The organism is Haladaptatus pallidirubidus, from assembly GCF_020700235.1.
Taxonomy (GTDB): Archaea; Halobacteriota; Halobacteria; order Halobacteriales; family Haladaptataceae; genus Haladaptatus; species Haladaptatus pallidirubidus.
The window spans coordinates 515,795-572,650 of record NZ_CP085307.1 but is presented as its reverse complement, the minus strand read 5'-3'; the positions used below and the strand labels follow the sequence as shown (position 1 = coordinate 572,650).

57 protein-coding genes and 2 pseudogenes (1 of these 59 running past the window's edge) are annotated in these 56,856 nt (G+C 52.0%); 30 read left to right on the top strand and 29 right to left on the bottom strand.

The window, feature by feature from the left end; all coding sequences use genetic code 11:
- Positions 1-72 precede the first annotated feature (72 nt).
- The 3 genes from LIX15_RS32445 to LIX15_RS32435 all read left to right on the top strand — a co-directional run bounded on the left by LIX15_RS32445 (position 73) and on the right by LIX15_RS32435 (position 2,426).
- A complete protein-coding gene (locus tag LIX15_RS32445; RefSeq protein WP_227778996.1) occupies positions 73-1,212 on the top strand; it encodes an aromatic ring-hydroxylating oxygenase subunit alpha in 1,140 nt (379 codons plus the stop codon).
- Between the two features lie 9 nt (positions 1,213-1,221).
- Positions 1,222-1,584 (top strand): hypothetical protein, encoded by a 363-nt coding sequence (locus LIX15_RS32440; RefSeq protein ID WP_438267244.1) that lies wholly within the window; start codon positions 1,222-1,224, stop codon positions 1,582-1,584.
- Between the two features lie 188 nt (positions 1,585-1,772).
- Complete coding sequence (locus LIX15_RS32435) at positions 1,773-2,426, top strand: helix-turn-helix domain-containing protein (RefSeq protein ID WP_227778994.1); 654 nt, start codon at positions 1,773-1,775, stop codon at positions 2,424-2,426.
- A 385-nt stretch (positions 2,427-2,811) separates the two neighbouring features.
- On the opposite strand, the gene LIX15_RS32430 is transcribed toward LIX15_RS32435, so the two are convergent.
- Both LIX15_RS32430 and LIX15_RS32425 read right to left on the bottom strand, forming a co-directional pair.
- Positions 2,812-5,562: a heavy metal translocating P-type ATPase gene (locus LIX15_RS32430; RefSeq protein WP_227778993.1), complete on the bottom strand. Its 2,751-nt coding sequence runs from the start codon at positions 5,560-5,562 to the stop codon at positions 2,812-2,814.
- A 76-nt stretch (positions 5,563-5,638) separates the two neighbouring features.
- Complete coding sequence (locus tag LIX15_RS32425) at positions 5,639-6,391, bottom strand: helix-turn-helix domain-containing protein (protein ID WP_227778992.1); 753 nt, start codon at positions 6,389-6,391, stop codon at positions 5,639-5,641.
- A 493-nt stretch (positions 6,392-6,884) separates the two neighbouring features.
- Between LIX15_RS32425 and pfkB the strand changes: the two genes are divergently transcribed.
- From pfkB to LIX15_RS32395, 6 genes are all read left to right on the top strand, one after another.
- Positions 6,885-7,793 carry a 1-phosphofructokinase gene (pfkB, locus tag LIX15_RS32420; RefSeq protein ID WP_227778991.1) on the top strand — a complete coding sequence of 303 codons (909 nt, stop codon included), beginning with the start codon at positions 6,885-6,887 and terminating at the stop codon, positions 7,791-7,793.
- Between the two features lie 151 nt (positions 7,794-7,944).
- Positions 7,945-9,102, top strand: a complete 1,158-nt coding sequence (locus LIX15_RS32415) for a PTS fructose transporter subunit IIC (protein ID WP_227778990.1) — start codon at positions 7,945-7,947, stop codon at positions 9,100-9,102.
- 30 nt (positions 9,103-9,132) lie between these two features.
- On the top strand, positions 9,133-9,609 hold the full coding sequence (locus tag LIX15_RS32410; protein ID WP_227778989.1) for a PTS sugar transporter subunit IIA: 477 nt from the start codon (positions 9,133-9,135) through the stop codon (positions 9,607-9,609).
- Positions 9,606-9,887, top strand: coding sequence for a phosphocarrier protein HPr (gene ptsH1, locus LIX15_RS32405; protein WP_227778988.1), 282 nt, complete (start codon positions 9,606-9,608; stop codon positions 9,885-9,887). The genes LIX15_RS32410 and ptsH1 overlap by 4 nt, the downstream gene beginning before the upstream one ends.
- Entirely contained in the window at positions 9,884-11,587 is a 1,704-nt protein-coding gene (gene ptsP / locus LIX15_RS32400) for a phosphoenolpyruvate--protein phosphotransferase (protein WP_227778987.1), read from the top strand. Before ptsH1 ends, ptsP begins: the two co-directional genes overlap by 4 nt.
- Positions 11,584-12,030, top strand: a complete 447-nt coding sequence (locus LIX15_RS32395) for a PTS fructose transporter subunit IIB (protein WP_227778986.1) — start codon at positions 11,584-11,586, stop codon at positions 12,028-12,030. The genes ptsP and LIX15_RS32395 overlap by 4 nt, the downstream gene beginning before the upstream one ends.
- Positions 12,031-12,144: 114 nt before the next feature.
- Here LIX15_RS32395 and glpR read toward each other — a convergent pair whose 3' ends face one another.
- Positions 12,145-12,912, bottom strand: a complete 768-nt coding sequence (gene glpR / locus LIX15_RS32390) for an HTH-type transcriptional regulator GlpR (protein WP_227779307.1) — start codon at positions 12,910-12,912, stop codon at positions 12,145-12,147.
- Between the two features lie 839 nt (positions 12,913-13,751).
- On the opposite strand from glpR, the gene radA reads away from it, so the two are divergent.
- Positions 13,752-14,780 (top strand): DNA repair and recombination protein RadA, encoded by a 1,029-nt coding sequence (gene radA, locus LIX15_RS32385; protein ID WP_227778985.1) that lies wholly within the window; start codon positions 13,752-13,754, stop codon positions 14,778-14,780.
- Positions 14,781-14,903: 123 nt separating this feature from the next.
- On the opposite strand, the gene LIX15_RS32380 is transcribed toward radA, so the two are convergent.
- Together LIX15_RS32380 and LIX15_RS32375 are read right to left on the bottom strand one after the other, a co-directional pair.
- Positions 14,904-15,047 (bottom strand): ethanolamine ammonia-lyase reactivating factor EutA, encoded by a 144-nt coding sequence (locus tag LIX15_RS32380; RefSeq protein WP_227779306.1) that lies wholly within the window; start codon positions 15,045-15,047, stop codon positions 14,904-14,906.
- 397 nt (positions 15,048-15,444) lie between these two features.
- Complete coding sequence (locus LIX15_RS32375; RefSeq protein ID WP_227778984.1) at positions 15,445-16,224, bottom strand: DUF7344 domain-containing protein; 780 nt, start codon at positions 16,222-16,224, stop codon at positions 15,445-15,447.
- Positions 16,225-16,530: 306 nt separating this feature from the next.
- Between LIX15_RS32375 and ddfA the strand changes: the two genes are divergently transcribed.
- A complete protein-coding gene (ddfA, locus tag LIX15_RS32370; RefSeq protein ID WP_227778983.1) occupies positions 16,531-16,815 on the top strand; it encodes a DdfA family disk-determining factor in 285 nt (94 codons plus the stop codon).
- Between the two features lie 212 nt (positions 16,816-17,027).
- Here the strand turns inward: ddfA and LIX15_RS34165 are convergent, their stop codons facing one another.
- The 4 genes from LIX15_RS34165 to LIX15_RS32350 form a co-directional block, all read right to left on the bottom strand.
- Complete coding sequence (locus LIX15_RS34165) at positions 17,028-17,300, bottom strand: DUF8008 family protein (RefSeq protein ID WP_486327141.1); 273 nt, start codon at positions 17,298-17,300, stop codon at positions 17,028-17,030.
- 424 nt (positions 17,301-17,724) lie between these two features.
- Complete coding sequence (locus LIX15_RS32360; RefSeq protein ID WP_227778981.1) at positions 17,725-17,976, bottom strand: acetyl-CoA carboxylase; 252 nt, start codon at positions 17,974-17,976, stop codon at positions 17,725-17,727.
- A 100-nt stretch (positions 17,977-18,076) separates the two neighbouring features.
- Positions 18,077-19,039, bottom strand: coding sequence for a 5-oxoprolinase subunit C family protein (locus LIX15_RS32355; RefSeq protein WP_227778980.1), 963 nt, complete (start codon positions 19,037-19,039; stop codon positions 18,077-18,079).
- A gap of 2 nt (positions 19,040-19,041) precedes the next feature.
- Positions 19,042-19,941, bottom strand: coding sequence for a 5-oxoprolinase subunit B family protein (locus LIX15_RS32350; RefSeq protein ID WP_227778979.1), 900 nt, complete (start codon positions 19,939-19,941; stop codon positions 19,042-19,044).
- A gap of 145 nt (positions 19,942-20,086) precedes the next feature.
- On the opposite strand from LIX15_RS32350, the gene LIX15_RS32345 reads away from it, so the two are divergent.
- Positions 20,087-21,445: an acetyl-CoA carboxylase biotin carboxylase subunit gene (locus tag LIX15_RS32345; RefSeq protein ID WP_227779305.1), complete on the top strand. Its 1,359-nt coding sequence runs from the start codon at positions 20,087-20,089 to the stop codon at positions 21,443-21,445.
- Between the two features lie 73 nt (positions 21,446-21,518).
- Here LIX15_RS32345 and LIX15_RS32340 read toward each other — a convergent pair whose 3' ends face one another.
- Positions 21,519-22,280, bottom strand: coding sequence for a LamB/YcsF family protein (locus LIX15_RS32340; RefSeq protein ID WP_227778978.1), 762 nt, complete (start codon positions 22,278-22,280; stop codon positions 21,519-21,521).
- Positions 22,281-22,437: 157 nt separating this feature from the next.
- On the opposite strand from LIX15_RS32340, the pseudogene LIX15_RS32335 reads away from it, so the two are divergent.
- Positions 22,438-22,775, top strand: a pseudogene (locus LIX15_RS32335) (aminotransferase class III-fold pyridoxal phosphate-dependent enzyme); the annotation flags it as partial.
- A gap of 59 nt (positions 22,776-22,834) precedes the next feature.
- On the opposite strand, the gene LIX15_RS32330 reads toward LIX15_RS32335, so the two are convergent.
- Positions 22,835-24,226, bottom strand: a complete 1,392-nt coding sequence (locus LIX15_RS32330; RefSeq protein WP_227778977.1) for a cytosine permease — start codon at positions 24,224-24,226, stop codon at positions 22,835-22,837.
- A gap of 165 nt (positions 24,227-24,391) precedes the next feature.
- On the opposite strand from LIX15_RS32330, the gene LIX15_RS32325 reads away from it, so the two are divergent.
- Positions 24,392-25,627, top strand: coding sequence for a Zn-dependent hydrolase (locus LIX15_RS32325; RefSeq protein WP_227778976.1), 1,236 nt, complete (start codon positions 24,392-24,394; stop codon positions 25,625-25,627).
- A 2-nt stretch (positions 25,628-25,629) separates the two neighbouring features.
- Positions 25,630-26,667: an LLM class flavin-dependent oxidoreductase gene (locus LIX15_RS32320; protein WP_227778975.1), complete on the top strand. Its 1,038-nt coding sequence runs from the start codon at positions 25,630-25,632 to the stop codon at positions 26,665-26,667.
- 23 nt (positions 26,668-26,690) lie between these two features.
- Here LIX15_RS32320 and LIX15_RS32315 read toward each other — a convergent pair whose 3' ends face one another.
- Positions 26,691-28,073, bottom strand: coding sequence for a dihydroorotase (locus LIX15_RS32315; RefSeq protein ID WP_227778974.1), 1,383 nt, complete (start codon positions 28,071-28,073; stop codon positions 26,691-26,693).
- Between the two features lie 171 nt (positions 28,074-28,244).
- Positions 28,245-29,597, bottom strand: coding sequence for an aminotransferase family protein (locus LIX15_RS32310; protein ID WP_227778973.1), 1,353 nt, complete (start codon positions 29,595-29,597; stop codon positions 28,245-28,247).
- A gap of 172 nt (positions 29,598-29,769) precedes the next feature.
- Here LIX15_RS32310 and LIX15_RS32305 point away from each other — a divergent pair, with 172 nt between their 5' ends.
- Positions 29,770-31,242, top strand: a complete 1,473-nt coding sequence (locus LIX15_RS32305) for a CoA-acylating methylmalonate-semialdehyde dehydrogenase (RefSeq protein WP_227778972.1) — start codon at positions 29,770-29,772, stop codon at positions 31,240-31,242.
- A 62-nt stretch (positions 31,243-31,304) separates the two neighbouring features.
- Here the strand turns inward: LIX15_RS32305 and LIX15_RS32300 are convergent, their stop codons facing one another.
- The 4 genes from LIX15_RS32300 to LIX15_RS32285 all read right to left on the bottom strand — a co-directional run bounded on the left by LIX15_RS32300 (position 31,305) and on the right by LIX15_RS32285 (position 37,395).
- Complete coding sequence (locus tag LIX15_RS32300) at positions 31,305-32,621, bottom strand: aminotransferase family protein (RefSeq protein WP_227778971.1); 1,317 nt, start codon at positions 32,619-32,621, stop codon at positions 31,305-31,307.
- Between the two features lie 158 nt (positions 32,622-32,779).
- Complete coding sequence (locus LIX15_RS32295) at positions 32,780-34,228, bottom strand: sodium:solute symporter family protein (protein ID WP_227778970.1); 1,449 nt, start codon at positions 34,226-34,228, stop codon at positions 32,780-32,782.
- 356 nt (positions 34,229-34,584) lie between these two features.
- Positions 34,585-35,763: a M20 family metallopeptidase gene (locus LIX15_RS32290; protein ID WP_227778969.1), complete on the bottom strand. Its 1,179-nt coding sequence runs from the start codon at positions 35,761-35,763 to the stop codon at positions 34,585-34,587.
- Between the two features lie 153 nt (positions 35,764-35,916).
- A complete protein-coding gene (locus tag LIX15_RS32285; protein WP_227778968.1) occupies positions 35,917-37,395 on the bottom strand; it encodes an aldehyde dehydrogenase family protein in 1,479 nt (492 codons plus the stop codon).
- A 162-nt stretch (positions 37,396-37,557) separates the two neighbouring features.
- Here LIX15_RS32285 and LIX15_RS32280 point away from each other — a divergent pair, with 162 nt between their 5' ends.
- The 3 genes from LIX15_RS32280 (at position 37,558) to LIX15_RS32270 (ending at position 40,320) form a co-directional block, all read left to right on the top strand.
- The gene (locus tag LIX15_RS32280; protein ID WP_227778967.1) at positions 37,558-38,301 is read left to right on the top strand and encodes an SDR family oxidoreductase; all 744 of its coding nucleotides are present in this window, start codon (positions 37,558-37,560) and stop codon (positions 38,299-38,301) included.
- A complete protein-coding gene (locus tag LIX15_RS32275) occupies positions 38,301-39,557 on the top strand; it encodes an ArgE/DapE family deacylase (RefSeq protein WP_227778966.1) in 1,257 nt (418 codons plus the stop codon). The genes LIX15_RS32280 and LIX15_RS32275 overlap by 1 nt, the downstream gene beginning before the upstream one ends.
- 271 nt (positions 39,558-39,828) lie before the next feature.
- The gene (locus tag LIX15_RS32270) at positions 39,829-40,320 is read left to right on the top strand and encodes an Lrp/AsnC family transcriptional regulator (RefSeq protein WP_227778965.1); all 492 of its coding nucleotides are present in this window, start codon (positions 39,829-39,831) and stop codon (positions 40,318-40,320) included.
- Positions 40,321-41,500: 1,180 nt separating this feature from the next.
- On the opposite strand, the gene LIX15_RS32265 is transcribed toward LIX15_RS32270, so the two are convergent.
- A complete protein-coding gene (locus LIX15_RS32265; RefSeq protein WP_227778964.1) occupies positions 41,501-42,901 on the bottom strand; it encodes an APC family permease in 1,401 nt (466 codons plus the stop codon).
- Positions 42,902-43,333: 432 nt separating this feature from the next.
- Positions 43,334-44,443, bottom strand: a complete 1,110-nt coding sequence (locus LIX15_RS32260) for an enolase-like domain-containing protein (protein WP_227778963.1) — start codon at positions 44,441-44,443, stop codon at positions 43,334-43,336.
- Positions 44,444-44,763: 320 nt separating this feature from the next.
- Here LIX15_RS32260 and LIX15_RS33950 point away from each other — a divergent pair, with 320 nt between their 5' ends.
- Complete coding sequence (locus LIX15_RS33950; protein ID WP_425556836.1) at positions 44,764-44,901, top strand: hypothetical protein; 138 nt, start codon at positions 44,764-44,766, stop codon at positions 44,899-44,901.
- Between the two features lie 259 nt (positions 44,902-45,160).
- On the opposite strand, the gene LIX15_RS32255 is transcribed toward LIX15_RS33950, so the two are convergent.
- A complete protein-coding gene (locus LIX15_RS32255; RefSeq protein ID WP_227778962.1) occupies positions 45,161-45,547 on the bottom strand; it encodes an Lrp/AsnC family transcriptional regulator in 387 nt (128 codons plus the stop codon).
- 157 nt (positions 45,548-45,704) lie between these two features.
- Here LIX15_RS32255 and LIX15_RS33945 point away from each other — a divergent pair, with 157 nt between their 5' ends.
- The gene (locus LIX15_RS33945; protein ID WP_425556834.1) at positions 45,705-46,016 is read left to right on the top strand and encodes a DUF7344 domain-containing protein; all 312 of its coding nucleotides are present in this window, start codon (positions 45,705-45,707) and stop codon (positions 46,014-46,016) included.
- A 477-nt stretch (positions 46,017-46,493) separates the two neighbouring features.
- Positions 46,494-47,330: a TrmB family transcriptional regulator gene (locus LIX15_RS32245; protein ID WP_227778960.1), complete on the top strand. Its 837-nt coding sequence runs from the start codon at positions 46,494-46,496 to the stop codon at positions 47,328-47,330.
- A 27-nt stretch (positions 47,331-47,357) separates the two neighbouring features.
- Here LIX15_RS32245 and LIX15_RS33580 read toward each other — a convergent pair whose 3' ends face one another.
- Complete coding sequence (locus tag LIX15_RS33580; RefSeq protein ID WP_368410767.1) at positions 47,358-47,435, bottom strand: HalOD1 output domain-containing protein; 78 nt, start codon at positions 47,433-47,435, stop codon at positions 47,358-47,360.
- A 40-nt stretch (positions 47,436-47,475) separates the two neighbouring features.
- Between LIX15_RS33580 and LIX15_RS32235 the strand changes: the two are divergent.
- Positions 47,476-47,859 (top strand): annotated as a pseudogene (locus LIX15_RS32235) (epoxide hydrolase); the annotation flags it as partial.
- A gap of 35 nt (positions 47,860-47,894) precedes the next feature.
- Here LIX15_RS32235 and LIX15_RS32230 read toward each other — a convergent pair.
- The 3 genes from LIX15_RS32230 to LIX15_RS34160 form a co-directional block, all read right to left on the bottom strand.
- Positions 47,895-48,137 (bottom strand): hypothetical protein, encoded by a 243-nt coding sequence (locus LIX15_RS32230; protein WP_227778959.1) that lies wholly within the window; start codon positions 48,135-48,137, stop codon positions 47,895-47,897.
- Positions 48,138-48,140: 3 nt separating this feature from the next.
- A complete protein-coding gene (locus LIX15_RS32225) occupies positions 48,141-48,341 on the bottom strand; it encodes a hypothetical protein (RefSeq protein ID WP_227778958.1) in 201 nt (66 codons plus the stop codon).
- A 190-nt stretch (positions 48,342-48,531) separates the two neighbouring features.
- Entirely contained in the window at positions 48,532-48,660 is a 129-nt protein-coding gene (locus tag LIX15_RS34160; RefSeq protein WP_486327143.1) for a hypothetical protein, read from the bottom strand.
- A gap of 89 nt (positions 48,661-48,749) precedes the next feature.
- Here LIX15_RS34160 and LIX15_RS32220 point away from each other — a divergent pair, with 89 nt between their 5' ends.
- Positions 48,750-49,481, top strand: a complete 732-nt coding sequence (locus LIX15_RS32220) for a 3-keto-5-aminohexanoate cleavage protein (RefSeq protein WP_227778957.1) — start codon at positions 48,750-48,752, stop codon at positions 49,479-49,481.
- Between the two features lie 92 nt (positions 49,482-49,573).
- Here LIX15_RS32220 and LIX15_RS32215 read toward each other — a convergent pair whose 3' ends face one another.
- Together LIX15_RS32215 and LIX15_RS32210 are read right to left on the bottom strand one after the other, a co-directional pair.
- Positions 49,574-49,756, bottom strand: coding sequence for a hypothetical protein (locus LIX15_RS32215; protein WP_227778956.1), 183 nt, complete (start codon positions 49,754-49,756; stop codon positions 49,574-49,576).
- A gap of 203 nt (positions 49,757-49,959) precedes the next feature.
- Entirely contained in the window at positions 49,960-50,607 is a 648-nt protein-coding gene (locus LIX15_RS32210) for a helix-turn-helix domain-containing protein (protein ID WP_227778955.1), read from the bottom strand.
- Positions 50,608-50,651: 44 nt separating this feature from the next.
- On the opposite strand from LIX15_RS32210, the gene LIX15_RS32205 reads away from it, so the two are divergent.
- The gene (locus tag LIX15_RS32205; protein WP_227778954.1) at positions 50,652-51,140 is read left to right on the top strand and encodes a hypothetical protein; all 489 of its coding nucleotides are present in this window, start codon (positions 50,652-50,654) and stop codon (positions 51,138-51,140) included.
- Positions 51,141-51,433: 293 nt separating this feature from the next.
- Here LIX15_RS32205 and LIX15_RS32200 read toward each other — a convergent pair whose 3' ends face one another.
- The gene (locus tag LIX15_RS32200) at positions 51,434-51,832 is read right to left on the bottom strand and encodes a helix-turn-helix domain-containing protein (protein WP_227778953.1); all 399 of its coding nucleotides are present in this window, start codon (positions 51,830-51,832) and stop codon (positions 51,434-51,436) included.
- A gap of 220 nt (positions 51,833-52,052) precedes the next feature.
- Between LIX15_RS32200 and LIX15_RS32195 the strand changes: the two genes are divergently transcribed.
- The 4 genes from LIX15_RS32195 (at position 52,053) to LIX15_RS32180 (ending at position 54,815) form a co-directional block, all read left to right on the top strand.
- Entirely contained in the window at positions 52,053-52,997 is a 945-nt protein-coding gene (locus tag LIX15_RS32195; protein WP_227778952.1) for an NAD(P)/FAD-dependent oxidoreductase, read from the top strand.
- A 2-nt stretch (positions 52,998-52,999) separates the two neighbouring features.
- Complete coding sequence (locus LIX15_RS32190; RefSeq protein WP_227778951.1) at positions 53,000-53,623, top strand: class I SAM-dependent methyltransferase; 624 nt, start codon at positions 53,000-53,002, stop codon at positions 53,621-53,623.
- 551 nt (positions 53,624-54,174) lie between these two features.
- Positions 54,175-54,420: an antitoxin VapB family protein gene (locus LIX15_RS32185; protein WP_227778950.1), complete on the top strand. Its 246-nt coding sequence runs from the start codon at positions 54,175-54,177 to the stop codon at positions 54,418-54,420.
- A complete protein-coding gene (locus LIX15_RS32180) occupies positions 54,417-54,815 on the top strand; it encodes a PIN domain-containing protein (RefSeq protein ID WP_227778949.1) in 399 nt (132 codons plus the stop codon). The genes LIX15_RS32185 and LIX15_RS32180 overlap by 4 nt, the downstream gene beginning before the upstream one ends.
- Before the next feature lie 269 nt (positions 54,816-55,084).
- Here LIX15_RS32180 and LIX15_RS32175 read toward each other — a convergent pair whose 3' ends face one another.
- Positions 55,085-55,615, bottom strand: coding sequence for a CAP domain-containing protein (locus LIX15_RS32175; protein ID WP_227778948.1), 531 nt, complete (start codon positions 55,613-55,615; stop codon positions 55,085-55,087).
- 241 nt (positions 55,616-55,856) lie between these two features.
- Between LIX15_RS32175 and LIX15_RS32170 the strand changes: the two genes are divergently transcribed.
- Complete coding sequence (locus LIX15_RS32170; protein WP_227778947.1) at positions 55,857-56,657, top strand: aldo/keto reductase; 801 nt, start codon at positions 55,857-55,859, stop codon at positions 56,655-56,657.
- Between the two features lie 110 nt (positions 56,658-56,767).
- Here the strand turns inward: LIX15_RS32170 and LIX15_RS32165 are convergent, their stop codons facing one another.
- On the bottom strand, positions 56,768-56,856 hold the end of the coding sequence (locus tag LIX15_RS32165; RefSeq protein WP_265338476.1) for a serpin family protein. 136 nt of this gene lie beyond the right edge of the window; only the last 89 of its 225 coding nucleotides appear in the window; its start codon lies beyond the right edge, outside the window; it ends in the stop codon at positions 56,768-56,770.

Here is a 56,856-nt window from a genome sequence, read left to right as displayed (position 1 = left end):
CCTCCGATTCACTTAAACGGGGGAGCTATCTGTGGTTCATATTTATACTCACGGGACGAGATGAGTTGTCATATGACACGATGGAATGATGGGACTGATCAAGTGGAAGCGGTCAGCCCGGACATTACGGACGAAACGAACGCCCTTCCGGCGGAATACTTCACCAGTCCAAACGTCTTCGAGATGGAGAAGGAGAAGGTGTTCTCGCGTTACTGGGTGTATGCGGGCCACGCCAACTGCATTCCCGAAGCGGGAGACTTTTTCACTCGGACGGTCGGTGACAAGCAGACTATTGTCGTTCGGGACGAGAAGGACGACGTTCGCGCGTTTTACAACGTCTGTGCCCATAGAGGGTCGAAAATAGTGGACGACACGCCGATGAGCGACCCCGGCAACATGAGTCGGATCCAGTGCCCGTACCATCTTTGGACGTACGACCTCGACGGCAACCTCTCGACGACCCCGCAAAGTTTCGAGGAGGCCAGCCTCAACCCGGATCTGGACGACGATGAGGTGCGGAAACTGGATGCCGAGAAAAACGGCCTCATGGAGGTTTCGACCGATCGAATCGGGCCGCTGGTATTCCTCAACTTTGAGATCGACCCGATGCCGCTTTCGGAACAAGCTGGGAAGATGGCGACAGAACTCAAAGCGCTCCCGCTCGACGAGTACGAACACGCCGCCCGATTTGTCTCAGAAGTAGAATGCAACTGGAAAACGTTCGGTGGGAACTACTCCGAATGCGACCACTGTCAAGCCAACCACCAGGATTGGATCAAAGGAATCCAACTCGACGATTCCGAGCTTGAAGTGAACGACTATCATTGGGTACTCCACTACACGCACGACGAAGAAGTAGATGATGACCTCCGCATTCACGACGAGCACGAGGCGAAATTCTACTACCTGTGGCCGAACTTTACGGTGAACATGTATGGAACCGCGGATGGCTACGGTACGTACATCATTGATCCTATCGATGAAGGACGCTTCCAACTCATCGCTGACTACTTCTTCAGGAACTCGTCGATGAGCGATGAGGAGATGGAGTTCGTGCGAACGAGTCGTCAGCTCCAAGAGGAGGACTTCGAACTGGTCGAACGACAGTACGAGGGGTTGAAATCGGGCGCGCTCGGCCAAGCACAACTCGGACCGAACGAGCACACGCTGCACAAGTTCCACCGACTGGCCCAAGAGGCCTACAACGCCTAAACAAATCAAATGATGAACGAACAGGAACGAATGTCGCTTGTCGCACACTGTTCTGAGTGTATGGAACGAAAGAAAACAGAGGCACCCAACGAGGTGATCGCGTTCTACCGACGCCACCGGACGCTCACGGGCCATGACATCGAATGGGAATGTACCGACCACGAGTCGATCGAGGAAACGGCGGAAAACGACCTCAAAGCCGTCATTCTCGAACTCGGCGAGGAGTACGAAGACGGGGTGCCGCTTGGTCTCGTGACCGCGGCGATGGGAAAGCAAGGCCGAACCGTCGGTGAGACGCTTGCCGAACTCAGAGCGCTACGGATGACGGGTCACGTGTGGGAGCCGAAAGACGACCACATCAGCGCGTTTTGAATGAACGGAAGAAAAGATGCCAATCCGTACTCGAAACGGGTTTATAACGGATTCGCGGTACACTCGAATCGAGGACATGGAAACCACTTCGAGAAAGCTGACTTGGAAACCATCGCGGCACCGAATGTTTAACACGAATGCCGATGGAGGTGGAATACGGAGCGACTTATCGTACACACAACCCTACTATGACGTTTATTTCACACGTCACGGTTTGCCATCCGAACCTCGCGCTCGCACCCACGATAGAGGCGGTGTCGAATATCTCTCTCAAGGTGGTTCCAACGACGGGAACGGACCCCGAAACGGGGATGTTTTTCTTCCTCGTTGAGACCGACGACGGGAACTTCGAACCGTTCGAGGCAGCGCTGGCAGACGATACGACAGTCGACCAGGCGGAGATGGTTGCTGACCACGGAGAGACCCGCATCTACCGACTCTGTTATACGCCCGGAACGAAACTGATTACACCGAAAACGACCAAGGTCGGCGGCTTGATGCTCGAAGCGAGGTCGGCGAGACAGGGGTGGCTTCTCCGTGTTCAACTCCCCGACCGAAAATCGCTGTCGGAGTTATGGGACTACTGCCGAGCGGAGGATATCTTGTTTGAGTTGGACCGACTGTATCAACAAGAAAGCCTCACCGCAGACGGGAAATCACTGACAGATGCGCAACGAAAGGCCCTCCTAACGGCGTTCGAGGAGGGCTATTTCGAGGAACCTCGACAGACCTCACACGAAGCGCTCGCCGAACAGTTAGGCATCTCGTCGACGGCGGTCGGAGGACGGATTAGACGTGGAACCTCACGACTCATCGAGACGACACTCGTCTCGGATGAGTAGCGGCGCGAACACATTCTTGGGTCACGCCACTCTGAAGTGACGACTTCAGCCAGTTTCGAGACGATTCGATCTTTACACGTAGTCAATACGGAGCGTGGCGACGTTAGAGCGGGTGACTGATCTGCGGGCTAACGCGTGCGCCTGGGCAGAGCGTAATTGTATATAGGGTTGCTGATGCAAAGCGCTCGCTCTCGCGAGTGGCGCTGGGAAGCGAGGAGCTAACTGAGTATGATACTAGATTTTATCGGGAGTTATCGGTTCGTGTGGCAGCGAGTGTGTTATCACCGCTTGGGTGGCGTGAACCAGATATTGAGGAGGAATGAGGATATACACTAAATCGAGTTTGGCGTCGTTCTGGTGGGATTTACGGCCCGACCTGATACCCTCAGAAGAACCGGCTGGGTTTGAGCCGTGAGAGTCGCATTGCATTCGCCGTCACACCGATGCTCATCCCCATGTCGCCAACAACCACAGCCATGATAACGTTCACGAGTCCAAACGGTACTCCAATCGCCAGCAACGTTTTGATACCGAGGCTTGCCCAGATGTTCTGGCGAATCACTGACGTTGCCGTTCGGGATAACCCCGTGAGATACGGCAACGTAGTGAGATCGTCACTCAACAAAGCAACGTCCGCTGTCTCAAGAGCGGTGTCAGTCCCCGCTGCACCCATTGCAATCCCGACTGTCGCCGTTGCGAGTGCCGGTGCATCATTGACCCCATCTCCGACCATCGCAACGCCAGCTGACTGTTCGATGAGCTCTTCGACAACCTGCACCTTCTCGTCTGGCAGGAGTTCGGCTCGGTACTCATCAACACCGACCTGCTCGGCAATTGCTCGGGCTGTTCTTTCGTTATCGCCGGTCAGCATGACGACATGTTCGATGCCTTGTTCGTGTAGTTGTTCGACTGTTTGGCGTGCACCCGGTCGAACCTCATCAGCAACAGCAAGGAGACCGAGCAATCGGTCTTCCGTTCCGATGAAGACGACCGTTTTTCCGTCGTTTTGGAGTTTTGGAACCGTCTCAGCCATCAAATCGAGATACTGCCCGTGGTCACACTCCATTGTCGTCATCGCAACCCCACCGTCCGTTGCGATATGAACGTGATCGAGATTGAACCCGAGATCTTCGAACAACTCGGGCTTGCCAACGTAGTACTGTTCATCGTCAATGGTTCCGGTCACACCTTTGCCGGTGAGACTCTCGAAGTTCGTGATTGAGCGTTTGGAGATACCCGCAGTGGCAGCTGCATCGCTAATCGCAGATGCAATTGGGTGTTTACTCCGTGCTTCGAGACTCTGTGCGGTACGTAACACCTCTTTGCGGGATGGTCCTTCGAGCGGGATGATGTCCGTCACAGTCAATTCGCCTTTCGTGAGCGTCCCCGTTTTGTCGAACGCGATCACGTCGACGCCCCCCATCGCTTCCAAGTCTGGCCCACTCTTGATGAGGACGCCGTTTTTCGCCGCACTCGTGATCCCTGAGACGACGCTTACAGGCGTACTGATGACCATTGCACACGGACATGCGAGGACGAGTAGCGTGAGGCCGTGAACAAAGCCAGTTCGCCACGTGGCATCGAACACGAGCGGTTGAACGAATACGAGTGCCACTGCGAAACACACGACGACCGGTGTGTAGTAGCTGGCAAAGCGGTCGACGAACTGCTCGTGGTCCGTTTTTTCGCGCTGGGCGTCCTCGACCATCTCGATGATCCGTGCGATCGTATTCTCGGCGGCTGTCGAGGTGACACGAACTTCGAGATAACCCTCCTCGTTGATCGTCCCGGCGTAGACTTCTTGTCCTTCGGTCTTATCGACGGGCACGCTTTCGCCTGTGATCGGAGCCTGATTGACCGCACTCTCACCGTCGATGACCTCTCCATCCATCGGAATCTTGTCCCCAGGACGGACGATAACCACGTCGCCGACTCGGACAGCATCGATATGGAGTGTTTGTTCGTCGCCATTGCGACGAACAGTTGCCGTCTCGGGGGCCAACTCCATGAGCTCGTCCAGTGAGCTTCGCGCTCGCCCCATCGAGTACCGCTCCATCAGTTGGGCGAAGCTGAACAGCACCGCGAGTGTGCCGCCCTCGAAGTAGAGGGCTTCACCGAAGATGAGACTCGCAGTGACCGCCCCAAGAATGCCAAGGCTCATCAGCAAGTCAATATCAAGACTCAGGTTCCGGGCGGAGTAATACCCGTTTCGAATGATACTCTCGCCGCCTGCAATGATGCCAACGATGTAGAACACCTCCGTGAGTGTGATCGTTTGGCCGAATCCATTCGCAAGCACGATATTCAGCGAGGGAACGAGATATTCGACGGCGAGTCCGAGTGCGAGAAACGTCGCACCTGCGTAGACTTTGAGTGCACGTGTGCTGCGCCAGACAGCGCTGGGGTTTTCGCGTGGGCGTGTCTCTTGACTCTTTGATCCCTCGGTTCGGCTGCCTTCGACTGCATAACCTGCCCCCTCGATCGCAGTGATAAAGTCGCTCTGAGTGGCGGTGTCTGGATCGTACGTTACGATAACCGTCCCAGTCGTTGGTTGGGTGTCACACGAGAAAATCCCCTCACACGTGTCGAGTGCATTCTCGATTTTGCCGGCACAAGAGGGACAATCCATGTCCGGCACATCGAACGTGTCTGTCCGTTCTGGATGCTCTGTCTCAATTGCGTAGCCCGCTGCTTCGATTCGCTCACTGATTTTCTCGGTATCAGTCTGTGAAGACTCGTACTCTACATGGATTGTTCCCGTCGTCACTTCTGGGGCGATTGCCTCGATGCCGGGAAGCTGCTCGACGCTGGTGGTAATCTTACTTGCACAGGAGGGGCAATCCATCTCTGGGACGCTAAACGTCGCCGATTCAGGTTTCGGGATCGATTGGACGGAATATCCTGCTGCCTCGATTCGGTCGATAATGGCGGTCTGGTCGGTCTGCTCGGGGTGATACGTTACCGTCACCGTTCCCGTCATCACCTGTGGATCGATCGCCTCGGTACCTGCGAGTGACTCGACACTTTTGGTGATTTTTGTTGCACAAGACAGACAATCCATCTCAGGAACTGCTACTACAGCAGTCTCCACCTCGTTAGTCTCAGATGGGGTCCGTCGATCCGACTTTCTACTCATCGCTCCCTAGTAGTTCTGGTTCTGGCTTACAGGTTTGTTTGGTACACACCAAATGGAAGAGCGAAAGCTACCGTTATTAATCCGATTCGGGAAGTTGGGCAAACGGCATATTCTTCACGTACGACCCTGCAAGGTGCGCTTCTGCTCGCCGGAGACGATACGAGAGAGTGGAACCAGGAATCCCGAGCAGTTCAGCCAGTTCGTACGTTTCGATCGCTCGTGGAGTTTCATAGTAACCATGCTCGACGGCGGCTCGTAACGCACTTTCTTGTTCTGACGAGAGGTATTGTTCCCTCTCGTTGTCTCCTATGTCGAAATCTGACGTCGTTGTATCCTTTACGCGGATAATATCGACACCAGCGGTCTCGGCGATTTCGGCTTCGAGTGTGTCGTAGAAAGGAGTAAGTTTTGCATCACCAGGAAGAATCAAGCGCCATTGATATCGGCGACCGCGCCATGTCGTCTCGAAGATGAGGCCGTCACCGAAGTGTTCGAGTGCGAGATGTGGAATCGATGTACACGCGACGGTGCGATTCCAGTACGAGTAGAGAATGAGTGTATCAACTGTTCGATCGAGGACACGGGTTTCCCACTTGCCCTGGCAGTCACGCCGGATGAGACAGTCAGCAAAATAGTCTGCCGTGGAAACCGTATTGGCAACGGCGTTGAGGGCTTCTTTAGCGCCGCTAATGTGATCGACTCGCCACAGCGTGTCGGTAGTAACGTGGCACGAGAGGGATCGGAGTTGAGTCTCCGGAAACTCGGCGAGGATATCCGCGACCGGATTGCTCCCCGACTCGTACTCGAGAGCGAAGACGAATTCACGCATGAGGTTGAGTAGGCGCTAGACGGTGATGAATGTGTACATCGTTTTGTACCTTCATTAGACTAAACTCTTTCTGGTTGTGATCTCCGCGGTGGCTTCTTACTGTCTCGGAGAGTCATTTAAAGCATGGGAATTAATTAGGTCGGTAACAGACTATCTAATATTGTAAGTTATTCGAGAATTATTTCATTGCAGGATTAATTTCATACAATATCTTCAAAAATAAATATATTCGGTATTGTTTAGGCACTATTTTGCAAAGAATCGATCAGGTAGTATCGACGAACACTGGTAAGCCACGAGTGATAGCACAAAATGATCCTACAACATCATCACTGGTACGAATACAACTTGTCACAATATATACGTAGCTGTAAAATACCTACTCGGAGGAAACGGCCTCTACAAAGGTTGCAATCGAGACCACGGCAAGAATTAGCATTGAATGCAGGTATTCAAACTACAAGAAAATATACATAAATAAAATTTTAACACGATGATACTGACGGTTACCCCCAACCCCGCTGTTGACCATACTCTTCAACTCGAAAGTGACCTCGTCTCGGACACGGTTGCGAGAACAGATACTACGCGACTTGACCCTGGCGGAAAAGGAATCAACGTTTCGGAGTTCCTCGTCGAACTTGATGTCGAAACAGTCGCCACTGGCTTTGTTGGTGGCTTTTTGGGACAATTTTTACGAGAGGAATTAACAATGCGTGAGATCACGAACGACTTCATCGAAATATCGGGACATACTCGGTTGAACACCACGATTCTAGCTCCTCAGTCTGAATACAAAATCAACCAGAACGGTCCGACCATCGCCGATAGCAGTACAAACCGTCTCATTGAAACTATAAAACGCCATGATCCGGAGATAGTTGTCATCGCAGGTAGCCTTCCCTCGGGTATCAATCCAAGAACAATCGATCAAATCGCAGAGGCGGGAACGTGGGAGACAGTCGTTGATGTTGCAGGTGACGTCCTTCGAGATCTCCAGGCGGAATATGCTCTTTGTAAGCCCAACCGCGTCGAATTAGGGGCTGCAACTGGAGGAACTGTCGATTCCCTCGATGATGCAATCTCGGCAGCCCGAAAACTCAGAAAGCACGGATTCAAGCATGTCGTTGCATCACTCGGCAAAAATGGAGCAATTATGGCGACCCCTGATGCCGTCCTCCACATACCAGCACTCGATGTCGATGTCATCGACACAGTCGGTGCAGGAGACGCGCTTCTTTCGGGCGTACTCACCGAACGACAGCAGGGTGGATCGAGCGAGGCCGCACTCCGTACTGGTGTTGCTGTTGCATCACGTGTGATTAGTGTTTCTGGAACAAGCGTTCCACCACTAGACGACCTCACAACAACCGCCGAAGAAATGCCGATAACAGCATATTAGAGAAAACGATGAGAACTAGTGACGCTGATCGTCCCGGTCTTTCCGATGAGCGTGATCAAACTTATGAATAATACGAACACTATGAGAAGAAATAATCAATTTCGAAGCCATTATTGAATAGTATTATGAACGATGGTGATGGAACACGACTATGACAAAAAGCGACGTGATTGAGGGGAAACTACGGTCACATCTCATCTCAGTGAAGGAACATCTCATGACCGGGGTATCGTTTATGATTCCCTTCGTAACAATCGGCGGGATCTTCCTTGCCCTAGGATATGCGCTCTCTACCTTCCTTGGCGGGACAGAAGCAACCAAAACAATCTTTGATGCTACCGGTCGGCCTGATTGGTTCCTCGCACAGATCGGCACTGCGGGACTAACGTTTATGGTGCCTATATTAGGGGCGTATATCGCGTACGCGATCGCTGACCGCCCAGGGTTAGCGCCCGGATTTTTACTATCGTATATCATCCAGCAGGGGACCATCCTGAAGGCTGCCGGTGATGTTATCGGTCTTCAGGGCGGTTCGGCTGGCGCCGGCTATCTTGGTGCACTCGTTGCCGGTCTTGCTGCTGGGTATGTCGCTCGGTGGATCAAACGCCGAAACGTTCCGGATATGATCCAGCCAATGATGCCTGTTCTTATTATCCCGGTGGCAACAATGGCGATTTTGTCGCCTATCGTCATTTTTGTGCTCGGGGTTCCCGTTGCGATCGCAAACGCAAGCCTCACATCATTTCTCCGAGGAATGCAAGGAAGCGAGGCGCTGCTCGTCGGTGCCATCTTAGGGGCGATGATGGCGGTTGATATGGGTGGTCCAATCAACAAAGTCGCCTACGTCTTTGCAGTTGGACTACTCACCGAACAGATCTACCAGCCGATGGCTGCCGTGATGATCGCCGGGATGATTCCACCGTTGGGAATGGCATTATCGAACTTCATCTCTCCTCAAAAATACACCGTTGAAATGTACGAGAACGCAAAGAGCGCCATTCCACTCGGATTAGCCTTCATCACTGAAGGGGCAATTCCGTACGGTGCTACTGATCCGCTTCGAGTTATTCCCAGTATCATTGCTGGAAGTGCTGTCGGCGGGGCCGCTTCGATGGCACTTGGTATCACGATGCCTGCACCGCACGGTGGCATCTTCGTCTTTTTACTATCAAACCGTCCTGGCTTGTTCCTTGCCTGTGTCGCGATTGGTACGATTATCACCGCTACTATTGCCACGCTCCTCAAGAGCGACTTCGAAGAAACGGTCGCTTCGGTCGATACAGCAACTAAATCACAAACACACGACTAACCGGTAAAACAGATCGCCATAATTGATAACATGAATTCAAATATCAAACGAGACGACATCGACGACCTAATCTCAGAACCGCACATCTCGCTCGACGAACCACCAAACGAGAAAGACGCCTGCATCGAGCACCTATTAGAGCTTATTACGAGCTCTGACCGGGTAACGGATCGCGATAAGGCGCTCCAAGCATTGTTCGAACGCGAGAAAGAAACAACTACTGGAGTTGGGATGGGCATTGGAATCCCGCACGCGAAGACAGACGCTGTTACCCAACCGTCGGTTGCATTTACCCGCTCTACCGACGGCGTTGACTTCGGAGCAATGGACGACGAACCCGCCAAATTACTGTTTATGATTCTCGTTCCCGAAACAGGTGCGGAAGACCATCTCACGATCCTCAGTTCGCTTTCACGTGCACTCATGCACGAGGAAGTCCGCGACAGCTTGTACGCTGCGGAAACACCTGATGATGTTCAGGCTGCACTACGGGAGGCGGTTGCATGAGTGAGCGAATCATCGAAATCGTTCCGGAAGCAGGATTACATGCACGACCCGCCTCGAGGTTCGTTCAGACGGTTAACGAATTCGACGCCACGGTTAAGATCGGTCATGCCGATTCCGATGATCTCGTTCCCGCCGAGAGTATGATCGCAATCACAAGTCTCGGGGCGAAGTGTGGTGAGAAAGTTCGTCTCGTAGCTGAGGGAGAGGATGCCGACAATGCACTCGATGCGTTAGAGCAGGTGCTGACCACACCGGAGGGCGAGCTGGCCGACACATGAGCGAACGGGTGCTCTCGGGGACTGGTGTCACACCTCGAAAAGAAACCGGGACTGTAGTTTGGTATCGACCAGATACCGCTCTTACTGATGGTATCGAGAACGAAACGATACCATCCACCGAGCGATCAGCTGAACGCGACCGGTTTACAACCGCACGTCGCCAGGCGCGTAACGAACTTGAAGCGGAACGTGACCGAACGGTCGAGCAGGTCGGTGAAGAGGAAGCTGCCGTCTTCGATGCTCATATTCAATTCCTTGATGATCCGCAAATCGAAAGCAGTGTTTGTGCAGACATTTTCGAAGGAGCCCCGGCCGAATATGCCGTACAAGAGGCATTCGAAGCTCCGATCACCCAGTTTGAAGGCATGGAAGGCCAGATGGCCGAGCGAGCGGACGATCTTCGGGATGTCCGGGATCGACTGATTCGATTGCTTGCGGGGAGCGAACGGGTCGATTTAGCGGAACTGCCGGCAGGGTCAGTCATTCTGGCGAACCGGCTGACGCCGAGTGAAACAGCTCAGTTGGATCCGAGTCGGATAGCTGGGTTCGCTACCATCACCGGTGGACGGACGTCGCATGCTGCGATTTTTGCTCGATCGCTTGCCCTCCCCGCAGTCGTCGGTGTTGGCTCAAAACTAGAGACTGTCAAAGACGGTGTACCTGTTCTGGTAGATGGTGAACTGGACGAAGTTGTTGTTCATCCCAATGACGAAAAGCTCGATACAATTGATATCGGAGCAGATGCTGAGGTAACACATAACCGTGTCGAGACGACCGATGGCACGGAAATCGAGGTTGCTGCAAACGTTGGTCGGCCAACGGAGCTGGCGGCCGCCGTCGAACAAGGCGCCGACGGAGTTGGCCTCTATCGCACGGAGTTTTTGTTTCTTGACCGAGAGACACCACCGAGCGAACAGGAGCAGTATGAGGCGTATATCGAGGCGCTAGAAGCATTCCCGAATGGCCGAGTTGTAGTTCGAACACTCGATATCGGAGGTGACAAACAGGTCCCATACCTCGATTTGCCGGCAGAGGAAAACCCGTTCCTTGGGGAGCGCGGAATTCGCCGATCGCTTGGTACCGACAAGGGTCTCTTTAAAACGCAGCTACGAGCACTCCTCCGAGCAGCAGCGGACGCTTCAGGTGGGACGCTAAGCGTTATGTTCCCCCTCGTCACCACCGTGGATGAACTCGATGCTGCACTCGATTGCATCGACACTGTTGCTGAGTCGCTACAGATGGAGGGAAGCAATTATACCATCCCCGAGCTTGGTGTGATGGTCGAAACCCCTGGTGCGGTATTCATGGTCACCGAGTTTGCCAAACGGGTTGACTTCTTGAGCCTTGGTACGAACGATCTCGCACAATACGTAATGGCTGCCGCCCGGGAGAACGAACAAGTAGCGGATCTACATGATCCGCTGCATCCACCAGTTCTTCGGGCAATCCATCAGAGCATTCAAGTCGCACACGATAATGACATTTGGATCGGTATGTGTGGGGAAATGGCCGGTAACCCCGATCTCACGAATGTCCTCGTTGGGTTGGGAATTGACGAACTGAGTATGAGTGCTGTAACGATTCCCGACGTAAAGGCGAATGTTATCGAAATTGACCAATCGCGCGCTCGAGACGTTGCAGCACGCACGCTAACCGTAGAAACAAGCAGTGACGTCACAAACACCATCGATAATCAATGAAATTAGTTGCAATCACATCCTGTCCGACCGGAATCGCCCACAGCCAGATGGCTGCGGAGAATCTGCAAACAACTGCCGAGGAGATGGGCCACGAGATCTCCGTTGAAGTCCAGGGGGCAATGGGGGCGCAAGACGAACTTACCGCCGAAGAAATCGACGCAGCCGAGGTCGTCATTATCACCGCTGATACGGCCGTGAGTCGTGATCGGTTTAAAGAGAAACCGGTTTTCAAAGGAACGGTCAAAGATGCAGTCAATGACGCCGAGAACGTAATCCGTGAGGCGGTTGAACTCGCCGAGCCGGGTGCCACTGACGAGACTATGTCGCAAGCAGATGACACCGAAGAATCAAAGACGGATCGTACTTCCGACTCAAAGCAAAAACAGCTCGGTGGCGATCCATCTAAGGGGTTATTTGCTCGATTGAAGCGACTTTTTAGCTGATATTGGTAGAGAAACATCGTCCACTACACTGGGCTTCTCCGTCCGAGGTGACTTTGGTACGAATTGTAGAAACCGAATACCAATTACGTACGGATGCGTTGGTTTACGACGGATTCAGTCCGCTACTCCATCAACGACACGAACAGCAGCGTTTTCAAACCATTGGCGATGTTCCTCAGATAATTCTTTGTCGGTGACGAAGACGTTGACATCAGCAAGCGTCCCAAATCTCTTGAAACTTTTCTGTTCTAGCTTCTCGATGGTGGACACCAACACGACTCGCTGTGAGTTTTTTATCATCAATTCTTTTATTCGTGCTTCTTCGGCATTTGGAGTCGTGAGAACGCCGTCTTTATCGACTCCATTCGTTCCGATAAATGCGATGTCGAAATTTGATGATTTCATGAACTGCTCGGCTGTTGCGCCGATAAGAGAGAGGGTTCGTTGTCGAAGTGATCCGCCAGTCAGTTGTACTTCTCCGTCTTGATCTTGGAGTTCGAGCGCAATCAATGGGGAGTTCGTAACGCTGACAAACGAATTGTCTACCGGTGCCTTTTTTGCGACTTCCATTGTCGTTGTTCCGGAATCAAAGAAGACCACATTGCCTTCATGGATTTCTTCGACAGCGCGTTCTGCGATTGCAGTCTTGTTTTTGAGATTCCGTATTTTCTTCTCACGAACGTTCTTTTCGCCTCCGATACTCGCGACCGGGAGGGCTCCTCCATGAGAGCGTTTGATCAATTCTCGTTCTTCGAGATCAGTCAAATCCCGTCGGATCGTTGCCTCTGAACACTCCATTTCTTGTGCGAGTCTTTCCACAGAGCAACCGTCGTGTTCCGAAATGTATTCTACGATTTTTCGTTTCCGTTGTTCTGGTAGCATCCTCGTTTCGCTCTCGTATCTATGACTGGTTTCTTTCTCACTATATTTGTTTGTGTGTGTCTGTGACTTTTTCTGTTCAAAAATCCCGAGTGGCAATGACGGGAGTCTGTGGTTCAAACGATGGTTCGTGAACCGACTCGGGGCTTGACCACAAGGCGATCGGCCAGATCTGCCTGTAGAATTTAGAGCAGGTTGCCGACCTACTGGCTTTGGAGTGGTATCACAATCTACTCTGTTTTCGTCGTCGAGATCACTCGAACATGAGTATGCAGGGAGATGAGAATATCGCGCTATACGACGAGACACCGTCGTTTCTTCCATATGAAATTTGTGATTGTAACGCTCTCAACGCCTTCCCGTGCTGGGAATGTGTGAAATTGGGCCGGAAAGACCTGGCCGCATAATCCCGCCACACGTTATTCTCTCTCATTTCACACGAAAAACATTTCCAAGTTTCCATATAATATGATAGAGGTAACTGCTTCCCGCAGAATTGGTCGTTCGGGCTCGTTGATTTGGTCGATATCTAGATCGGAATAGTCGTTGATCTCCATGGCGTCCGCTACTAGAATCGTCGCTGCGACCGCTGCACCGACTGCTCCACTACTACCTTCCAACCCATCGCATGTGTTGAGCCGACGATTTCCAAGTAGGAATTTCCCATTGAAAGTCATCCATTGGGTTTCATATGCCACTGCAGGGTAGGGTTGACTACTGTTCTAATTTGGAAGTGAGTGCTACTGTATCGGGAGAGGGATCGTCAATCCTTTCCGCTCGGTAGTACACTTCCACTGTGCTATTAACGTAGGTTTATGAGAATGCGTGTTCATTGATCACGTATGGCAGTCGAGCTCGACCGGTTACCGGGAGTCGGTTCGGCAACGGCCGACAAACTCTTCGAAGCTGGTTTCACCTCCTACCAAGCGCTCGCCGTAGCGACTCCTGGCGAGCTCACCAACACCGCTGACATCAGCGAAAGCACCGCTACTGCCATTATTCAGGCGGCACGCGAGGCCGCTAACATTGGCGACTTCGAAACCGGAATCGAAGTGCAACGACAGCGAGATCAAATTGGAAAGCTTCGCTTGTTGATCGACGAGGCTGATGACCTGCTTGGTGGCGGTATCGAAACGCAATCGATCACGGAATTCTACGGTACTTTCGCTTCCGGAAAGTCCCAGATTACGCATCAACTGTGCGTCAACGTACAACTTCCTGAGAACAAAGGTGGCTTCCGCAGCCGTGCAATCTTCATCGACACCGAAGATACGTTCCGGCCTGACCGTATCGACGACATCGTCCGGGGGTTGCCAGACGACGTCATCGTAGCCACGATGATCGACCGCGGTATTGAGGGAGACGCCGCCGACGAAGCGGCGCTTGACGAGTTGGTCGAACACGTCCTTGATCGAATTCACGTTGCTAAAGGTTTCAATTCAGCGCACCAGATTCTCCTCGCCGAAAAGGCGCGAGAAATCGCCAGCGAATACGCTGACACCGAGTGGCCCGTCCGATTGGTATGCGTGGACTCGCTGACCGCGCACTTCCGGGCCGAGTACATCGGTCGCGGAAAACTCGCTGAACGGCAACAGATGCTCAATAAGCACCTCCATGACCTGATGCGGTTTGCGAATCTACACAATGCGGCAATCGTCGTAACAAACCAGGTCGTGACTAATCCTGACTCGTTCTTCGGCGATCCAACGCAACCCATTGGCGGGCATATTCTTGGACACAACAGCACGGTTCGTATCTACCTCCGCAAATCGAAAGGAGACAAACGGATCGTCCGACTTGTCGATGCGCCGAACCTCCCGGATGGCGAGACTGTGATTCGTATCGTAGAAGCGGGGTTGAAGCCAGCATAACTCATTTAGAATCTGCGCCCAATCCGAGGATGTAACGATGTCTCGATAAGGCTACACTGACCGTACGTTGGAACGGGTATTTTGCCCACGTAACGATACATTATTAACTAGATTTATTGTCGTTTATTGTTCAAAGACAAGCGATTTGATAACGACTGGAACGGATCGCCCCTGCATTACTGGAAGTCCAATATCGTTGCAGTCTCCATTTTCGACGCTAAGTTCGTCTATGATTACTAAGTCGATATCTGATAGGTAATATGATATCTGTTGTGCGAGTGCCTATTTGCCATCGTATTGCTATTCATCAATCTGGTAGAGATCTCTCTCAATCGGCTCGTAATCGCCTGCAGACGACGAACCGGAGTTGTGCCGTGTAATTGCATAGAAGACCAATCCAAGGCCGACTGCTAACAAGATGCTTACTCCGGATTGGAGAAGCAGCCGTTGGGAGACATTCAGGTGATAGTCACTACGAATCAGTAGTCGATATACGGGACCGACGATCCCGCCTAGAACGATGAATCCAAAACCGATCGTAGAATATCGATATGATGCTGATCTCGGATTCTGATAGTAGGCGAGAGAACTGAGTACCAGTAAGATACTCCCACTAATGAACAATAGCACATTGGACAGAATGAATGCCCACAACTCAGGAGATCTAGCCATGGGAGGAGTCACTCCAGGACAGTGGCCAGCCAAACGGATCATCCGCACTTTTTCCTATGCTTGTATAGGTCGAGAGCAATCCTCCCAAGAAATTATCGAATCTGCTAACAACTCGGGTCTGTGGTCGCTGAAAGTGAGTGATTACCTCTTCGAGTCCCAGATGGTTGGTGTATGCAACGCGTCCTGTTACGTCGTTGTAGTCGATGATTTCGGTATCGCTCAACTGCGGTAGGTGAACGTGAGATAGCGCTACAACGAGCGGTTCAATCATTGTTTGAGTGGGTTCTGTTTCATCGTTCTCTTGCTGATAGATCCTTCGAGCGAGTCCTGTCTTCGACATTGATGCCCGGGTCTCTCGAAGAATTGCGAGGATAAGCCGGCGGCGCTTATTTGCCAGTCCAGCCATTGCATCGTCTACCTTTTTGCCCTCCGTTTCGAGGAGTTGCTGGAACTGTGGGTCTTTGAATGCGCTGTGATCTGTCGTGGTTACGGTTTCATCCTCTCGATTCCATTCGATGAGGCCACTGTCTTCTAATAGTGGTAGCTGAGTGTGGTGAAGGTTTGTACGGATGGTTTGTATTTTTTCGCGAGAACCATCTGTGCTTGGAACCTCTGTATTGTTTCCTGCCAGCGCGAGCGCGAGTTCTTGTTCAGATATCGCTGAGTGCTCGTCACTCAGGGTCGCGAGGACTGACCGCCGTTGACTGGTTCCCACCGCGGAGAACATCGGACTGTGCTTTTTCCGTTCAGGTGTGCGATGTTGGGTCTCCATTCGTCTGCTTCCGTTCGTTTGGGTAAGTATAGGTGCCGAGGCTAAACACAGAGCCTTAGCGTGGTATATATTATCGCTTGTTGAATGTTAACGTCCGAAACACTGTTTGGATATTCATGGGTTATCCCTCGCCGAATGGCGTCAACAATTACAGATTATTCCTCTCTGATAGACAACTGTGAGTACTATCGTACAGATGCGGTCCGCTAATTACTTGTCGATCGCTCCAGTCTGCTGAGTCATCAAGAACAATCATTAAAATACTTCCCTGCCATATCAGGGTTATTGTTCTTGAGAGAGGACACAATGGAAACGAATGCCGTCGACAACAACCACAAATTATCAAGTGAAGATTCGCCTCGTTCACTCACCAATCACGTTCTTACTGCAATCATCGAAGCAGAAGATCTGTCGCTAGATAGCCTCGATCCACTATACGATGTAATCGATCCAGATGCGCTCGATACACTCTTCGCGCCGCGAGCGGATGGATCACCGCGTCCATTCGGCAGGATCTCGTTTCACTATGCGGGGTACCAGGTAACAGTGTCGAGTGAGGGTAGCGTTGCTCTTGAACCTGAAAAGAGATAATACGTCACCTCACCCGATCACAAACTCGGCGGCCGGAACTAGGTCTCCCCGTTGATCTCCAGCCGATAAACGCCGATACAACTGCCGTACTCACGAGTAACCGTACGGCGTCAATCCCGAACTGTGTCCGTTTGGAGTATACACAACCGCGCTTGTATTTGGGTATATATGATATTTATATCATTACCGGACGTGATTTGGTTCCGACCATGCTATTCTTCTGCAACCGCGTCTGTGGCCGGATTATCCTCCGTGCTTTTGCTGGTAACTTCGCCAGGAAGATCGACGTTCGCTTTCAGGACGAACCGAGTCTCTTGGTAGCTCAAGCTATCTTCGTCTCGCTTCTCGACAACCTCGGATACTTCGAACGGATCATCACGGTTACGACCGGTGAGTACGACGATCAGTAGACGGACGCCAAGCCACAGGTTCCCGTGGGAAAGGCGTCCGCACCTCTTCCACCGTCGATCAACTAACTTCGTCATCGGCCCCCCGGATGGTCGACGTTATCAACGGGAGATACGACAAGCCCGCAGACCACCAGTACGTCATCTCCATCGATGGCGGGGCTCGAAGCGCTGATGGCTAGTATCTGTCCGTATCATTTTACCGCAACGACTTCTGCAAACACATGGCTGCCGTTAAAACCGCAACCGATGCCGGGACGCTCGAGGCGTTCCCCTCAGAGGAGGATGAAGACGATGCCGAACTAGAAGAAGGAGAATGTGATGGCCTCGACAGCGTCCCGTGTTGGCCATGCATGCAACCGGGGAGGAGGAACTGCCGGCATAACCATCGCTCTTTCGTTTACGACTCGTCATCTGTCATTAGTGAAGGTAGCCCAACAGTATGTACTCGGGGAATGGCGACGGAACCGTTGACCAGCGAAATATCAGATGATGGTATCTCTCACTCGCTTATCTCTATCTCGACTAAATCCTCTCCTGCATCGACTTCTGCTTCGTTGTCCACGAAAAACTGGGCGATCGTCCCCGGCTGTTCAGCCGTGATGTCATGGAAGTTCTTCATTACTCCAACGAGACCGATAACGTCTCCTTCTTCGACGGAATCTCCCTCCGTGGCGAACAGCTCTTCGTCTGGATCCGGCCGGCGATAAAACACGCCGGGCATAGGGGATTGTACTGTGATTTTTTCAGTCATGATCCTCGCTCCATTGTATCATCAGTATCGATACTCCGGATGTGTTTGTATATGCTTCGTCCGGTAGAGCGTCGTAAACGGGTTTCATTCGATAGTTGTATCATTTGGCGAGTGTGGATTGGATTGCGTCGAGTCGTTCGGTGTGCTCGGTTCGTGCAGCAAGTGCCTCGTCGATGGTCACGGCTTCGAAGGAAAACGACTGATGAGTTCGATGTTGCGCAAGGCGGTTTCGATCGGGGCTGATAACGGTCCCAATTGTCGCATAGCCACCACCGGTCACGGCATCTCGCATTAGAACGATTGGCTGTTCTGGGACTTGTATCGACCCAACTGGATAGCCTAGATCGACGACGTTTGAAGGGTCGGTTCCCGCGCCGAATGGCTGTTCTCGCTCGATAAACTCGAGATCGATTCCCTCCACGCGATACCCGACACGATCCGCCTCGGGGGTCACAGTCCATTCGGCTTCCAAGAAATCCGCTTTGCTCTCGTCGGTGAGACGATAGTCACACAAGCCCATGACGACGCGAATTGGGTCCATATCACTGTATCCTGGCTGGAGTTCATCGGGCACACGTCTCTGGACCGAATCGCCATCTACGCTTCCGATTGGGAGTGTATCACCATTTTCGAGCGATCTTCCTTCGTGGCCACCAATTCCGATTAGCGTGTACGTCGATCGACTCTCCATCATGAGCGGCACGTCGATTCCACCCCTGACGGCGAGGTAACTCCGGGCACCTTCGGTTGAAAAGTTGAACGAAAGAACGTCTCCAGCATCGATCTGGTGTGATTCCCAGGTGTCGACGGGTTCGTCGTTTACTGTTGCGTCCATATCGGCACCGGATATCGCGATGACGGTGTCCACTTCGAATTTGAGATCTGGTCCCTGGTACGTGATTTCCAGCGTCGCTTCGTCTTCATCGTTACCGACGAGGTAATTTGCGACCTTGTGAGAGAACAGATCCATTGCTCCGGATGGGGGCATCCCGATATGATAGTGTCCGAACCGGCCGAGATCCTGGACCGTAGTCGAGATTCCGGGTTCCAACACTTCGATCATTTTTACAGCACCTCCACAAGTTCCTCGTTGTACGTTTCTGGATCCTCGAAAAACTCCTCGGGTGAAAACCTGACTGATTCATACCGATATTCGAATGTCCCATCGCCGATCTTCGTCCGAATGCGGTCGTACTCATCACGGTCGATTTCTCTGAATTTCATTATATCTCCCGGTTGTGGGAACACCATCGACTCCGTGAAGTCGGGAAGCTTCTGCTCGACGTCCAATACTTCGACAGGGGTTCGACCGAACAACTGATAGCCGCCAGCACCCTGAACTGGATAAATCGCCGTGAACGCCCCTCCATAGCCGATCGCTCGGCTTGGGGTGTCGGTTCTTGGTTGAACGTATTTCGGAACTTCGATCTGCTCATCACGGGGAACCATTTGGAACGTCCACGGGAGCCCCGGCACGAATCCGATCATAGTCACCATATGCGGTGCCCCAGCGTGCGCATCGATGAATGCCTCTGGAGTCTCGAACCCGTTGATACGTGCTGAATACTCCAAGTCAGTCACATTTGGATCTTGATGGTTGTCACGGAAACGCATCAGTGTTTCATGTGTCCATGGGTCGTCATAGAGTACGGGAAAGTCGATGATACGTGTCTCCCACTCGTATTCTGAGAGGTGTATCTCACGGTCGAGGACCCTCAATTTTTCAATGAGTGTGTCCGGTTCGATTAGGTCCGGATCGAAGTGAAGCAGATAGGATGCGTTCGCTGGACACACTTCGATAAGTCCGGACAGATCCATTTCTCGAATCTGTTGAGTAATTGCCATCGCCTTGAAATTGGCGTCGAAACTCATCTCCTGGTCTAACTCGACGAAAATGTGGTCGTCACCGCCGTATTCGTACCGTGGGGACGGTAATTCCGTTCGTTGGATTTGCGATCCAGCCATGTTATAAACAAACACACCTCATGCGGTACCGTATAGTTATCGACGGGTAGCAACTCTGTGGAATCTGTTTCGCGGAAAATATGGTCAGAGAGACACGCACGGGCTGCTTCAGTATTATATGCCACGAGAACAATATGCAGACACGATGTTTGATCGTGTAATGGTCGCGAATCGTGGGGAGATTGCCGTCCGCGTCATCCAAGCTTGCAATGAACTCGATATCGAGTCGGTAGCCGTCTATAGCGATGCGGACGAAGACGCACGCCACGTTCGCCTCGCGGATGAGGCGTACCACATCGGCCCCTCGGTCGCCCGCGAGAGTTATCTCAACCGAGACTCACTCCTCGAGGTTGCTCGCAAAGCAAAAGTAGATGCCATCCACCCAGGATATGGATTCCTTGCCGAGAGCAAGTCGTTCGCTTCAGCAGTCGAAGATAGCGATTTCGTCTGGATTGGTCCGCCAAGTGAGGTTATGGAACAGTTCGGTGAAAAAACGAAGGCTCGGAAAATAATGCGACGGGCTGATGTCCCAATCGTCCCTGGCACTACAGAACCAGTCACAGACGTCCAAACGATACGTCAATTCGCCCACGAACACGGGTATCCAATCGCAATCAAAGCCGACGGCGGGGGTGGCGGGAGAGGGCTCAAAGTCGTCCACGCTGAAGACGAAATCGAAGAACAATTTACGAACGCCAAACGAGAGGGAGAGGCTTACTTCGACAACTCGAACGTGTACGTCGAGCGCTACCTTGAAAATCCACGACATATCGAAGTTCAAATTCTGTGTGACGAACACGGTAATGTCCGTGACCTTGGTGAACGCGACTGCAGTATTCAACGTCGACAGCAGAAACTCATCGAAGAGACGCCGAGCCCAGCATTGACCGAAACGGAGCGAGAGAACATACGGAGTGCAGCGCGCAAAGGGGCCGCTGAAGCAGGCTATGTAAACGCCGGAACAGTGGAGTTTCTGTACGAGGACGGTGATTTCTATTTCCTCGAAGTGAATGCGAGAATTCAGGTTGAGCATCCGATCTCGGAGATGGTCACAGGACTTGACCTCGTCCAGTGGCAACTCAGAGTGGCCGCGGGGGACCCGCTCACGTTCGATCAGGCAGATATCCAACCCCGCGGTCATGCGATGGAGTTCCGCATCAACGCAGAAAACCCGTCTAAGGAATTCGCACCGATGCCAGGAACTGTTAGCCGATATCGGCAGCCGCGTGGAATCGGAACCCGTGTCGACGACGGAATCGACGAAGGCGACAAAATTAGTCCCTACTACGACTCCCTTATTGCCAAATTCATCGTCTCCGCAGAAGATCGACTACACCTCCTCCAACGAGCGAGACGAGTGCTTCAGGAGGCTGAAATCGAAGGCGTCCCGTCCACCATTCCGTTCCACAGAGCAATGCTTGATAACGATGCCTTCCGCAACGGCGAATATTCTACGAAGTATATCGACGAGGAGTTCAGCATGTCATCCGAGGAAGCGGAGTGAGAAGACGAGTATTCTTTGAGCAGGAGATAGAGATCCGCTGAACTAGTTCGATGACCAAGTGGATGGACACTTCTCACACGATTTCGTCAAGTGACGCGAGTTCGATATCGTGTTCGTCCACTTGTTGGTGAATGGTTTCGAGGAGTTCAACGGCGTTCGGTCCATCGCCATGAATACAGATACTCTTTGCAGGAACGTCGATTTCCGTCCCGTCTTCAGCGGTCACTTTCCCATCGAGTGCGATATCGAGAAATCGCTCTGCGATCAGATTCGATTCTTTCGGTTCCATCTGCTGTTCGACGATGAGACTTCGATTCGGACGATATGTGAGATCGACGTACCCCTCGAATACGGAGCGAAGTTCGTCGTACTCCTGTGCGACCTCGTAGATGTTCATGTCGGTTGCAAGGTAGATGAGGTCTTCGTTCACGTCGAGAATTCCTTCCATTACCGCCTGAGCGTGCTCATCACTCTCCGAAAGCATCGAATACATCGCGCCGTGAGGTTTGACGTGTTGGACGGTCGTTCCGTGCCGCTCGGCAAACGCTTGCAACGCACCCAACTGATAGGTGACGTAGTCGCGGACTTCATCGGGACTCGCAGCCATCGTTCGACGCCCGAACCCCATCTTGTCGGGGAGGCCGGGGTGTACTCCGATTCCAACGTCGTGTTCCGCGGCGAGAGCAACAATTTCGTTCATCACGTGCGGGTCGCCTGCATGATATCCCCCTGCAATATTGGCGGAGGTAATATACGGCATCACTTTTTCGTCTTGCCCCATCGTCCAGTTCCCGAAGCTCTCCCCCATGTCGCAGTTGATGTCGATCGTTACCATACCGAATATGTGGCCAGAGAAGGAGAAATAACTTCGGCCACTGTCGGAGGGCACTCGGCATGCCAATCGTCAAACGCTCGTAGTACTATGTATCTCTATACCAAACACGATGGTTCAGTGCTGGTACGTATTTTGCTACCTTTTTCATAGTTTGAGTATAGCTAGCAGTTTACCAATCGACGAACTTCATTTTAGTGAGGCGCCCGACGTTGATCGTATTCCAGGTCCGCGATCTTAGGAACGCCTCGACAAACAGCGGAAGATCGACAGCGCTGCTGTGGGGTATCCAAAACGCGTCCCGATAGCTATCGACTCAGCGAAAGGAGCGACGATTCGTGACGTAGACGGGAACACGTACCTCGATTTCTTCGCCGGTATCGGTGTTCTCAACGTTGGCCACTCGAATCTATACGCGCTCGAAGCAGTCCAGAACCGGCCAGAGAAACTCGTTCACTCGATCGATTTTCCAATCGAACCCGGCTCGAACTCGTCGAAAACTCATCGGGGCCACTAAGCTCCTACCTTGCAATGACCATACGAGCAGCTCTTCCGAGTTAATCGTTACTGCTCTTTGTGGAACTCCGGTCAGCGCCTGCGACGGTATCGGTTAGGAGCTGGTCAAATTCGAATCGTTTCAAACCGCAATAACAGACGAATCCAATCGGCATTCCCACCATCCACGAGATATCGAGGAATGGAACACTCACGACTGCTCCGAATAGGAGGCTTAAGAGTGCGGATATCGAGAAGCCGCGAATGAACCAAAACTTGGAGCTCGTATCGACCGTGTAGAGAGATGTGATATCGGTATCGCGTTTTCTGATGATCCAGTAATCTGCAATCAGGATTCCAAGAGCGGGACCGAGGAAGACGGAATATGCGTTGATGAACGTGTAAAATATATTGCTCGAAAAGAGATACCAGGGGAAGGAAACAACCGAAAGCGCACTCGTGAGAACGACTCCTTGCCGCCACGAAATTCCAAGCGAATCCTGGAATACATGAGTAGGTGGGAGAATGTTGAGTGTGAGATTCGTGGATATCTGTGCACCCAACACGAACAGCAACATCGCACTACCAACAAGAGGATTGGGGGCGACGATCATTATTGCCTCAATCGGATTCGCATTTCCGGTCGAGACACCGAAGACCAGTCCCACCAATAACATAAACATCATCGGTGGTGCGATACCGAAGGCGTGGCCCAATACGTGGTTACGAGCACCTCCCTTTTCCTTGAGATGGCGGCTGAGGTCCGAAGCGTTGAGGGCGCCAGTAATAATGAACCCGACTGCTGCCGAAATCGTCGCGTAGAACTGACTTCCCCACGACCCAGGATGATTGATGACGTCGCTCGGTATCTGTTGTGTCGTAAGAACGAGATACACTGTATAAGCCAGTAACAGCCCTAGTATCCCGGCGGCGACCGAATCAAACCACTTGATCGACGTGATCCCGTTGAGTGCGAGGCCAACGTTCAAAAGAACGAATAGCACGAAGTACACCCAGACGTTTCCAAAACCCCATAGCGTCGTGGTGATCGTTTGAATCGCGAGCGCACCGATCCAGTTACCGATACCAAGCCATCCGATGGCTGGGATAATTCTGAGATAGTTAGGGATAACTGCCCCTCGAATGCCAAATGCAGACCGTGTCTGTACTGCAAATGGGATTCCCTCTTCGTAGCCAGGAAATCCGTTTAAGATGAAAAATATCGTCGCAATGACCGTTCCGATTCCGATTGCGATACCTGCTTGAACAAGATTCAAATTTCCGTGGGGATAGACGGCGAAAAACGCGACAGCAAAGGCCTGGACGATAATCAACGATGACCACCAAACAGGAATATAATGAGAGAGGCCCATCGTCCGTTCTTCCCCTGGAATTGGACTCAATCCCTCTAGCTCCGTTGTATCACTGATATTGTCTTGGGAATCTCCGGTCATGGATTAATCACTTGCTTTTTAGATACCATATACCATGACATTGCATACACTTATTTAAATCCTCGGCGTGAAATAGGACATTGTAAAGTATGACGAGTTAATATTAGTATAATAAGCTCATTTACTGGGAAAAGACTTAATAGTGTTTGTACCGCCACCGTTGGTATGCTCATCGAGATAGACCGGAAACGGTTTGTAGATGCGATGAAAAACCAAGCCGAAATCGGTGCTACTGAAAACGGTGGACTTCACCGTTTGGCCCTTTCTGACGACGACCGAAAAATCCGAGACTGGTTTTACGAGCAGATGGACGACGAGGGACTCGACATTCGTATCGACGAGTTCGGGAACATGTTTGGCCGAAGGGAAGGACGTAACCCCGAAAAGGGGACGATTCTGCTCGGTTCACACCTTGACTCACAGCCATACGGGGGAATATACGATGGTGCTCTTGGAGTCATTGCTGCACTCGAATTCATCCGTACCCTCAATGACGAGGGAATCGAAACCGAACATCCAGTCGAGATCGTCAACTGGACAAACGAAGAAGGGTCACGGTATCAACCTGCAATGCAAGGAAGTGGCGTGTGGGCCAGTAACCACGATCTCAAGGAAGAATACAATAAGACGGACGAGGACGGGAATCGGTTCGAGGATGAACTAGAGCGAATCGGATACAAAGGAGATGTACCTGCAACCCCGACTGAGAACTACGACGGCTACTTTGAACTCCACATCGAACAGGGACCGTATTTAGAAGAAAGCGACATGGGCGTGGGAATCGTTACGGGCATCGTCGGATTCACCTGGGGTGCGATTACCTATTATGGTGAAGCCGACCACACTGGTCCCACGCCCATGCATTATCGCAGCGATGCACTCATCGGGGCGGCGGACGTAATCACACAAATTCGGCGAATCGCGAACTCCCTCGGGGAGCGAACCGTCGGTTCGACCGGTTTTATGGACGTAAAGCCGAACTCGATCAACATCATTCCGGGAGAAGTAACGTTCACCTGGGGATTTCGAGACCCGACCGATGAGATCGTCGAAGACGCCTTCGACCGCGTTCTTGCTGAGGCCGAGATGGCAGCGGAACGTGAGGGGCTCGATTGGGATTGGGAAGAACGGATGCGTGCACCGTCTGTTGACTTTGCCGAAAGGAATATCAAAGCGGTCGAAGGTGCCACGGAGAACCTAGGATACGACGCGATGCGGATTTTCAGCGGGGCTGGTCACGATGCCACGCACGTCGCCGATGTCATGGATACCTCGATGGTGTTTGCCGTCAGTGAGAATGGAAAAAGCCACTCCGAGGAGGAGTACACGAGCTGGGACGACTGTTACATGGCGGCAAACACGTTCGCGAACGCCGCACTTGAACTCGCAATGGAGGACTGATCATGGTAGATCCACAATTCGATCGCGTCGGAATATGGAACTGGGAGCGCGAAGATATCGCCGATGAAGTACGATATGCACAGTATGCAGAATCCAAAGGATTGGACTCTGTTTGGCAGGGCGAGTCGCGTCTCGTTCGAGATGCGATGACTGTTATGGGGGCGTATACACAGGTCACCGACGAGATAGATATCGCACCCGGTGTGACGAATTGCTATACGCGAAACGTGGCGTTGATGGCTCAGACGTTTTCTACGCTCGACGAACTCTCCGGAGGGCGGATGAAGCTCGGTATCGGTGCGTGGTGGGACCCCCTTGCGACGAAGGTTGGAATCGATCGGCAGAGGCCGCTTCGAAGGATGTGGGAATACTGTACAGTGGTCCGGAAATTGTTCGATCTTGAGAACGTGACCTATGAGGGTAAAACACTCAACGTTGAAGACATCGAACTAGACCTCGTCCGTTCGGACGCTTCACCACGAGATGTCCCGATATACATCGGTGCGACGGGCCCGACAATGCACAAACTCACTGGCGAGTTAGTGGGTAACGGCGTCGCAGGAGGCGTGTTCATGAATTATCTCATTCCGCCCGAACACAATGAACTCGGCATGCAGAAGCTCAAGGAGGGAGTCGAAAAACAGGGCGGCTCAATCGAGGATGTCGATCGACCACAGTTGATCGCAGTTTCGATGGACGAGGATCGCCAACGAGCGATCGATCAAGCCCGTGGGCTAGTAACGCAGTACATTGGACAGCAGCCACACATCAAGAAGGGATCGGGAATCGACCCCGACCTCGGTGAACAGGTCGAGGCGGAATTGGGAAGTTGGCCCGCGACGGCCGAGGATATCGAACGTGCAAGCGCTCTCGTGGATGACGAGATAGTGATGAACGTCGTCGCTGCGGGAACCCCAGAGGATGTCGTCAGTCGTGTACAGGATTATTGCGATGCGGGGTGTACGGAGCCTGTTCTCTACTCGTTGGGTGATAACGTAGAGGAAGTTATCGACGTCTTCGCCGAGTTCAATTCGGAATAGCGAACGCAGCGAGTTTCGGATGCTTAGTGTGTATTCCAGTCGGGAATCTCACGCTCGATGAACTTCCCATATCCTGGTTTTCCGACGACTTCCCCGTCTTCTGCGACGACTTCACCTCTGACGAGGGTTTTCTTCACACGACCGGTGACTGTCCGTCCTTCGTAAATCGAGAATTCGGCTTTGCTTACGTTATCGTCGGCTGTGATAACATACGTTTCATCCGGATCCATGAGAACGATATCCGCGTCCGTCCCCGTTTCCAACGTTCCCTTTTGGGATAGTCCAAACGTGTCGGCGGGGTTCGTGGACATCACTTGTACCACGAATGACGGTGTGTATCCTCTGCGATTCACCGCTTCATCGTAGAACACCGGTAAACTGACTTGGAGGGCGTTCGCTCCGAATGCACTATCCCACCAGTTTTCGACCTGCTTTTGATCGAGTCGATATGCACAGTGGTCGGTGGAAACGACGCTCAGACAGCCGTTGTGAAGGTGTTCGAACATTGCTTCGACGTCATCCGGCTTTCGAATCGGCGGTGCAATCATCGGCAGATTACCCATCTCTTCGAAGATTGAATCGTCGAGTGTACAGTAATGGGTGCAGGTTTCGGCACGAATCATACTGCCATCGTCTTGGAAATACTCGAGAATATCGGCCGCTTTTCGACACGTCGTGTGTATCCCATAGTACTTCATTCCCGCTTCGAGAGCCATCCGAGCGGCATCCTCTGCCGCCATGGCTTCCGCATAATCCGGGCGTGATTTCGGATACCACTCGGGGTCTCCTTTCCCTTCCTCTTTGAATTGCTCGGTCAGTGAATCACAAATTGACGGATCTTCCGTGTGAAACACACCGACGGCATCCTCTTCGGCGATGCGCTGTATGGCCCTGTTCATGAATCCGTTCGAAAGGCCGAACTCGTATGCGGTGAACATCTTGAACGACGTCACACCAGCGTTGATTACGTCAGGGATTTCATCGAAAACGTCAGGATCCTCTCGTGCGATTGCGCCGTGAAGGCTGTAATCGACCAACGCATTTTCCCCCTTCTCCTGTTTTCGCCGGACGCCTTCCAGTAGCGTCCCATCTTCGTCCCAAATACCCATCTCACCGTCCCATGCCTGCCATGCAAAGTCGATGTAGGACGTCGTCCCACCGACAGCAGCAGCACCGGTCGCGGATTCGTAGCTATCGATGGAGAACATATCGTCGATGTGAACGTGAGGGTCGATCGCACCGGGCATCACGAGTAAGCCGGATGCATCGATCGTTTCGGTTGCGTCGGGTAACGTTTCATCCGTTCCTATCCCAACGATTTTTCCATCGTTGATCGCGATACTAGCGTCGGTTTCTCCTGTAGCGGTCACTACGGTTCCACCGCTAATAATGGTCTCAACTACCATGATAGGAAATGACTCTCAGTGGTAAAAAGTATTATGTTCAAAATTACATAAATAAATTATATTTTTACACATTGTAAACTAATGTGGTGAAAAATCGACTGGGTGTCGGAGCCACCATTGCTCCTTAAACATGAAGATTCTTACAGATTCTATCGGCCGATGAGGAGGGACTCACTCCATGAGTCCCTCCTCCATCGCAATGTCCGATACCTCGAGGGCGTTGTCGAGTGCAGCGACCGCATCATCGATCTCGGTGTCCGTAATCGTGAGCGGCGGTGCAATAATGAGGGTGTTGATCATGTTCGCGACGTATACGCCGTTGGCGTAGGCTTTGCTCGCCACCTCATCTACGACCGTACTTCCCTTGCTGACTTTGTCCTCCCGAGTTCCGAACGGGACGCGTTTTTCTGAGTTCTTCGTCAATTCGATTCCACGGAAGAGCCCGACACCCCGTGTGTCGCCCACACTGGGATGATCTTTTGCGAGATCATCAAGACGAGTTCCGAGATACTCTCCCGTCTTTCGAGCCTGATCGATGAGATTTTCCGATTGATAGGTTTCGACGGCCGCAAGCCCTGCAGCTACTGCCGCTGGATGACCGGAATAGGTGTGCCCATGGCAAAACATGTTGTCTTCGAAGTACTCGGCGATTTCGCTGTTGACGACGGTGGCACCAAGTGGTTGATACGCCCCGGTCAACCCCTTTGCCATCGTCATAATATCTGGTTCGACGTCGAAAAGGTCACAGCCAAACCACTCGCCGGTTCGCCCAAATCCGGACATCACTTCATCACAGATCAAGAGAGCGCCATGCTCGTGTGCGATTTCCTTGAGCCGGGGGAGATACTCATCGGGTGGTACGAGAATACCATTCGAACCAACGATTGGTTCGACGAGTACTGCTGCAACTGTATCACCCTCCAATTTCAGCATCTCTTCGATATATTCGAGACTCTGCATCGGATCCAACGTTGACCCATACGCGTACGGATCGGGGGCTTTGATCGTCCCCGGTATCCCGGGCTCTGCTGCAAGCCGACGAGGATCTCCTGTAACGCTAATGGACCCATAGGTCGCTCCGTGATAGGACCGGTATCGGGAGATGATTTTTTGTTTTCCAGTATAAAACCGTGCAATCTTTATCGCAGCCTCGACCGCTTCCGTACCGCTCGTCGAGAAAAACGTCTTCGAGAGGTCACCGGGTGTAATCTCTGCTAATTTCTTTCCGAGTTTTGCACGCGCTTCCGTGGTGAAGCCTGGGGCGACATAAGCTGTTTCGTTAATTTGCTCGGAAACGGCCTCCGTAATTCGCTCGGCTGAATGACCGAGATTCGAACACATGAGCTGTCCTGAAAAGTCGATGTATTCGTTCCCGCTTGCATCGGTGAAGGTGACGCCGTCGGTGTGTATTACCTGTGTTGGGCTCACTTCACTTTGAAACGACCACGTGCCAAAGACGTACTCTCTGTCGGTCCGCTCGATTTCGTTTTGAGTGGTGTCGGACTCGCTTTCTTGACCGGACATCGTTCTCTTCTCTCTACTCCGTGTAAGTTGATTAATCTTTGGTGAATTTGCAGTATAGTAGGATATTGTCCTCCGGCATATATTGATTCAGAATAATGTTCGTATATTTATCCTCGAGTTGGATTTGGTGAGAAAGTGTTATGAGGTGGGAAGACAAATGCGCACATGATTCATGACGATGGAAATTCCGATCGACATCGATTCTGTGCAAAATTACATCGATGGAGAATGGCGAGCCCCCAGCGGTATCGACGGTCAAGATATTGTAAATCCTGCGACGGAAGAGACGATAGCGCACACGAATTTCAGTGCCACTTCCGACGTCGACGAGGCAGTGCAGGCGGGACAGGATGCATTCGTAGAGTGGCGAGAGGTCCCAGTCGAAGAACGCATCCAACCCCTGTTTCGATTGAAACAATTGCTTGAGGATCATCAAGACGAAATCGCGAAGCTGCTAGTCAAAGAACACGGAAAAACGTTTCAAGAAGCCAAAGGAGAGCTTCGCCGAGGCATCGAAAACGTGGAGGTCGCCTGTGGAATCCCGTCGCTCATGCAAGCGGGTCACCTCCCAAACGCTGCCCCTGAGATCGATGAAACCGCCGTCCGGAAACCACTCGGGGTGTTTACTGCAATCACGCCGTTCAACTTCCCGGGAATGATTCCGCTCTGGTTCCTTCCTTACGCGGTTGCCACTGGTAACGCGTTTATTCTCAAACCCAGCGAGCGCGACCCGCTGACCGCCCAGTACCTGTTCGCACTCGTCGAAAAAGCTGGATTCCCCGATGGGATTTTACAACTTGTGAACGGGAGCAAGGAGACGGTCAATATACTGTTGGAACACGACGATATCGCGGGGGTATCCTTTGTCGGAAGTACTCCAGTAGCTAAGCACGTCTATGAAACGGCTGCCGCTAACGGAAAACGGGTTCAAGCGCAGGGTGGTGCCAAAAATCACATCGTTGTCGCCGAATCCGCCGACCTCGATTTCGCTGCCGAGCAAACCATCGGATCCGCATTCGCGAACACCGGTCAACGGTGTCTCGCCAACCCCGCTGCTGTAGTCGTCGACGAGGTTTACGACGATTTCGCCGATCGAGTGGTCGAAAACGCAGAGAACATGACAGTCGCAGACGGGTTGGCTGACGACTCTGAAATGGGGCCGCTCATCACCCCGGAACAGCAAGAACGGGTCGAAGAGTACATTCGAGAAGGTATCGAGGACGGCGCAGATCTCCTCTTAGATGGCCGCGAACTCGAAACACCCGATACCGGAAACTTCCTTCGACCGACGATTTTCGGCGATGTCGATTCGGAGATGAGCATCGCCCGTGAAGAGATCTTCGGACCAGTCCTCGCGCTTATCCGCGCTGACGATTTCGAGGATGCCCTCGACATCGTGAATCGAAGTCGATTCGGTAACGCCGCCAGTCTCTTTACCGACCGGGGAAGCGATGCTCGGAAATTCCGCCATACCGTCGACGCTGGCAACCTCGGTGTGAACACGGGGACGGCCGCTCCGATGGCATTCTTCCACTTCGGCGGCTGGAAGGATTCCTTCTTTGGTGACCTCCATGCCCAAGGTGAAGACATGATTCATTTCTACACCGACAAAGCGATCTACATCGAGCGATGGCCTGACGCATAACTCCGCGTTCTCCGCCGTCTTATCCATACTCGGAAACAGTCCTCCAACAAGGGGTTGAGATATCAACCGAAGATTGCTGTGATCGAGTCGTCGAGTACATCCATTGCCCGGTCGATCTCGGGCTGCGTTGCGATCAACGGTGGGGAGATGATGATCTGGAAACCAGGACGACCACTGCCCAGCAAGACGCCTTGGTCACGACATTCGTGAAGGACTGCTGCGACGGGGTTTTCGCCGTCGTCCACACGAGGGTCGTGGAAAGAAGTCTCGGTCTCTGGGTCGGCGAACTCGACGGCCCACAACCCTCCCCGTCCACGAACATCATGCACGACATCGTGCTTCGACGCCACCTGTTGAATTCGAGACGCAAGACCCTCTTCCAGATCAGTAACACCATCGATTACGCCGTTCGCATACTCATCAACCGCTGCACAGCCAGCAGCACACGCCATCGGATGTCCCCCAAACGTCTGTCCTATGTCGAAACCGTTCGTCTGAACGAACGATGCAATCTCTGGCGTTACCGAGACACCAGCGAGGGGCGCATATGCGCTCGTGACACCCTTTGCAAACGTAAGCATGTCCGGTTGGATGTCTTCGGTCTGGACACCGAACCAGTCACCACATCGACCGAAGCCGGTGATGACTTCGTCGGCGACGAGGAGGATGTCGTACTCGTCACACAGGTCACGAACGCGATCAAAATAACCTGGGGGAGCGGGGAAAGCACCGCTCGTTCCGGCGATCGGTTCGGTGAGGATTGCGGCAACCGAATCGGGACCCTCGTTTCGAATCACGAATTCGAGATGTTCACCGGCGCGCCGTGCCAGTTCCTCGGGGTCACTGGTGTCGAAGGCCTTTGGTATAGGTGGCAAAAACTTTGCTGCGCCCGAAGTAGCAGCGTGTCGTTCTATCGTTGCCCGTGTTTCGGGGTCGCCCGTTAGCGCTCCTGCACCGTACGTTCCGCCGTGATAGGATCGCCAGCGGGTGAGTACCGTCGGCGCATCCTGATACTCACGCGCGATTTGTACCGCGGTTTCGTTGGCCTCGCTTCCGGAAACCGAGAAAAACGTGTGAGACAGGGATTCGGGTGTGACACGTGCAAGCTTTTCGGCGAGTCGATCGCGGGTCGGTGAGCGTTTTGCCGATGAAACGTACGGTATCTTTCCTGCCTGTTCTTCCATCGCCGTGATCACTGCCTCGTTGCTGTGGCCGAGGTTGGTGCAGTACAACTGCGAGCAGAAGTCGAGGTATTCGTTTCCATCTTCGTCCCAAACTGTAGCGTCATCACCGTCAGTGATACTGAGGGGCTTAGAATCCGGATCGTACCAATGGTGAATTGAGACTGTCTCCGTGCCTTCGGAATCCTGCTGGGACATATGGGACGATTTTTCTCCAAATTAATAAACGCTCATTTGAACAACGTTCGAAAATAGTATCGAGGCGAGCCACGATCCGTTGACACCCTTCCCACCCTGAAGGGCGAGGCTTTCTCTTCGTATCTCCGTAATGACGTCGTCGTTCCTTTTTGAAGGCGCTAATCATCCGAAGTGGCGTACTCCCGTCGTGGCCCGCTCCCCTGGTTCGGAAGGGCATAATAGCCGACCAGCAACACCAATGCGGCTGACCCCACGCCGATGAACGTCGCGGGGATACCGAGTCCTCCACCGAAGAAATTAGCGGCGAGGCCCAAGACCGTCCCAACGACGATGGATGCGAGTACAGCCCATCCGTTGACTCCCGAGAGGTAAAGGGCCGTATAAACGGGGACAAGGAAGGCGCTCGTCAGAAGAATCGCACGAAGGTTGTAAAGGCCGATGATGGTGTCCGGAGGGTTGACGGCCGCCGCCGTCGCAGTTATTCCGAAGACGACGGTTGCGGTCCGTGAAACGCGGAGCTGTGATTCGTCCGATGCGTTTGGTCGGAAGTAGCTGTAGATATCACGTGCCGTAGTGATCCCCGTCGAGTGAAGCCGTGTGTCGGTCGTCGACAGAATCGCACTCATGACGGCGAGGATAATAACGACACCTATCGAGGTAGGAACATAATCGGTTATCAACGTTGGGAAGGCGTTATCTATGTTGTCGATCGACAACCCGGCGTTCCCTAATGCGACGGTCGTCGCACCACCGAGGATCACGAGGGCGGTGTAGAACACCGAAAGAATGACGCCGGAAGCTGCGAGATGGATTTTCGCCGTCCGGACGTCCTTCGTCGCAGCTATACGCACGATCATGTTTTGTTCCGTGAATATCGTACCGAAAAACGCGACGATAGATGCGACGACTCCAATCAGCGTGTAGGCACCTGCTCCGAGGGGGGCGACGTTCGCTGAATTCATCGCGGCGAATTCGGTATTGATGGCAGTGAACCCCCCCAGATCGAGTACCATGTACCCGAGTGCGAACAGAACGGCCGCGACCATGATCGTTCCTTGAAGAAGGTCTGTCCACGCCACGCTAACAAGGCCTCCGAGGACGGTGTAGGTGATGAAAACGACGCCGATGACCCACACCATGTACTCGTACGGAACGCCAGTAATCGTCGTGACGAGGAGGCTGGCGCCGACAAGTTGCATGATGAGGTATAGCCAGCCATTTGCGAGCAACACCGTTCCTGCGATCGGTCGTGCCGCTTGTCGCCCGGTCAGATCTGCGATGATGTCCGGCAACGTCAGGTGGTTCAACTGTCGAACTCGCCCGACGACGAAATAGAGACCACTCACACCAAGCATCAATCCCAAAATAGTACCAGTCATGAGCGAGTAGCCGCCGCCGTAGACCGCACCGATAAAACCAATCACACTGACCGCGCTCACGAAGTTGGCAACAAGCGACCAGGTCGCTAGGGTCGGTCCCATACTCTGACCCATCACCCAAAAATCCATGACGTCGGTGGTCTTTCTGTATCCCCAGATACCGATAGCGAGAACGATGAGCAGATACACCACAAACGCGCCGAGATAATACGGGTTGACGTCAGCCATCGTTGTGGCCACCATCCGTTGCACGTGGTTCCCTCGTAGTTTTTTGAATGTTTTCGTTAACCGGTCTTCCTAACAGTACATGGACGACTATATAATGAATCGCACCGAGGCTCCCGGCTAAAATCGTCGCAACGAAAACCAGGAACATCGTCGTTGGCATGCCATATATTGTCATGTTTGACTCTACCACATAGGATACCATTTCCGAATGTAAATCTATCGGTTATCATTGTACAATATATTATAGAAATATATGATTATCGTATATTGTCCTCAAACACTCCAAAATATGGGTATAATCTCCCTGGGGAATTCCACATTACCTTCCGAAATATATCGTACGACAGGCTCGATTTTTATTCCGATACGTGATTCCTCGAGAGAATCTCTTCGGTTGCGCCGAGAAGCGCAGTAAGCCCATCTGCCGCGGATGAAAGCTCTACATGCTCGTCGTATGTATGTGCTTGTGCCAAATCACCTGGACCCCAAGTGATCGCTTCAATATCGGCGTCGTTGATAAAGTTACGAACGTCGGTAGACGCGCTTACCCCCCATGGTTCTGGAGACACATCAGCAACCCGTGCGGAGTGTTTCTGGAATACATCTGCAAGTACGCTGTCCTCGGCTATCGCGGCTGATTCGTACGTCCGTGTCCGGTTCCAAGAGATAGAGATACCGTGTTCGTCCTCGACATTGCCCACGAGCGCATCGATTTCCGAATCGATTTGCTGGATGCTTTCATCTGGGAGAAAACGCCGATCAATAGTGATCTTTGCCTCCTCAGGAACAACGTTCTCTTTCGTTCCTGCTTCGAACATCGTTACTGTCGAATACGCTTGTCCGACCAGACTATCACTCCGTTCTCTCACATCGGTGTCGTACTCATCGAGTGCGTCTAACAGGGGTTTTGCGAACTGAATCGCGTTCGTTCCCTGATCTGGTCGACTCGCATGTGATGGGTCGCCCGTGACCACGATTTCGTACCATGCCAGACCCTTTTCGCTCGTTGCGGTGTGCAACCGAGTCGGCTCGAGAACGACACCATAATCTCCGTCATACCCGCTTTCGAGCAGGGTCTTCGTCCCCGGTTCGGCCGTTTCTTCACCGATCGCAGCGTGAAAAACGAGCGAGCCCGGAAGTTCTCCGGATTTGATATCGTCCGCAAGGTGAGCCACCGTCAACATTCCTATTGCAACGCCGGTCTTCATATCGACGCTACCACGACCGTAGAGACGTCCGTCTAAATCATCGCCGGCATACGGATCGTGCGTCCACTGATCGCGGTCCCCCGCTGGTACGACGTCGATATGACCGTTTAACACGAGTGTCGGTCCTCCGCTCCCAACCTTGACGCCAACCTGGGGTCGGTCAGGATATGGTTCATCGATAACGTCCGCTTCGATACCACGTTCTTCGAACCAATTGGCGATATACTCCGTGCACGCTTTTTCGTTACCAGGCGGATTTTCCGTCTCGATACGAACGAGGTCTCCAATCAGGGTAGTCAGCTCTTCTACTTGTTCCGTGTTGTCCATGTACAAACGTACTCTGCATTCTTCAAAACATTTGTGATTAGGTGTATATTGTCCACCTATAAGTTCCTCCTCGAAACTATTTTCTAAAATAAAGATTTCGATTGTATATTATTCTGTAAGGTTTCAGCTTACTTTCTGAGATTCTAATATGGATTAGGTCCCTGGAAGCGTTCCGTTCCCCTCTGCATTGATGTCGATCGCGACGTTCTTCGTTTGAAGATACGAGTCTAATGCTTCCAATCCCTTTTCGCGACCAATACCGCTGTATTTGTGGCCACCGAACGGCGTTTGCGCCGTATCTCCGAACCACTCATTCACGTAGACGTTGCCCGCCTCGAGGTATCGTGCGAGACGGTGTGCCCGAGTAATGTCATTCGTGAATATTCCTGCTGTCAGCCCGTACTTCGTATCGTTAGCTATTGATAGTGCCTCCTCTTCGTCACGAAAGGAGATCACCGAGAGTACCGGGCCAAATATCTCCTCCTGAGCGATCCGCATCTCGTTTTGAACACCAGTGAAGATCGTCGGTTCGACAAAGTAGCCCGGTCGGTCGGGTACATTTCCACCGGTTAGCGGTGTTGCACCCTCTTCTTTTCCGACTGCGATATACTCCAGCACCCGATCTTTGTGTTCAGCAGATGCAAGCGGACCCATATCGGGGTCGGCTCTTCCTGGGCCGATTTCATACTCGTCAACTACCGATACGATTCGATCGACCAATTGATCGTGGATATCTTCGTGAACGAGGAGACGATCGGCTGCTGAACAGACCTGCCCGGCGTTCGTGAAAATGGCGGTAGCGATGCTTTCGGCGGTCCTTTCGAGAGATGCATCGGGGAATACTATTGCTGGATTTTTCCCGCCGAGTTCGAGTGTCACCGGTGTAACGGTGTCTGCCGCGTTCTTCATGATCGATTGACCTGTCGCGACGCTTCCTGTGAAGGTGATCGTATCGACATCGGAATGTGACACGAGCGGTTGTCCAGTCGATTCACCAGTTCCAGTTACGACGTTGACAGCACCATTTGGAAGGCCGGCTTCAGAACAGAGTTTGGCAAGTCGGAGAGTCGATAGTGCTGTCTGTGGTGCCGGTTTGACGACGACCGTGTTGCCGGCAACTAACGCCGGTGCGACACCCCGAGCAAACAGATTCCCGGGAAAATTCCATGGCGTAATCTGTGCACTCACTCCGTATGGTTCACGGAGCGTGAAATCGACTTGGTCCGGCCCAATTGGGACGCTTCGTCCCTCGAGCTTATCAGCAACCCCGGAATAATATTCGAAATATCGCCACGCACCGCGCATATCGCTTTGTGCCTGGGACATCGGTTTCCCCTGGTCTTTGCATTCGATCGCCGCTAACTCGTCGGTAGAATCGCGGATCCGTCTCCCGATGCGATGGACGATACGACCGCGTTTCTCTGGTGAAACATCTCGCCACGATTCGAAGGCAGTACGAGCAGTTGTGATAGCTTGGTCGACATCTCGTGAGCCAGCCACCGCTATTTCTGCGAACGAATCGCCCGTCGCGGGGTCGTAGGTCGAAATATATTCGTCCGTGGATGGGGCCACTTGTTCTCCACCGATGAAGAGGGAATATCGTTCTTTGAAAGAGATATCTGGTTGAACCATGCTCTTTCTGTGTTCGCCATAACGATAGTACTTTGGCAATAATACAGTAATAAGTCACTTGGCAGAACAATATTCGTATATCGAGTAACTATTAGGACTACGGACGAAATTGGAGGATAGTCAAACCGAAGTTTGATAGTAAATGCCACGAGACTTTTTAACATGGGATTTTCCGAAAAAACGGTGATAGTAACGGGGTCCGGTTCCGGGATGGGTCAAGCCATCGCAGAGAGGTTCGCGTCCAAAGGGGCAGCAGTCGTGTGTGCTGATATCGATGACGATGCTGCCACCCAAACTGCTGAGAAAATCGAACACGATGACGGTACTTCACTTGCACTTGAAGTCGATGTCTCGTCCGAGAACGAGGTGAAAACGATGATCGAGCGAACAGTGGCGGAGTTCGGTTCGCTCGATGTGTTGCACAACAATGCGGGCATCCCTCAACAGGCGACCCCGGTCGAGGACGTTTCTGAGACGGAATGGGATCAGATCATCTCTGTCAATCTAAAAAGCGCCTTTCTCGGGGTGAAATACGCTGTCCCGCATCTTCGCGACGGCGGTGGCGTCGTCCTTAACACTGCATCTACGGCAGCGATTCGACCCCGAACCGGACTTTCGGCATACGTTGCATCAAAAGGCGGGATGGTCGCTTTGACAAAGCAACTTGCCTACGAACTCGCACCGTCCATCCGGGTAAATGCCATCTGTCCCGTGGCGACGGATACGCCGATGCTGTCGAAGTTCGCAGGGGAAGACCTCAGCGTAGCCAGTATGCGAGAGACGATTCCACTCGGACGCCTCGCCGAACCGGTCGACATCGCCGCGGCGGCTACCTTCCTCGCAAGCGATGACGCCGAAATGATAACGGGAACCGCCCTCGAGGTCGACGGCGGGAGGGATATCTAATGGCAACGAAGGGGGCCATTTACGACGAAGTCGATGATCGACGCAATGAGATCGTTTCCCTCCTCTCTTCGTTTCTCGAAATCCAAACGGAAAACCCACCGGGTAGAAATTATCGAGAAGGTGCCGCCTTTCTCGATACGGTGCTTTCGGAACGGGGATATGACGTCGAATTAGTCGACGTTCCCGAAGATGTCGTCGAGCACCACTATCCGGAGCGATCCCATTTGGAGCGGGTCAACGTGCTAGGTCAGAAAGTGTTCGGGGATGGCCCGAACATCCACTACACCGGTCATTACGATGTCGTTCCTGCAGGAGAAGATTGGACCAGAGACCCGTTCGACCCGACGATAGAAGACGACCGGATTTATGGACGCGGTGCCAGCGATATGAAATCCGGTATCGTCGCCAGTCTGTTTGCGATCGACGTATTGGAAGCCGTCAATGTTGAATTGGAAGGGTCAGTCACACAGAGCATGACGGTTGACGAAGAAACCGGAGGGTTTACTGGTCTCGGATATCTCGCACAGGAAGGTCACCTCGATGGCACCGATTATTGTGTCTATACTGAATGTTTCGACTCCTCTCGGGTCTGTCTTGGTCATCGTGGAGTTCTGAAGTTCAAGGTCGTGACACAGGGACGAAAGGCACACGGCTGTATGGCCCACGATGGAATCAACGCTATTTCGACGATGAACGATCTCTTAACGCGCATCGAGGAGTATCGAACCAGGCTCCATCAACGGACGACCGATCTTCCGGTTACACCAAGCGAATCTCGACGAGCGGACATCTCGGTGACGATGATGGACGCGGGCTACTCCGAGAATGTCGTTCCGGACCGCTGTACGGCGACGTTCTATCGGGTACTCGTTCCAACCGAATCGGTCGCGGATGTGCGAAACGAGATTCGAGAATTGATAAGGGAAACGGAGGACAGCATGGATGCCTCTCTCGATTATGATGAAATCATGTTCGCGGAACCGACGAGCGTATCCCAGGATTGCCAAGTGAGCCAAACGTTCGCCCAAAATGTCGAGTCGTTTTACGGGAATTCCGAATTCGTCATCTCCCCCGGTTCCGACGATCAGCGCTTTGTCGTCAATGACGCAGGTATCAATCAATGCATCGTGTACGGCCCTGGGCGTCTGGAACAGGCTCATGTCGAGGATGAATACGTAATGATCGAAGACATTCTTACTGCGATCAAAGTGATGGCAGTTTCGACTGCACAGCTCATCGGCGATTTGGACGAATAGTTCGTCGCTACCTATCAGAAGTCGGTTCTTTAAGAACTGTTCGGAGAAAACCGAGGCGTGGGGAATAGTTGCAGTATTACTAAAAATCAATTGATCTTCATTATATACCGTAGACGAACAAACGGAAACAAATTTGTAGAAATAGATGTCGATTTTATGTATTTGACTGCCTATCGACACAATTGAACAATATTCTGCGAATGCCAATTAATTTAGAAGCATTTACCAAAAAGCGTGCTTTACATATATGTTAGAGCGTGAAACTAGCATAATGACGAAGGGATATTCAGCGAGTGATGATTTCGATGAGGTCGACTTGAAATTGCTTACTTTTATCGAAGATGATTTTGACGTAAGCTTAGATAAGTTATCCGATGAATTAGAACTTTCGAAATCAGCAGTCCATTATCGGCTCAACAAAATGAAAGAAAGCGGCGTGATCAAAGGTATCACTGCCGACTTGAATCCAGAACCTTTCGAACTGGATATGGTGGCGATCACTGAGGTATCCGTCACCCACGAGAAGGGGTATTCGACCGATATTGGGAACAAACTCGCTGATATCAATGGCGTCGAACAAGTGTACTATACGATGGGTGATGTCGACTTCATGGTTCTCACCCGTGTACAGGATCGAAATCGGATGAACGAAGTCATCGATCAGATGGTTGCTATCGATGGTGTTAATGAAACATCCTCTCGATTTGTCATGGATGAAGTGAAGAACAATCCGAAATTCATGGATAATTTCTCTCAAGAGTGAGCCAAAGAAATCGTTGAGACGATCACTACACTGTACGCGCTCATTATCAATATCTGTCTTGGAGTATCGAGAGGCGCTACGGTCGCAGTACAGGACGGAAGGAGTTGCCGAACAATTCACTGTGGCCTTTTTACCGATAACACGACAACTGACGACCTCTCGAAGACACTGCCAGCCTTCCCGCATCCGTTATCAATCTGGAACACAAATCCACGAAGAATTAGTCAATTCACATGTGAATGAGGTAACCGTATTAAAATTCATTAATGTCCCGGCACAAATCGCACCTGGTCTTGCTCCGCTACCATTTCCAAAGTTGTTGAGGGGGATAAATTACAGGGAACAACAGATGGGCGAGTGTTTCAGTTGGTGGTTCAGGGGAATACATTTGACTGGGTGAACCCGTTTGTCTCTCAAATCTCCGCATCAGTATCGCTAAAGAGAAGATGATACTGCGCCTCCTAAAATGTAACAATTCACTGATGATATTTGTTGCCATGATAGACGCCATAAGTTTCTTTCCTCTGTACTCGGATCGCCGACAACGGCAGTGTCAAGCGTGGAACTGGGTAACAGAGACACGACTGGACTATTTTATTTGTATATCCCTACTCGGTCACACCATGGCACGCGTGCGAGCAGGAAGGAGGATGTGGCGGGGTACAGGGTGGAACGGGAGTGATGGTGCCAGACCCACTGTGGGCGACCCATTCAGGGTGTCAGAGGCGACCACGCCACAATTGGGTCTTTGTGGGGTTCGGTATATGCTTTGTGCTACTGTTCGAAAATAAGACAGTCGAATAAACGACCATTGATGGGATCTTCACTATTCTATGGGAAAGCCTACGAGCGCGTACTGCGCACCCAGTCATCAGATTACAGGTTCTGCTCCGCTAAAAGAACTTTAGAAAAATCACGCCTCAATATCGACTGGCACCCGTTTGAACCCCATCGTCCGAAAATCACTGTCGAAGGCGAACAGATGCTCTATCTTGTACTCTTGAGAGAGCACCTCACTGTTTAATCGACAAAGGAAATTTGCTGGCCGTCGTAGCGTTCAAACTCCTCACACGCCGCGTCGAATGTCTGCTTTCTCATCGGCAAAATATCACACTTTCCCAGTGGTCCGAAGTGATACTATTCTCCATACTAGAACCTACTCCAGTAGGAACGACAGAAGCTAACTTTCGGAATCCTCCGTTCTGGACTGGCCGTGGGTAGCCGCCGTCCCCGAGAACGCATACATACTTGCACCGAGGAATGTCCAAAAAAAGACGATACCCCATTCAAAGGGCCAGGAGAGTGCCGACGGTGCGCCCGGAAGGTACAATCCAACAAAAAATACAGTCAGTACGAATGCGAGTGCACCGAGGGCGCGGCCGTACGGCAGTTTGAGTGGACGATCCATCTCGGGTTCACGTCGACGCAGCACAAAGAACGAAACAACCACCAGAACCCATGCGAGGACAAGGCCGAACCCACTCGCGTTGACAATCCAAATCAGCATCTGTTCACCAAACAGGGGTGAAAACACCGAGAGCCCGCCAATGAGGAGAAGGGCGTTCTTAGGCGTCTTGTGCTCGGGATGTATTTCACTCAGTGGCTCGGGTACCATTCCGGATTCGGCGAGCGCGTAGACAGCACGGCTAGCACCAAGTAGGAATGAGTTCCAACTTGTGAGAATTCCGGCGATGCCCGCCAGGGCCATGATGCGACCGATTAACAGGCTATCAAATAGAGTTTCCATCGCAGCGGCAGCGGGGAGCGGGCTTTCGACGAGCTGCGAGCCCGACATCGACTGCCCGGAGGCCCAGATGACGGCGATGTAAAACAGCGCTGCAACGCCGACTGCAACAGGGATGATAAGCCCCAGTGTCCGTGGCGAGACGTCGGCCTCGCCGGCGGCCTGCGGGATCACGTCGAACCCGACGAACATGAACGGCGTCATAATAGCGACAGTGAATATACCACCCGCTTCGACGCCACTAAACGGCGGCGTGGATGACGAGGTGCCGTTTACGACGGCACCGATAATCAATGTGATACCTGCCAGTCCAATAATCACAGTAAGGAGCGTTTGGAACTGGGCTGCGGGCCGAACACCGCGGTAGTTCAACAACGTCATCACGATTGCACCTACACCGCCGACGAACACCCACGTAGCATAGACCGGTTGGCCAGCGATCGTCCAGAGCTGAATCGCGCTAAAACCGGGAACAATATATGCAAGTGCCGACGGCAATGCGACCACTTCGAATACGACGACTCCGACGTACCCCAGCACGAGTGCCCACGTGCAGACGAATGACCCGAGCGGTCCGAGTGCGCGAAGACTGTAGACGTGTTCACCGCCAACGTACGGCATCGCAGATGCAAGTTCGCCGTAGATAAGGCCAACAACAGAAACCATCACTCCGCCGAGGATAAATGCGAGTATTGATCCGTCAACGCCGCCCGCATTGATCCAATAGCCGGATTGAATTATCCAACCCCACCCTATCATTGCTCCAACCGCTAAGACGAAGAGATCCCGTTTTGTTAGTACGCGATCGAATTTGTCACGTGTTATCTTGCTACTCATACGTTCGAAATTTCATCGCTAACATATATATTATATCGTCTGTATCTAAAAGAACGAATCTCTCCTTCGTTTTAATCTGTGTTATAACGAGAAGAATAATTCATTCATCATCTCATATATACTCCGATTCCAGAACTGTCGAACAAAATTACAAAGCCCTCGTATCTAGGATCGTTATTGACGTGCTTTCTCCGCTACGACAGGTGTTTCGCTAATCATGCTTCGATTCGACAAGAGAAAACTGAGTTCCAGTCAATATAATGGAGTGAGAACACGTTGATGGCTAAACTCAGATATTTCCCTAATCAATCATAATAACTGATTCTTTACTCAATGATTGGCGGAACCGGTATACTCATGAAAATATTGTCAATATTGGTGTCAAGAAACATTATGGTATAGCTTCCTATCTGCTGTATCCTTCCACTCCCTTTACCGCCATTCGAGACCAGATGGGTTTGATGGAGGTGAGAGTGGGCTCGTTGGGAGGCCAGGTGTCGGTTCCGGGCGATTGTACGCTCGCGGAGCGATATCATTTGGTGAAGAGGGATAGAACAACGACGCAAGTGCATGGATATGTTGCCGTCCAACGCCGAGCTCGGTTTGCCCTCCCCCATACATTTTGATGTCGTGATCGAGACAGTACTCAATCGTATCGAACAACGGTTTGAGCGCCCCAAAGCGCGACGGTTTGATATTGACCCAGTCGGGTTCAAAGGGCAACTCTTCGATACTCTGGATTCCTGTTATCGGCGCATCCCAGGTGATTCGATGGTCAACCCCGTCGAATAACAACCGCGTCTCGGTAGTCAACACTGGGTCTTCGATGAGCGCATCCGGAAATTGGTCGATAATCTGTCGATAGAGTATCGGATCAGGGGGCTGATCAACCATTGTGCCTCGGTATTGGCCTTTAAAATCCAAGATTCGGATCGTCTCAGTTGCTGCAAGATCATTGATTAGGGCAGCCGACCAATCAGAGGTTGCGTCGAGTTTGAACTCTAAATTAGAATCCAATTCGAGCCAGGTCGCTATCCGGTCAAACGTCGGCGGGTCTCCGAGCCGATTGCTCACAACAAATCGAACAGGATCATACTCGCGGTCGAAGATGGTAGCGAGATTTAGGCCGGCCTGTTTAAGCGCAAGGTCGAGAGCGGCGCTCTCAAACGCCCACCGACGATAGAACAGGGAGGCTTTTCGCTCGGGTGGTCTCCCAGGAAAGAGATCTATTTCATTGAGTGCGGCTGAGAAGGATTCTATTGAGTACTCGCCTGCAAGAGGGAGTGTAGCTGGTGACTTTGTGAGTGTCCGATGGTCTACATGATCGTAGGTTACATCTTCTCCATATCCTTCCATTCCTTTCCCAGATAATGAAATTTGGGTGCAAGGGCGAGTAAAAGTAGGGACGGATGGTAATTCGTCTTGCACATCTAATACGACACTTGCCCTGGCGAAATCGCCGGAGCTATTTTCTTCCTTGAAGTGAAGATCGTAACTCTCGATCGTGAATTCCAAATCCCTCACCCGATCGTATAACTCCATAAGTAGACATTCGACTCCGATCTATCTATACATAACTGGTTTACCAAATACACCATTCTAATAAATATTATATCAAACAAAAGGATATTATACCCTTCCTGATCAATCTACGAGTATATGAACAAATGAAAATAAACTGTCAATTACTCTGTTGTCTCCAGGATGGTTCTCCAGTGGTGCTCGTATTTCTTGGAATGAGTCGTTGACCGCTCGTTTTTCCCTGTAGTGAGCGGTGAGTTCGATAATATACCCATCAATCCCCGTGACGATGACGAGTTCACGCCAAATAACGTCGCAGTAGACGATGACGACTCAAACAATTGAAAACACAGCTCCAGCACACGCATCTCCCCAAGTTCGCAGATAAGGGCTATATTGAGTGGACCCCCAACACAGGGACGATTCGTCGAGGACCCAACTTTGAGGAAATCGCACCACTCCTCACCTTGATCATATAGGTGAGTTACCCGACGACTGGCCATAACCCACAAACATTTGAAACCGAATTTATGGGAGCTGGACCACACACTCCTTCTATCTCTAGAATATTGGTTAGAGTGGGAGAGTCAGAGAGACTCGGGTGATAGTATCGCCGTTTCAACTAGCTTTTAGCTTAGCGTTCCGGTGTTTCCTCAATGATGTCATTGCTGAAGTGAAAATGGTTGAATGGTTGGATATGCCGCTTGCGCATCATCTCTGCCGATTCAACCGTCATGCCTATGTCATGCAATACATCCGTAATGCGCGTGATATCGTGGGTACTCGTACCGACGACCTCAATGTAAATATTCTGTTGCCCAACGAGCTCTCCTGAACATCGATGACCCCCTGCACGTCGAGCACTTGCTCGACATATTCGGCACGCTTGGTTGGTGGAGCTGTGCACACAAATTGCACGCGAAGAGGAAGGTTCGCCGCCTCATAATCGATTTCGGGATAATAGCCGTTAATGATTCCATCGTTTTCAAGCGCTTCGATGCGGTTGCGCACCGTACTCGCAGATGTACCCACTGTTTCAGCAATCTCTTGAGTAGTTGTATTGCGAGCATCGCGCTGGAGATGATACAGGATCCCGCGATCAACATTGTCCAGTCCTCGGCCCATACTCCAGAGTAGATAGTAAGAGGTGAGAAGTGTGTGAGAATGTGAGTAACAGGCAAACGATTTCTTTAGTCACCGATTCACTCGGTTCCTCAAACGACGAGAGTTCTGTAAAACCTGTGGTGTTTAACTCGATATAAAATGTTACCGAGATGAATCCATGTTGCTTGATAACAAACTTTCAGTGCTCTCAAACAGTCATAGACGCCTACTTCTTCGTGCACTCTCAAACAATTCTGCGCATAACGCTCTCACAATATCCCCGAATGCTATGAAGACAGACGGTGGCGACCAAGAGCACAAAATAGCATTACACCATGTCCATCTTCCACGATTAGAAGATCATGGCATCATCGTCTGGAACCGAGAGGCGGAAGCGGTGACAAAAGGTCCACAATTCGACGAGATCGAACCGCTACTCGAAGTACTCACAGAGACTCACAGTATGCCACCCACTGGTGTTCCCGACTGATTGATCACGATCGAAAACTGCCACGTTCGTGGCAGTTCAGGTACGGAGTGGCGATTGGTTGGGACCCATTCGAACTCCGTACCACTTCGCCCTTTGCGCTAATCCTGTTTAACCCTACTGTGATTATTCGGGTTACTGATTTAGTATCTGATTAATGAGTGTAGAAATTTCATCTCTTATTGCTGATTTCATCGAACTCACCCCAGTCATCACTGCGAAATCAGCAATAATATTACTATAACTTGCGTATTCATGAAAAACGGTGTGTGATTATATGGGCAAATCTGATGATCACTGGTAAATTAGCAATATGACTGTTCGGGGATGAGTGCCTTTGATACGTCTTGACGCGCATAGTCTCATTTATGATGGACAGTTCTGTTGGGCGAGTTCGGTGGCTTCAACAACAACTGTCTTGTGAGCAACGACAGAACGGTATGGACAAGCCCGGCGTTCCCGGGCAAATGGTTGGGACCCATGAAGGACTTATCTAATCAACAACAGTCGATCGAACTGCTCCAACAACTCGGCTTGAAAGAATACGAAGCAGGGTGTTTCGTGGCGTTAGCACGCCTCCCGAAAGGGACGGCCAAAGAGATCAGCGAAACCTCCGACGTACCACGAACACGCGTCTATGATGCGATTCGAGTGTTAGAATCCAAAGGGCTTGTCGAGATCCAGCATTCGAATCCGCAACAATTTCGCGCCGTGCCGATCGAGGAGGCCGCCGAGACACTACGCCAAGAATACGAATCACGGACGGACACACTTATCGAGGCGATAGAGAACATCGAACCCGCAATTCCGGATGATGATGAGGAAATCACACACGAAGTTTGGGCGCTCTCGGGTGTGACGCCGATTGAAAATCGCACCCAGCAACTCATCGATGCCGCCGGGAGAGAGATCGTACTCATTGTCGGGCGGGAAGAGGTTATTACTGATGGGTTGCTTGAACGGCTCCAAGAGGCGCTCGATACGGGTCTCGATGTGTTGGTTGGCACACAAACCGAGGAGCTTCGTGAGCAAATTGTAGAGGCACTGCCCGATGCAGAAGTGTTCGTCTCCGGGTTAGAGTGGTTGCACAGTTCACCCCTTGAGGCCAACGACGACACGACGATCAGTCGGTTGCTGTTGATCGACAAGAACACGATTCTCGTGAGCTCGGTGCATGAGACGGATACCGGTGGGATTGAGACGGAAAAGGCAGTGTTTGGGAGAGGGTTCGACAATGGAATTGTAGTGATTGCCCGACGACTAATGGCGACGGGATTACCACCGCGACAAGATCCCGATACAACTGTGGACGATTAGTCCTCGGTGCGACAGCATCGAGAGTTTTTAGCTGGGAGCAACGTGAACGGCGCCAGTGCTGTGGACAGTGACGGAGTAGCCAGTGTAGGTGAAGGAGATCGACACAGTCGTATCGGTGTTCCGTGTCAGTGCTGGTGCAATAATCTACGGATTAACTGATTCGCCAGTCGGCCACCTAGCTTGGATCGTGGAAAAGTTCCAGGAGTGGACCCATGGCACCGAGCGCCCCGAAGACGCGGTCGACCGCGACCGGCTACTTACCAATGTGATGCTCTATTGGCTCACCGCCACTGCTGACTCTTCTGCCCGTCTCTATTATGAGGATGCCCACTCTGACCAGTGGCCCCAGCCCTCCGATATTCCTACCGGTGTCGCAGTCTTCGCCGAGGACGTCGCCATCCGACGCTATGCCGAGCAAACCAACAACATCGTGCACTGGTCGGAGTTCGATCGTGGCGGCCACTTTGCTGCCATGGTTCCCGAGTTGCTCGTCAATGACCTGCGGGAGTTCTTCCGAGCGCTCCGGTAACCGTAGATCTGAATGCTCTTGTTATCTCCCCGCACTTAATTCTGAATGAGTGTACTCTGAGCCATAGCTATTGACCAATCCCCATGCTCTCTTGTTGCTACAAACGTTTGATTCGCTTTAGAACCTTCTTCGAATTTATCCTTCTCTCCGATATCCCGATTATCTGTGATGTGTTTGAGGCAGCTAACTACTGCGACATCTGAGCGGATAAATGTGATATTCTTGATGTCTGTTTTCGTTGGAACGTCAACCAAGGCTGTCTTCACTGCCTCTTTCATGACTTAGTAGAACGCATCTCGTCCGACGATTCGCCGTCCAGCAACATTAACAATAATAGTATCTTCCGTGTGGAGCTGGCTATATTTGTCAGGATTATCCTGGAATCGCTCTGCATCGGCAATTAATTGTTTAACTGACCGAATATCTTCTTCTCGTTCGTTGCCAAAGACTCCGACACCACTAATTTCGATGTTCTTTGTCATCGCAAAACGTACCATACAAGATCTCATCAGCTTATTGGGCAGATATTGAAGAAGTCCCGTACTGTTCTGGGTTGCGGACGGTCTTCGAGCGTCGATACCGGGCAATCCGACCGCCCCAGTCCTCGCAGATGAGCCACCACTCTGGCGCGGTGAATCGCTCGCAGTGCCGAGAGGTGTCGACGGAATCGGTTCAGCGGGTGAACGTAGTTCCGTTATCTGCTTCACCGAACTCGTGGTACTGCCACGCGTGGATGAGTTCGTGGCGAATAGTAGAACTGAATTGTTCCCAGCCGTGGTGCTGGTAGGCCTTCCAGGTCAGCGCAATCGTGATCTCGTATGCTATGAACCAATACTGACAATTCCTACAGTCTCATTATACTATCCGCTAACGAATTAGGAAACGATCTAATGAATGACCAGATCACATTGCAGGCAGCACTCAACGGTGGTCGTATGCATCCGACCGTCCCTCACACGCCAGAAGAACTTGCAGTGGAGGCTCGTGCGGCAGTCGACGCCGGAGCTACTTCACTTCATCTCCACCCGTATGATGAGGACGGCCGTGAGACACTTGCGCCAGAACCGTGCGCTGCAGCGCTCCACGTAGTCCGATCCGCATGCCCAGGAATCCCGATTTCGCTTAGTACGTCCGCGGATATCGAACCCGATCCGGAACAGCGATATGAACTCATTGCTTCCTGGACTGAGCTCCCAGATCTCGTAACAGCTAATCAAGGTGAGAAGGGAATTCACGAGCTCTGCGAATTGCTTAATGAACGAGATATTGGGATTGAGGCTGGTCTATTGTCCCTCGAGGACGCGCTCATCTTCGTCGCATCGGACATCGCCTCACAGTGCGTACGGGCAATGGTCGAGCCACTCGATTCGAACCCGGATGACGCAGTCGTCCACGCTGAGGCCATTGAAAAGACACTTGATGAAGCTGGAATCAGTCTTGAGCAAGTGCATCACGGAGATGGCATTGCGTCGTGGGCCGTTAATCGACGTGCTGTGGCGCGGGGACATGCTATCCGCACGGGTCTGGAGGACACGACAGTCCTGCCTGATGGACGTCCTGCCTCTGGGAACGGCGAACTTATTGACGTTGCTGTCTCAATGTTGGCAGAAAACAAGCCATAGGACTAGGCCATCTACGTAAGTGCGATCAGATTTTCATTCGTCGCTGAGTCGTACTTCATTACTCCCGGCTGTCGTTGTACTCGGTGCGAGACCTAACAGTCGATCGCTTTGACGGGCAAATCTAGGAAGTGCTCAGTCGCGACGTCGATCATGTACTCTTGTGCTTGGGCGAGTAGGCCCATCGGTGTCTCGGGGGTATCATCACTCGCAGTATCCGCACTCTCCGTCAGCGTTCGCTGGTCGGTGGTATCCGAGACCGTCAGTTGGCGTGCCATAGCTAAAAACAGCTGAAACAGGTGGTTAGGTCGGCAGTTCCTTTCGACCGGTTCGGACCCATTCCCAGCACGGGAAGTCACCAAGGCCGTCACAGTCGCAATTCTCGGGCGTTGTGTCGTCTGTCTTCTGCGCGCATTGCTGTTCCGACCTGTATCTACAGGCGGGTCAGGCCAAGTGTCTCGGAGCATTGTCTTGGGGCTATTCACTCGATAGACGCGCTGAAGAACTCTTTGACGATTGTTTCTTCAGCGCGATGAAGTACGATGCTTGTCGTCGATTTACTGACGTCCAGTGTAGTGGCTAAATCGGTGAGCGAGCACTGCCGTGGCGTGTCGTAGTAGCCTTGTACGATCGCTTCGAGCATGAACTCCCGCTGGCGGTCGGTTAAGAGGTCTATTGGAGTAACCGACTGAGTGACCCGGTCGACCTCGAACCTGAAACCCGTCTTCGCTAACTCGTCTCTGAACTCTGACAGCCGCTCATGTGAGGTCGTGAGTTCACAGACAATCCAGCCGTCCTCGATCGTGTATGGAAGCTGTGGCAGATTCCCCGAAGTGAGGAACGCACGAAAGGGTGCAGGGATGAACGGAAGCTGGAACTGCAGCAAGACTGTCTGTTCGTCCACATGGAGGACGTTATAGGACGGTACTCTCGTCTCCGGTGCATCTTCGAATAGATCGAGAACGACCGCTGGGTCCGACATGGTCGCTTCCAACACGACGAGCAACCCGTCTTTGGCTGGGTAGGCACTCAGGAGGCGAAACCTGTCGTTCGGATACTCCCTCGATAGCTGGAAGGGACCACCAAGGGAATTTCCCGGCGGTTTGAATCGAACTCGGGCTCTGGGCATACACTGTACTATCGGTGAGTGACCTTATCCGCGTCGCCGCGAACATGTTCGAGTACATCACCATTACCACTGTTCTCGTAGAAACCACTATGAACCCCTCTGAGAACGGGACGACAGATAATACGTCGAACCAGCAAGAGGCTCGATCGCGAAATGATACTCAATCGAACGAGGTATTTTCCGTGGAGCGGACGGTACGTGCATTGCTTGGAGTGGAGGCCGCATCCTTCTTCTCCGCTGCTTTGGTACACGCAGGAATACTCATCCAAGGATACGATCACCAAGAAGCGATGATCGCCGAGAGCGTGATTGGTACTGTTCTGCTCGTTGGCTTAGCGATGACGTGGGTTCGTTCGCGCTCGATGTTCTCGATTGCCGCTGGTGTACAGGTATTCGCGCTGTTGGGAACGTTCATCGGTATTTGGACGATTATAGTTGGAATTGGCCCCAGAACCATCCCGGATATCATTTATCATGTCGTGATAGTGTTCGTGTTGGCGTTTGGCCTTTTATTGACATGGCGTTCTCGCTGAGTTGAAAGGCGGTGGCGGTTGGTCGTTTCTACAGGCGGAACAAAGCGAGTGCCTTGGGGCTTGACCCCGAGACAATCCACCGTCGGTATATTGTACATTACCACCAATGAGCTTCATAAGCAAACTCAAAGAGCTCTTCACGACGAAGAGTGATGCGCGATTTGAATGCCAGATATGTGGTGAAACCTTCGATATTCGGCTGTAACCGTTCCATGGGTCGCAGATACGCGTAGGATTGAGTGACTGTCTGCGTATGGGCGGCGTGAAACATCTCGGATGGCGAAAGCGGAGAACTATGGATTTTTTTCAGGAGAGTGATCCTCGCCATACGTATCCCGGAACTCCTGAATTAGTTGCCCAGTATTAGCGTACCACTGATTGAGCATTCGTTGGAGTTCATCTGCGATCTCGTTTGGGTCGGAGACTCGATACACATGGTGATATCCTCCCTTCGGACAACTTTCCTGTTCTTGCACAGCAACTCCAGCTTCTTGGAGCCGTCTAACCGAACGGTACGCGGTCGTCCGTTCCCGATCGATGAACTTCGCAATTTGATCTACGGTTAGCGGCTCTGGACTCTTTTCTAACAGTCTAAATATACCTCTGTCGAGCTCATTCAGCCCGAACATACAGTCAAGAAGACCCTCACATTCCCGTTCATCTTGAAGTTGTTTCTGTACGGCGTCTGGCATTGTTATCGGCACTTGGCGCTGCTGCCAGATAAAGATTGCATTCTAATTGCATACTTGTACGCATCTCCGCAATCCTATTGTGGTTCTATAAAGTACAGTTCGAATTTGAATAGGAAGTATTCGGCAGCTGTATACCCGAAAATCCTGCATTTTAGGTCATTTGGTAGTACTCGTCTCTGGCAGCGACAACCTTATGTTTGATATCCTCATTGCACTAGCTATGCAAACATCTGATGGCGACGGTTTGGATTACGATGTTCTCATCATCGGCGGCGGGCCTGCGGGCTTGAGTGTCGCACTCCAGTTAGGACGCTCACTCCGGAGCGTTCTGGTCTGCGATAGCGACGAGCCTCGCAATGGTCCAGCAGCCGAATCCCACGGGTATCTAACGCGAGATGGCATCGCTCCACATGAACTCCGCCGCCTCGGTCGTGAAGAAGTGGCGAGATACGGCGGCGAGTTCCGAGATTCGCAGGTGACGAATGTCTCCAAAGACGAAGACGGATTCACGAACACACTTGATACCGGCGAAACGGTCACGAGTCGGAAGGTCGTTCTAGCGACTGGTGTCAGTGACGTGCTACCCGATACCGACGGATTCGAGGAGTTGTGGGGGAGCGGCGTACATCACTGTCCCTACTGTCACGGCTACGAAGTTCGTGGTGAACAGCTTGGAGTCTTTATCAAGGCTCCAGAGGGGCTCGAATATGCCAAACTTATCTACAATCTGAGTGAGGATCTCGTTGTATTCACCGACGGGCGGGACGTCTTTGATAAGGAAACTCGAGCAGCGTTCGTCGACCGAGGGATCGTGATTGAAGACGAACCGATCAGCGCACTCAACAGCTCCGAAGACGGGCTTGAAAGCGTTTCACTCGTAGATGGTCGCGACGTAGCCCGCCAGGCTCTCTTCTACCCTCCACCGATAGAGCAGCACAGCGAACTTTCTGAACAGCTTGGCCTCCAGGTGAACCAAGCTGGGCTCGTCGAAACAAAACGGTCACAACACGGTACTGGATTCACATCGGTCGATGGGGTATTCGTCGCAGGCGACGCCGCAAGCGGCTCTTCTCAATCAATAGCGACTGCTGTCGGCGACGGAACAGAGGTTGGTGCGACCGTTAATATGGAGCTCTCCAAAGAAACATTTGAGGAAGGGCGGTAAACATGGACAGAACGCTTGAGGATCTCGCGGAACGCTTCTCGAAGATAGCCCATCGCTATGACGATAAGCACGACAGCGAGGAGAAGCCGGTATACAATGCGTGCGCCTCGCTCGTCATCGACCACGCAGACCCGCGTCCCGACGACGTGGTGCTCGATCTTGGAACAGGTACGGGCCTGATCGCACTCGCACTCGCTGGAAACGCTGAACACGTCGCCGGTCGCGACATCAGCGAGGGGATGTTAGAACAGGCGCAAGTGAAGGCAGCTGACAGCGGTATCGATAACATAGAGTTCGGCTATGGTGAGTTCCGTGACCCACAATATAGCGGCGAGGTGGACATCGTTGTCTCGAACTTCAGTCTGCACCACCTACCCGACGAAGAGAAACGTGAGGCCATCGAGGCCATCGTCGATCTCAGCCCGCGCCGATTCGTCCTCGGTGACGCGATGTTCTTTAGCTCGCCCGACCCGGAAGAACCGTTGTTCGGTCATGGGGTCGATGCGGCAACTGTTGGAATGCTCGTTGACGTACTTACCGACGTCGGATTCGTGGTGACGGCGGTTGAGCGCGTACACGATCAAGTGGGCGTTCTCGTCGCTGATAGGTTCGATGACGATACGTAAGTAGATACTCGAGAAAATATACAACTGAGAAGTAAGCATTGGCGCTCTATCCCCGTAGAGAGACCAGCGACTTGACGCCTCACAAGGGCCGATTTAGCGCGACCATCTGCATCGTCGTACAAAAGCACACGCTCATATGAATGGACTACACCGCCCTACGCGCTTCGCGCGGTGAGGACGGGGCTTCCTGTTTCCACAACGCGCTTTGCAGACACAACAGCGTCCATAGGGAGCGATACACCACACGACCAGTCAGTTGTAGCTGGAGAGCCAAGAATTGTATCGTATATTACGCGAGAAGAGAATAGCGGGTTACTGTAATTGGCGTGAAAAAGCGCGATACTCGCGGCCAGTATACAGAGGAAACGAGATGAGGATGTTCTTGTGGCGATCAAGGAGTCGGAGTTGCCCGCTGTACCTGCTCGGTGGGTAGCGGATACACTTGGGATTGAACAGCCAACCGCGCATCAACCGGTGAAACATTGCAGGAGTCCGAATCGGGTCACACGAACACAAAGACGAAGTAGAGTCAACACGAATGTCAACGTACGATGGGCACCGCAAACGATCAAATTCGCGTTAGCGATACGGTGAAGCGGGAGTTAGAACGCCGGAAACGAGAGGGCGAGAGTTTCAACGACGTTCTTGAGCGTATGCTCGGCGATGACCGCGGCGATTTCGTTAATGGATTTGGTCGTTGGTCGGACGAAGAGGCAGAACGCGTCCGTGAGGGTCGCAAACAGGGTAAAGAAAAGCGAAAGGCACGGATGCACCGACTCGGTAGAGGCGATGCGTGAAGATTCTCGACACATCATTTCTTATCGACTATCTCGCAGGTGTTGAGTCTACCAAAACGTTCTACAAGGAAGCAGGCGGTGCCGAGGAGCAGTGGATCATTCCTCTCGTTGCGTATGCCGAGGTGGTGGTCGGAGCAGGCAACCTTCCGGATGGTGACGTAGACGGTGTGCGTGCTGATCTCTCGTGGGGTGAAGTATATGTTACCGACGAGCGGACAGCGGTCACTGCAGGAAAAATTGCAAATGAGATTGCACCCGGTGGTCCCTATCTTGACGGACCTGATGCACTTATTGCTGCTGTTGGCCGTGAACTGAATGCACCAGTGGTTTCAGGGGATGGCGACTTGACTCACGAAGAGACGCAGAATGTGATTGACGTCGAAGAGTACCGATAAATCTCTTCGGAGCATCGTCGGTCGCTGCCTTCGTACCTGTGATAGACAGTACAAATCGTTAGCGCAATGCTATCTTCGTTGGTTGGCAGTATCTTGCTACCTTCCATTTCGACCTTCGTGTTATGGTTGTTGAAGAACGACGGCCTGTTTACCCTAGAAGATCTGCAAGCGTTACGAGGTCGGGTTAGTTCGGCAGAGGAACCGAAATTGTAGGAGACAGGTTCGTCGCCTGATTTTATTAATTTGTTCTGGTCGGTATGGTATCTCTGTTATTGACACCGTGCGCCGAAGTTTTGTGTCACATACAGGCGGCCGTCAGGTCCAACTTGGACACCAATGCCTTCGATAGCCCACTTTTCAGATAAGATATTTTGCCGATGGCCATCGCTTTGCATCCACTGCTCAACGCTTCTTTCTGCTGCTTTCGTCGGTGATTCGTCACTGGCGTAGTTGTAGAGAATATTCTCGCCCCACGCTTGACACGAGATGTCATACTTGTGGTAGCGATCGCCCACAGTCTCACCATCCGGAGCGGTATGAGCAAAATAGTCCCTGTCGATCATATCTTGACTGTGGTACTCAGCGACCCGTTCGAGATTATCACCGTGTCCAAGTGATGGTAATCCCCGCTCGGTTCGGATGCCATTAATTCGATCGTGGATCTCTTGTTCGACCGTTTCCTCGAACTCCTGAGTCGATCGAGCGGTTGCTTGGCTCGTCACGGCTGTGGCCGCTACTGTACCCGTACCGACCACTGTAGTTGCGTTTCGGAGAAATTGTCGTCGATTGAGTTTCGACATGCATCGTTGTGTCTCGAGGATACCAGTATTACTATTAATTCGCTAATGACGTTTGCTACAAGTTTGAACGGAAAACAATAGACCAAAATTCTCGTAAACGGTTTAAACAGTAGGTGAGGTAGTATTTTCGTCAAAGAGTATTCGGATGTTCGAAAAAAGCAATTGATTTCAATATAGTAACGTGATTCGAATAAAAAGACTCGGCCACATAATTCACAAATGACCTAGCACATATCTCTGTATGGACGACCTGCCGCCAATCGGACTTGGCACATATAATAACACAGACTCCGAGCACTGTACAGACGTCGTTGCTACCGCATTGGAAATGGGGTATCGCCACGTCGACACCGCTCAAGAATACAACAACGAAGTACCTGTTGGCAATGGTATCAGCCAAGCAGACGTCGACCGCAAGGATGTATTCCTGGCGACGAAGGTCTGGGACGACAAACTATCGTATGAGGATGTGCTCTCCAGCACAGAAGAGAGCCTCGACAAACTGGATGTAGACAAACTGGATCTACTGTATGTTCATTGGCCGCGAAACACCTACGAGGCTGCGGATACGCTACCAGCGTTTGACAAATTGTACGACAACGGGACGATCGATCACGTTGGAGTGAGCAACTTCACGCCAGAGCAACTCAACGAGGCGCGTAAGACCCTCGACGCACCAATATTCGCTCACCAGGTAGAGATGCATCCGCTGCTCCAGCAGGAAGAGTTACAGAAATATGCCCGCGAGCACGACCATTGGCTCGTCGCTTATTCACCAGTTGCCCGGGGAAAGGTGACTGAAGTGGATACGATTCAAGATATCGCTGAAAAGCACGATGCCACACCGTATCAGGTCTCGCTCGCATGGCTGAAAGCGAAAGAAAACGTCGTTGCCATCCCAAAGACAGCAACGAAAGAGCACTTGCAGGACAATATTGAAGCGCGAAAAATCGACTTGGACGATGACGACATAGAGGCGATTGACGGTATCGAGCGCGAAGAACGCATCGTTGATCCCGACAATGCGCCGTGGAATCAGTAACGGGATAACTATCTTGGACGCTCTCGCGAATTGTCAATCTTATGCGGTCAGTCAGATTGAGCGACATTCGCATCGGTAACACGACCAAGGAAGAGCATGGTGCCGGTCGGTCAATGTCGGATCAAAAAGTAGAACGGTCGATCGACAGTCATCTTGAATGAATTGAGCGCTGCTGATGACGCTCGTACCTCGACAGCAG

What these genes read in the sequence shown, in the direction of transcription:
- LIX15_RS32445 (WP_227778996.1), top strand. Translation starts at nt 73, where the DNA reads ATGACACGATGGAATGATGGGACTGATCAAGTGGAAGCGGTCAGCCCG.
- LIX15_RS32440 (WP_438267244.1), top strand. Translation starts at nt 1,222, where the DNA reads ATGATGAACGAACAGGAACGAATGTCGCTTGTCGCACACTGTTCTGAG.
- LIX15_RS32435 (WP_227778994.1), top strand. Translation starts at nt 1,773, where the DNA reads ATGACGTTTATTTCACACGTCACGGTTTGCCATCCGAACCTCGCGCTC.
- LIX15_RS32430 (WP_227778993.1), bottom strand. Translation starts at nt 5,562, where the DNA reads ATGAGTAGAAAGTCGGATCGACGGACCCCATCTGAGACTAACGAGGTG.
- LIX15_RS32425 (WP_227778992.1), bottom strand. Translation starts at nt 6,391, where the DNA reads ATGCGTGAATTCGTCTTCGCTCTCGAGTACGAGTCGGGGAGCAATCCG.
- pfkB (WP_227778991.1), top strand. Translation starts at nt 6,885, where the DNA reads ATGATACTGACGGTTACCCCCAACCCCGCTGTTGACCATACTCTTCAA.
- LIX15_RS32415 (WP_227778990.1), top strand. Translation starts at nt 7,945, where the DNA reads ATGACAAAAAGCGACGTGATTGAGGGGAAACTACGGTCACATCTCATC.
- LIX15_RS32410 (WP_227778989.1), top strand. Translation starts at nt 9,133, where the DNA reads ATGAATTCAAATATCAAACGAGACGACATCGACGACCTAATCTCAGAA.
- ptsH1 (WP_227778988.1), top strand. Translation starts at nt 9,606, where the DNA reads ATGAGTGAGCGAATCATCGAAATCGTTCCGGAAGCAGGATTACATGCA.
- ptsP (WP_227778987.1), top strand. Translation starts at nt 9,884, where the DNA reads ATGAGCGAACGGGTGCTCTCGGGGACTGGTGTCACACCTCGAAAAGAA.
- LIX15_RS32395 (WP_227778986.1), top strand. Translation starts at nt 11,584, where the DNA reads ATGAAATTAGTTGCAATCACATCCTGTCCGACCGGAATCGCCCACAGC.
- glpR (WP_227779307.1), bottom strand. Translation starts at nt 12,912, where the DNA reads ATGCTACCAGAACAACGGAAACGAAAAATCGTAGAATACATTTCGGAA.
- radA (WP_227778985.1), top strand. Translation starts at nt 13,752, where the DNA reads ATGGCAGTCGAGCTCGACCGGTTACCGGGAGTCGGTTCGGCAACGGCC.
- LIX15_RS32375 (WP_227778984.1), bottom strand. Translation starts at nt 16,224, where the DNA reads ATGGAGACCCAACATCGCACACCTGAACGGAAAAAGCACAGTCCGATG.
- ddfA (WP_227778983.1), top strand. Translation starts at nt 16,531, where the DNA reads ATGGAAACGAATGCCGTCGACAACAACCACAAATTATCAAGTGAAGAT.
- LIX15_RS34165 (WP_486327141.1), bottom strand. Translation starts at nt 17,300, where the DNA reads ATGACGAAGTTAGTTGATCGACGGTGGAAGAGGTGCGGACGCCTTTCC.
- LIX15_RS32360 (WP_227778981.1), bottom strand. Translation starts at nt 17,976, where the DNA reads ATGACTGAAAAAATCACAGTACAATCCCCTATGCCCGGCGTGTTTTAT.
- LIX15_RS32355 (WP_227778980.1), bottom strand. Translation starts at nt 19,039, where the DNA reads ATGATCGAAGTGTTGGAACCCGGAATCTCGACTACGGTCCAGGATCTC.
- LIX15_RS32350 (WP_227778979.1), bottom strand. Translation starts at nt 19,941, where the DNA reads ATGGCTGGATCGCAAATCCAACGAACGGAATTACCGTCCCCACGGTAC.
- LIX15_RS32345 (WP_227779305.1), top strand. Translation starts at nt 20,087, where the DNA reads ATGTTTGATCGTGTAATGGTCGCGAATCGTGGGGAGATTGCCGTCCGC.
- LIX15_RS32340 (WP_227778978.1), bottom strand. Translation starts at nt 22,280, where the DNA reads ATGGTAACGATCGACATCAACTGCGACATGGGGGAGAGCTTCGGGAAC.
- LIX15_RS32330 (WP_227778977.1), bottom strand. Translation starts at nt 24,226, where the DNA reads ATGACCGGAGATTCCCAAGACAATATCAGTGATACAACGGAGCTAGAG.
- LIX15_RS32325 (WP_227778976.1), top strand. Translation starts at nt 24,392, where the DNA reads ATGCTCATCGAGATAGACCGGAAACGGTTTGTAGATGCGATGAAAAAC.
- LIX15_RS32320 (WP_227778975.1), top strand. Translation starts at nt 25,630, where the DNA reads ATGGTAGATCCACAATTCGATCGCGTCGGAATATGGAACTGGGAGCGC.
- LIX15_RS32315 (WP_227778974.1), bottom strand. Translation starts at nt 28,073, where the DNA reads ATGGTAGTTGAGACCATTATTAGCGGTGGAACCGTAGTGACCGCTACA.
- LIX15_RS32310 (WP_227778973.1), bottom strand. Translation starts at nt 29,597, where the DNA reads ATGTCCGGTCAAGAAAGCGAGTCCGACACCACTCAAAACGAAATCGAG.
- LIX15_RS32305 (WP_227778972.1), top strand. Translation starts at nt 29,770, where the DNA reads ATGACGATGGAAATTCCGATCGACATCGATTCTGTGCAAAATTACATC.
- LIX15_RS32300 (WP_227778971.1), bottom strand. Translation starts at nt 32,621, where the DNA reads ATGTCCCAGCAGGATTCCGAAGGCACGGAGACAGTCTCAATTCACCAT.
- LIX15_RS32295 (WP_227778970.1), bottom strand. Translation starts at nt 34,228, where the DNA reads ATGGCTGACGTCAACCCGTATTATCTCGGCGCGTTTGTGGTGTATCTG.
- LIX15_RS32290 (WP_227778969.1), bottom strand. Translation starts at nt 35,763, where the DNA reads ATGGACAACACGGAACAAGTAGAAGAGCTGACTACCCTGATTGGAGAC.
- LIX15_RS32285 (WP_227778968.1), bottom strand. Translation starts at nt 37,395, where the DNA reads ATGGTTCAACCAGATATCTCTTTCAAAGAACGATATTCCCTCTTCATC.
- LIX15_RS32280 (WP_227778967.1), top strand. Translation starts at nt 37,558, where the DNA reads ATGGGATTTTCCGAAAAAACGGTGATAGTAACGGGGTCCGGTTCCGGG.
- LIX15_RS32275 (WP_227778966.1), top strand. Translation starts at nt 38,301, where the DNA reads ATGGCAACGAAGGGGGCCATTTACGACGAAGTCGATGATCGACGCAAT.
- LIX15_RS32270 (WP_227778965.1), top strand. Translation starts at nt 39,829, where the DNA reads ATGACGAAGGGATATTCAGCGAGTGATGATTTCGATGAGGTCGACTTG.
- LIX15_RS32265 (WP_227778964.1), bottom strand. Translation starts at nt 42,901, where the DNA reads ATGAGTAGCAAGATAACACGTGACAAATTCGATCGCGTACTAACAAAA.
- LIX15_RS32260 (WP_227778963.1), bottom strand. Translation starts at nt 44,443, where the DNA reads ATGGAGTTATACGATCGGGTGAGGGATTTGGAATTCACGATCGAGAGT.
- LIX15_RS32255 (WP_227778962.1), bottom strand. Translation starts at nt 45,547, where the DNA reads ATGGGCCGAGGACTGGACAATGTTGATCGCGGGATCCTGTATCATCTC.
- LIX15_RS33945 (WP_425556834.1), top strand. Translation starts at nt 45,705, where the DNA reads ATGTTGCTTGATAACAAACTTTCAGTGCTCTCAAACAGTCATAGACGC.
- LIX15_RS32245 (WP_227778960.1), top strand. Translation starts at nt 46,494, where the DNA reads ATGAAGGACTTATCTAATCAACAACAGTCGATCGAACTGCTCCAACAA.
- LIX15_RS32230 (WP_227778959.1), bottom strand. Translation starts at nt 48,137, where the DNA reads ATGAAAGAGGCAGTGAAGACAGCCTTGGTTGACGTTCCAACGAAAACA.
- LIX15_RS32225 (WP_227778958.1), bottom strand. Translation starts at nt 48,341, where the DNA reads ATGACAAAGAACATCGAAATTAGTGGTGTCGGAGTCTTTGGCAACGAA.
- LIX15_RS32220 (WP_227778957.1), top strand. Translation starts at nt 48,750, where the DNA reads ATGAATGACCAGATCACATTGCAGGCAGCACTCAACGGTGGTCGTATG.
- LIX15_RS32215 (WP_227778956.1), bottom strand. Translation starts at nt 49,756, where the DNA reads ATGGCACGCCAACTGACGGTCTCGGATACCACCGACCAGCGAACGCTG.
- LIX15_RS32210 (WP_227778955.1), bottom strand. Translation starts at nt 50,607, where the DNA reads ATGCCCAGAGCCCGAGTTCGATTCAAACCGCCGGGAAATTCCCTTGGT.
- LIX15_RS32205 (WP_227778954.1), top strand. Translation starts at nt 50,652, where the DNA reads ATGTTCGAGTACATCACCATTACCACTGTTCTCGTAGAAACCACTATG.
- LIX15_RS32200 (WP_227778953.1), bottom strand. Translation starts at nt 51,832, where the DNA reads ATGCCAGACGCCGTACAGAAACAACTTCAAGATGAACGGGAATGTGAG.
- LIX15_RS32195 (WP_227778952.1), top strand. Translation starts at nt 52,053, where the DNA reads ATGCAAACATCTGATGGCGACGGTTTGGATTACGATGTTCTCATCATC.
- LIX15_RS32190 (WP_227778951.1), top strand. Translation starts at nt 53,000, where the DNA reads ATGGACAGAACGCTTGAGGATCTCGCGGAACGCTTCTCGAAGATAGCC.
- LIX15_RS32185 (WP_227778950.1), top strand. Translation starts at nt 54,175, where the DNA reads ATGGGCACCGCAAACGATCAAATTCGCGTTAGCGATACGGTGAAGCGG.
- LIX15_RS32175 (WP_227778948.1), bottom strand. Translation starts at nt 55,615, where the DNA reads ATGTCGAAACTCAATCGACGACAATTTCTCCGAAACGCAACTACAGTG.
- LIX15_RS32170 (WP_227778947.1), top strand. Translation starts at nt 55,857, where the DNA reads ATGGACGACCTGCCGCCAATCGGACTTGGCACATATAATAACACAGAC.